This window comes from Nostoc mirabile CHAB5784 (assembly GCF_020829645.1).
Lineage (GTDB): Bacteria > Cyanobacteriota > Cyanobacteriia > Cyanobacteriales > Nostocaceae > Nostoc > Nostoc mirabile.
This window is the reverse complement of the sequence record NZ_JAIVFS010000010.1, coordinates 57,672-115,342: the sequence shown is the minus strand read 5'-3', so window position 1 is coordinate 115,342 and position 57,671 is coordinate 57,672. Positions and strand designations below refer to the sequence as shown.

General features: G+C 42.3%; 53 protein-coding genes (1 of these 53 only partly in view). 24 read left to right on the top strand and 29 right to left on the bottom strand.

The window, feature by feature from the left end; translation table 11 throughout:
• The 3 genes in view from LC653_RS09870 to LC653_RS09860 are tightly spaced (at most 16 nt apart) and all read right to left on the bottom strand, a layout consistent with a single transcriptional unit that may run on beyond the window.
• Positions 1–74: the 5' portion of an acyltransferase gene (locus tag LC653_RS09870; RefSeq protein WP_229494308.1), read on the bottom strand. 508 nt of this gene lie to the left of the window's left edge; 74 of the gene's 582 nt are visible here — the first part of the coding sequence; it begins with the start codon at positions 72–74; its stop codon lies beyond the left edge, outside the window.
• Positions 67–1,026 carry a Gfo/Idh/MocA family protein gene (locus LC653_RS09865; protein ID WP_229494307.1) on the bottom strand — a complete coding sequence of 320 codons (960 nt, stop codon included), beginning with the start codon at positions 1,024–1,026 and terminating at the stop codon, positions 67–69. Before LC653_RS09865 ends, LC653_RS09870 begins: the two co-directional genes overlap by 8 nt.
• A 16-nt stretch (positions 1,027–1,042) precedes the next feature.
• The gene (locus LC653_RS09860) at positions 1,043–2,371 is read right to left on the bottom strand and encodes a nucleotide sugar dehydrogenase (RefSeq protein WP_229494306.1); all 1,329 of its coding nucleotides are present in this window, start codon (positions 2,369–2,371) and stop codon (positions 1,043–1,045) included.
• Between the two features lie 571 nt (positions 2,372–2,942).
• Here LC653_RS09860 and LC653_RS09855 point away from each other — a divergent pair.
• The gene (locus LC653_RS09855; protein ID WP_229494305.1) at positions 2,943–4,058 is read left to right on the top strand and encodes a GumK N-terminal domain-containing glycosyltransferase; all 1,116 of its coding nucleotides are present in this window, start codon (positions 2,943–2,945) and stop codon (positions 4,056–4,058) included.
• 30 nt (positions 4,059–4,088) lie between these two features.
• Here the strand turns inward: LC653_RS09855 and LC653_RS09850 are convergent, their stop codons facing one another.
• Positions 4,089–4,907: a Uma2 family endonuclease gene (locus LC653_RS09850; RefSeq protein WP_229494304.1), complete on the bottom strand. Its 819-nt coding sequence runs from the start codon at positions 4,905–4,907 to the stop codon at positions 4,089–4,091.
• A gap of 291 nt (positions 4,908–5,198) precedes the next feature.
• Here LC653_RS09850 and petP point away from each other — a divergent pair, with 291 nt between their 5' ends.
• From petP to LC653_RS09830, 4 genes are all read left to right on the top strand, one after another.
• Positions 5,199–5,390 carry a cytochrome b6f subunit PetP gene (gene petP / locus LC653_RS09845; protein WP_118169301.1) on the top strand — a complete coding sequence of 64 codons (192 nt, stop codon included), beginning with the start codon at positions 5,199–5,201 and terminating at the stop codon, positions 5,388–5,390.
• Between the two features lie 120 nt (positions 5,391–5,510).
• Positions 5,511–6,611, top strand: a complete 1,101-nt coding sequence (locus LC653_RS09840) for a Get3/ArsA fold putative tail anchor-mediating ATPase NosAFP (RefSeq protein WP_229494303.1) — start codon at positions 5,511–5,513, stop codon at positions 6,609–6,611.
• A gap of 92 nt (positions 6,612–6,703) precedes the next feature.
• A complete protein-coding gene (gene chlG / locus LC653_RS09835) occupies positions 6,704–7,750 on the top strand; it encodes a chlorophyll synthase ChlG (RefSeq protein ID WP_229494302.1) in 1,047 nt (348 codons plus the stop codon).
• A gap of 83 nt (positions 7,751–7,833) precedes the next feature.
• Entirely contained in the window at positions 7,834–8,121 is a 288-nt protein-coding gene (locus LC653_RS09830; protein ID WP_100901131.1) for a hypothetical protein, read from the top strand.
• Positions 8,122–8,249: 128 nt separating this feature from the next.
• Here the strand turns inward: LC653_RS09830 and LC653_RS09825 are convergent, their stop codons facing one another.
• The 4 genes from LC653_RS09825 to LC653_RS09810 form a co-directional block, all read right to left on the bottom strand.
• Positions 8,250–9,206: an MDR/zinc-dependent alcohol dehydrogenase-like family protein gene (locus LC653_RS09825; RefSeq protein WP_229494301.1), complete on the bottom strand. Its 957-nt coding sequence runs from the start codon at positions 9,204–9,206 to the stop codon at positions 8,250–8,252.
• A 111-nt stretch (positions 9,207–9,317) separates the two neighbouring features.
• Complete coding sequence (locus LC653_RS09820) at positions 9,318–9,887, bottom strand: hypothetical protein (RefSeq protein WP_229494300.1); 570 nt, start codon at positions 9,885–9,887, stop codon at positions 9,318–9,320.
• A 210-nt stretch (positions 9,888–10,097) separates the two neighbouring features.
• Positions 10,098–10,904 (bottom strand): inositol monophosphatase family protein, encoded by an 807-nt coding sequence (locus tag LC653_RS09815; protein ID WP_229494299.1) that lies wholly within the window; start codon positions 10,902–10,904, stop codon positions 10,098–10,100.
• Positions 10,905–10,952: 48 nt separating this feature from the next.
• On the bottom strand, positions 10,953–12,386 hold the full coding sequence (locus tag LC653_RS09810; protein WP_229494298.1) for a BCD family MFS transporter: 1,434 nt from the start codon (positions 12,384–12,386) through the stop codon (positions 10,953–10,955).
• Between the two features lie 86 nt (positions 12,387–12,472).
• Between LC653_RS09810 and LC653_RS47885 the strand changes: the two genes are divergently transcribed.
• Together LC653_RS47885 and LC653_RS09800 are read left to right on the top strand one after the other, a co-directional pair.
• Entirely contained in the window at positions 12,473–12,625 is a 153-nt protein-coding gene (locus LC653_RS47885) for a hypothetical protein (protein ID WP_229494297.1), read from the top strand.
• A 24-nt stretch (positions 12,626–12,649) separates the two neighbouring features.
• Positions 12,650–13,468, top strand: a complete 819-nt coding sequence (locus tag LC653_RS09800) for an Rpn family recombination-promoting nuclease/putative transposase (protein ID WP_229494337.1) — start codon at positions 12,650–12,652, stop codon at positions 13,466–13,468.
• 122 nt (positions 13,469–13,590) lie between these two features.
• Here LC653_RS09800 and LC653_RS09795 read toward each other — a convergent pair whose 3' ends face one another.
• Entirely contained in the window at positions 13,591–13,833 is a 243-nt protein-coding gene (locus tag LC653_RS09795; RefSeq protein ID WP_229494296.1) for a hypothetical protein, read from the bottom strand.
• Between the two features lie 168 nt (positions 13,834–14,001).
• On the opposite strand from LC653_RS09795, the gene LC653_RS09790 reads away from it, so the two are divergent.
• The 4 genes from LC653_RS09790 to LC653_RS09775 all read left to right on the top strand — a co-directional run bounded on the left by LC653_RS09790 (position 14,002) and on the right by LC653_RS09775 (position 16,255).
• Positions 14,002–14,217 (top strand): DUF2811 domain-containing protein, encoded by a 216-nt coding sequence (locus LC653_RS09790; protein ID WP_194003523.1) that lies wholly within the window; start codon positions 14,002–14,004, stop codon positions 14,215–14,217.
• On the top strand, positions 14,214–14,621 hold the full coding sequence (locus tag LC653_RS09785; protein ID WP_229494295.1) for a type II toxin-antitoxin system VapC family toxin: 408 nt from the start codon (positions 14,214–14,216) through the stop codon (positions 14,619–14,621). The genes LC653_RS09790 and LC653_RS09785 overlap by 4 nt, the downstream gene beginning before the upstream one ends.
• Before the next feature lie 136 nt (positions 14,622–14,757).
• The gene (locus LC653_RS09780; RefSeq protein WP_229494294.1) at positions 14,758–14,982 is read left to right on the top strand and encodes a hypothetical protein; all 225 of its coding nucleotides are present in this window, start codon (positions 14,758–14,760) and stop codon (positions 14,980–14,982) included.
• 325 nt (positions 14,983–15,307) lie between these two features.
• A complete protein-coding gene (locus tag LC653_RS09775; protein WP_229494293.1) occupies positions 15,308–16,255 on the top strand; it encodes an aldo/keto reductase in 948 nt (315 codons plus the stop codon).
• Positions 16,256–16,281: 26 nt separating this feature from the next.
• Here the strand turns inward: LC653_RS09775 and LC653_RS09770 are convergent, their stop codons facing one another.
• The 3 genes from LC653_RS09770 to rimO form a co-directional block, all read right to left on the bottom strand.
• Positions 16,282–16,515: a hypothetical protein gene (locus LC653_RS09770; RefSeq protein WP_229494292.1), complete on the bottom strand. Its 234-nt coding sequence runs from the start codon at positions 16,513–16,515 to the stop codon at positions 16,282–16,284.
• 382 nt (positions 16,516–16,897) lie between these two features.
• Complete coding sequence (locus LC653_RS09765) at positions 16,898–18,430, bottom strand: DEAD/DEAH box helicase (RefSeq protein WP_229494291.1); 1,533 nt, start codon at positions 18,428–18,430, stop codon at positions 16,898–16,900.
• A gap of 269 nt (positions 18,431–18,699) precedes the next feature.
• Entirely contained in the window at positions 18,700–20,019 is a 1,320-nt protein-coding gene (gene rimO / locus LC653_RS09760; protein WP_229494290.1) for a 30S ribosomal protein S12 methylthiotransferase RimO, read from the bottom strand.
• A gap of 675 nt (positions 20,020–20,694) precedes the next feature.
• Here rimO and btpA point away from each other — a divergent pair.
• The 4 genes from btpA to LC653_RS09740 all read left to right on the top strand — a co-directional run bounded on the left by btpA (position 20,695) and on the right by LC653_RS09740 (position 26,479).
• The gene (gene btpA, locus LC653_RS09755) at positions 20,695–21,543 is read left to right on the top strand and encodes a photosystem I biogenesis protein BtpA (protein ID WP_229494289.1); all 849 of its coding nucleotides are present in this window, start codon (positions 20,695–20,697) and stop codon (positions 21,541–21,543) included.
• A 156-nt stretch (positions 21,544–21,699) separates the two neighbouring features.
• Positions 21,700–22,683: a vitamin K epoxide reductase family protein gene (locus tag LC653_RS09750; protein WP_229494288.1), complete on the top strand. Its 984-nt coding sequence runs from the start codon at positions 21,700–21,702 to the stop codon at positions 22,681–22,683.
• Positions 22,684–23,313: 630 nt separating this feature from the next.
• Positions 23,314–25,512: a CHASE2 domain-containing protein gene (locus LC653_RS09745; protein ID WP_229494287.1), complete on the top strand. Its 2,199-nt coding sequence runs from the start codon at positions 23,314–23,316 to the stop codon at positions 25,510–25,512.
• 784 nt (positions 25,513–26,296) lie between these two features.
• A complete protein-coding gene (locus LC653_RS09740) occupies positions 26,297–26,479 on the top strand; it encodes a hypothetical protein (protein ID WP_229494286.1) in 183 nt (60 codons plus the stop codon).
• A 208-nt stretch (positions 26,480–26,687) separates the two neighbouring features.
• Here LC653_RS09740 and nadB read toward each other — a convergent pair whose 3' ends face one another.
• The 3 genes from nadB to LC653_RS09725 form a co-directional block, all read right to left on the bottom strand.
• Positions 26,688–28,364, bottom strand: coding sequence for an L-aspartate oxidase (gene nadB / locus LC653_RS09735; protein ID WP_229494285.1), 1,677 nt, complete (start codon positions 28,362–28,364; stop codon positions 26,688–26,690).
• 166 nt (positions 28,365–28,530) lie between these two features.
• On the bottom strand, positions 28,531–28,959 hold the full coding sequence (psbU, locus tag LC653_RS09730) for a photosystem II complex extrinsic protein PsbU (RefSeq protein ID WP_229494284.1): 429 nt from the start codon (positions 28,957–28,959) through the stop codon (positions 28,531–28,533).
• Between the two features lie 538 nt (positions 28,960–29,497).
• Positions 29,498–30,277 (bottom strand): DUF3120 domain-containing protein, encoded by a 780-nt coding sequence (locus LC653_RS09725; RefSeq protein WP_229494283.1) that lies wholly within the window; start codon positions 30,275–30,277, stop codon positions 29,498–29,500.
• Between the two features lie 456 nt (positions 30,278–30,733).
• Between LC653_RS09725 and LC653_RS09720 the strand changes: the two genes are divergently transcribed.
• The 7 genes from LC653_RS09720 to LC653_RS09690 all read left to right on the top strand — a co-directional run bounded on the left by LC653_RS09720 (position 30,734) and on the right by LC653_RS09690 (position 40,752).
• Complete coding sequence (locus tag LC653_RS09720; RefSeq protein WP_229494282.1) at positions 30,734–31,558, top strand: undecaprenyl-diphosphate phosphatase; 825 nt, start codon at positions 30,734–30,736, stop codon at positions 31,556–31,558.
• 97 nt (positions 31,559–31,655) lie between these two features.
• Positions 31,656–32,996, top strand: coding sequence for a TIGR03279 family radical SAM protein (locus tag LC653_RS09715; RefSeq protein ID WP_229494336.1), 1,341 nt, complete (start codon positions 31,656–31,658; stop codon positions 32,994–32,996).
• A 97-nt stretch (positions 32,997–33,093) separates the two neighbouring features.
• The gene (locus LC653_RS09710; protein WP_229494281.1) at positions 33,094–35,910 is read left to right on the top strand and encodes a family 10 glycosylhydrolase; all 2,817 of its coding nucleotides are present in this window, start codon (positions 33,094–33,096) and stop codon (positions 35,908–35,910) included.
• Positions 35,911–36,424: 514 nt separating this feature from the next.
• On the top strand, positions 36,425–37,363 hold the full coding sequence (locus LC653_RS09705; protein WP_229494280.1) for a CBS domain-containing protein: 939 nt from the start codon (positions 36,425–36,427) through the stop codon (positions 37,361–37,363).
• An 86-nt stretch (positions 37,364–37,449) separates the two neighbouring features.
• Positions 37,450–38,649 (top strand): EAL domain-containing response regulator, encoded by a 1,200-nt coding sequence (locus LC653_RS09700; RefSeq protein WP_229494279.1) that lies wholly within the window; start codon positions 37,450–37,452, stop codon positions 38,647–38,649.
• A 177-nt stretch (positions 38,650–38,826) separates the two neighbouring features.
• Positions 38,827–40,170 (top strand): PQQ-dependent sugar dehydrogenase, encoded by a 1,344-nt coding sequence (locus tag LC653_RS09695; RefSeq protein WP_229494278.1) that lies wholly within the window; start codon positions 38,827–38,829, stop codon positions 40,168–40,170.
• Positions 40,171–40,344: 174 nt separating this feature from the next.
• Positions 40,345–40,752, top strand: a complete 408-nt coding sequence (locus LC653_RS09690; RefSeq protein WP_229494277.1) for a phosphomannose isomerase type II C-terminal cupin domain — start codon at positions 40,345–40,347, stop codon at positions 40,750–40,752.
• 122 nt (positions 40,753–40,874) lie between these two features.
• On the opposite strand, the gene LC653_RS09685 is transcribed toward LC653_RS09690, so the two are convergent.
• The 7 genes from LC653_RS09685 to dndE all read right to left on the bottom strand — a co-directional run bounded on the left by LC653_RS09685 (position 40,875) and on the right by dndE (position 46,860).
• Entirely contained in the window at positions 40,875–41,633 is a 759-nt protein-coding gene (locus LC653_RS09685) for a HEAT repeat domain-containing protein (protein ID WP_229494276.1), read from the bottom strand.
• 173 nt (positions 41,634–41,806) lie between these two features.
• Positions 41,807–42,337: a GNAT family N-acetyltransferase gene (locus LC653_RS09680; RefSeq protein WP_229494275.1), complete on the bottom strand. Its 531-nt coding sequence runs from the start codon at positions 42,335–42,337 to the stop codon at positions 41,807–41,809.
• Positions 42,338–42,359: 22 nt separating this feature from the next.
• Positions 42,360–42,548 carry a DUF8624 family small hydrophobic protein gene (locus LC653_RS09675; RefSeq protein ID WP_229494274.1) on the bottom strand — a complete coding sequence of 63 codons (189 nt, stop codon included), beginning with the start codon at positions 42,546–42,548 and terminating at the stop codon, positions 42,360–42,362.
• A 365-nt stretch (positions 42,549–42,913) separates the two neighbouring features.
• On the bottom strand, positions 42,914–43,321 hold the full coding sequence (locus tag LC653_RS09670) for an ABC transporter permease (RefSeq protein WP_229494273.1): 408 nt from the start codon (positions 43,319–43,321) through the stop codon (positions 42,914–42,916).
• Positions 43,306–44,706 carry an AmpG family muropeptide MFS transporter gene (locus tag LC653_RS09665; RefSeq protein WP_229494272.1) on the bottom strand — a complete coding sequence of 467 codons (1,401 nt, stop codon included), beginning with the start codon at positions 44,704–44,706 and terminating at the stop codon, positions 43,306–43,308. Before LC653_RS09665 ends, LC653_RS09670 begins: the two co-directional genes overlap by 16 nt.
• Positions 44,707–44,952: 246 nt before the next feature.
• Complete coding sequence (locus LC653_RS09660) at positions 44,953–46,410, bottom strand: DNA phosphorothioation-associated putative methyltransferase (protein WP_229494271.1); 1,458 nt, start codon at positions 46,408–46,410, stop codon at positions 44,953–44,955.
• A 63-nt stretch (positions 46,411–46,473) separates the two neighbouring features.
• A complete protein-coding gene (gene dndE / locus LC653_RS09655; protein ID WP_229494270.1) occupies positions 46,474–46,860 on the bottom strand; it encodes a DNA sulfur modification protein DndE in 387 nt (128 codons plus the stop codon).
• Positions 46,861–46,972: 112 nt separating this feature from the next.
• Between dndE and LC653_RS09650 the strand changes: the two genes are divergently transcribed.
• A complete protein-coding gene (locus tag LC653_RS09650; RefSeq protein WP_229494269.1) occupies positions 46,973–47,329 on the top strand; it encodes a four helix bundle protein in 357 nt (118 codons plus the stop codon).
• 56 nt (positions 47,330–47,385) lie between these two features.
• On the opposite strand, the gene dndD is transcribed toward LC653_RS09650, so the two are convergent.
• The 3 genes from dndD to dndC form a co-directional block, all read right to left on the bottom strand.
• A complete protein-coding gene (gene dndD, locus LC653_RS09645) occupies positions 47,386–49,371 on the bottom strand; it encodes a DNA sulfur modification protein DndD (protein ID WP_229494268.1) in 1,986 nt (661 codons plus the stop codon).
• Between the two features lie 177 nt (positions 49,372–49,548).
• Positions 49,549–49,962 (bottom strand): IS200/IS605 family transposase, encoded by a 414-nt coding sequence (gene tnpA, locus LC653_RS09640; protein WP_229494267.1) that lies wholly within the window; start codon positions 49,960–49,962, stop codon positions 49,549–49,551.
• A gap of 72 nt (positions 49,963–50,034) precedes the next feature.
• Positions 50,035–51,693, bottom strand: a complete 1,659-nt coding sequence (gene dndC, locus LC653_RS09635; RefSeq protein WP_229494266.1) for a DNA phosphorothioation system sulfurtransferase DndC — start codon at positions 51,691–51,693, stop codon at positions 50,035–50,037.
• A gap of 172 nt (positions 51,694–51,865) precedes the next feature.
• Here dndC and LC653_RS09630 point away from each other — a divergent pair, with 172 nt between their 5' ends.
• Entirely contained in the window at positions 51,866–53,464 is a 1,599-nt protein-coding gene (locus LC653_RS09630; protein ID WP_229494265.1) for a DGQHR domain-containing protein, read from the top strand.
• On the opposite strand, the gene LC653_RS09625 is transcribed toward LC653_RS09630, so the two are convergent.
• The 4 genes from LC653_RS09625 to LC653_RS09610 all read right to left on the bottom strand — a co-directional run bounded on the left by LC653_RS09625 (position 53,465) and on the right by LC653_RS09610 (position 57,386).
• Complete coding sequence (locus tag LC653_RS09625) at positions 53,465–54,406, bottom strand: HNH endonuclease (RefSeq protein ID WP_229494264.1); 942 nt, start codon at positions 54,404–54,406, stop codon at positions 53,465–53,467.
• 31 nt (positions 54,407–54,437) lie between these two features.
• Complete coding sequence (locus LC653_RS09620) at positions 54,438–54,908, bottom strand: DNA phosphorothioation-associated protein 4 (protein WP_229494263.1); 471 nt, start codon at positions 54,906–54,908, stop codon at positions 54,438–54,440.
• A gap of 235 nt (positions 54,909–55,143) precedes the next feature.
• Positions 55,144–57,216, bottom strand: a complete 2,073-nt coding sequence (locus LC653_RS09615) for an AAA family ATPase (protein WP_229494262.1) — start codon at positions 57,214–57,216, stop codon at positions 55,144–55,146.
• Positions 57,213–57,386, bottom strand: a complete 174-nt coding sequence (locus LC653_RS09610) for a hypothetical protein (RefSeq protein WP_180277607.1) — start codon at positions 57,384–57,386, stop codon at positions 57,213–57,215. Before LC653_RS09610 ends, LC653_RS09615 begins: the two co-directional genes overlap by 4 nt.
• Positions 57,387–57,671: the final 285 nt, after the last annotated feature.

The following is a 57,671-nucleotide window of genomic DNA, read 5'->3' as shown; positions in this document are numbered from 1 at the left end:
CAAATTTTTGTACCTTCACCAATTTGGGCACCTTCATCCACATAACTGGATTCATGCACAAAATAGTTAGCCATGTAAGAACTTTTGCGCCTCCTCTAAAATTTCTACAACTGCTACTCCATTCCAGCCATCAGAATTGGGTTTTTGACGAGTTTTCACACAATCTAAGAAGTGTTGGCACTCTATTTTTAGAGGTTCAGACGCCGCTACTTCGATGATTTCGCTCCCGTCGTCGTAATGGTTTAAATCTTGGTCGATATATTTGTGGTGGATTGTCACCGTTTGTTGCATTTCATCGTAAACCAGCATTTGCTTTTGGGCAATAACTACCGTAGTGCGCTGCGTGAATGGCCAGTACCAAGAACAATTAATCTGAGCAGATTGACCACTTTGGAAGCGGAGGTCAACTTGTACATGATCTGCAATCCCTGGTTGCAAAATAGCATTTCCCTGAGCGTGTACTTTTTGCAGTTGCGGGTTTCCTAACAAATCTAGTACCACCGAAACATCATGGGGAGCAAATGACCACCAGACATTTTCTTGTGTACGTACCTTGCCTAGTTTCAACCTTTGCGTAGCGACGTGTAGCACCTTTCCCGCCTTGCCACTGGCTAGATAGTCCCGCATCCAAGCGATCGCGGGTTGATACAATAATAAATGACCCACCATCAGAATCCGCCCTTGTTTGTCTGCATATTCGGCAAGCGATCGCGCCTCATCAGTGAGGAGCGTCATGGGCTTTTCGACAAACACATCCTTACCTGCTGCTAAGGCCGCCATTGCTAATTGATAATGGGTTGGTGCAGGAGTTGCCAATACTATAGCCGGGACATCAGTTTCTAGGGCTACTTCAAAGTCACTATAAGTAACTGTATCTGGGTAGGTTGTGGCGATCGCTTCTCGCAGACCAGGATGGGCTTCAGCGACCCCAGCTAATGCCCCTAAATTGTGGAAATTACGCACTAGGTTTTTGCCCCAGTTTCCTGCGCCGACCACTATTACTTTTTTGTTTATATAATCTGTCACCACTTAATCTTTCTCTCTACAACAGAGTTACTTTGTCACTGGCGCAATTTAGATGTCGAGTCACACCCCGTGTATCTAGAACTGCTTGAGATTTTTGCACTAAATTGACATAATCAATTTGACTATGTTCTGTGGCAATAATTACCAAATCGGCGGCGGCGATTATTTCGTCCGTTAGTTCCAAGCTAGAAAATGTCTGTCCTCGGACTTCTATTTGCGGTACGTAAGGGTCATGGTAAGTAACCGTCATTTTATCTTCCAGTAGATAGTTAATTACCATAATGGCGGGTGATTCTCGCCAGTCTTCAATATCTTTTTTATAAGCAGCACCGATCACCAATACTCTAGCTCTGGCTGGGGCAATACCTAAATTATTCAGGCATCTGCGGGCTTTTTCTCGCACGAATAGGGGCATGGAACGATTGATTTCCCCAGCTAAGGCAATAAAGTGGGTATTGAAATTGACTTCCTTTGCTTTCCATTCTAAGTAATGGGGGTCAATAGGGATGCAGTGACCGCCTACTCCTGGTCCAGGATAGAAAGGCATAATTCCAAAAGGTTTGGTATTAGCAGCATCTAGGACTTCCCAAACATTCAAGTCGATGCGATCGCACAATAGCGCTAATTCATTTACTAAAGCAATATTGACAGCCCGAAAGGTATTCTCAAACACCTTCACTAGCTCCGCAGCTTTGGCGCTACTAACAGGTACTACATGCTCAATAGTTTGCTCGTAAAATAACTTGGCAACTTCGAGTGAATATGTATCGGATGCTCCTACTACCTTGCTAGTATTTTTGGTAGTGTAACGCTGATTCCCCGGATCTACCCGCTCTGGGGAATGGGCGAGAAAGAAATCTCGTCCTTGCTGTAAACCACTAACCTCCTCTAGTAAAGGTCGCATAACTTCGTCTGTGGTTCCTGGATAAGTGGTAGATTCTAGGGTTATTAACTGCCCTGTTCTCAAGTGTTTAGCAATGGCATGGGTGACATTTTCGATGTAGCTCAAGTTCGGTGTTAAATTCTTGGTCAACGGCGTTGGGACGCAAATCACGATTACATCCATTTCTGCTACCCGGTCGAAATTTAAAACCGCTTGCAGCTTACCACTGCTGACAACTTGTTTTAATTCTTCATCTTTAATATCCGTGATGTAATTGTCAGCTATGTTAACTCGTTCAGCTCTTTTAGGATTTTGCTCAATTCCCAATACTTGATAACCAACTTTGGATTTTTCAACAGCAAATGGTAGACCCACATATCCCAGTCCAACAACACCAACAATGGCAGTATGTGCCCTAATTTTTTGTTGTAAGTTAATCAAAGTTTGAGGTTCGTTAATCATTACTCTACGGATAAGTCTACTTAATTTTCAGTTTTTACAAAAAAGAGTCACGTCGATTATCTACGAGACGCTGCGCGTAGCAAGATCCGCAAAGGAGTATGCTCCAAATTCAAAATTCAAAATCCCTATCAATAAATTCAGTTGCTCTGTATCATGAGTCTTTTTTGGTCAGGAGTCAGGAGTTAGAGGATGTTTGAAAAGTGGTCGGCTGTGATTTTAGGCACTTATTGATCCCCCCTAACCCCCCTTAAAAAGGGGGGAACCGGAATCAAAGTCCCCAAATTTATCGGGGGATTTAAGGGGTTCTAGAACCTTTTGCTACCGACAAGAAGACTTTTTAAACAACCTCTTAGAAGGGATTTGAGTGCGACAGTGGATGCCAGAGAAGAAGTTAAATCCCTTTTTTAAACAAACTCCATTGCTTTGTAGGTAGGGTTATCCTGACTCCTGAAAGCGGACAATGACAATAATGTTGAGATTTTTGTTGCAACACAAGGCTTTTTCAGCAGAGATTAAATTTACTAGTGTATTAGTTTAACAGGCTTGGCACACTTATGATATTTATCTAGTTATGAAGCGTGTAGTTTTGATTACTGGGCATTATTGGAACTCTAAACGAAAAGCTGGTTTTCACTGGTTGGCTGATGCTCTTTGGCGTCAAGGTTGGGAAGTCGTGTTTTTAACAGCAGCTTTGAGTTGGCTATCGGTGATTCGTAGAGACTATCGCCTAGCATACCCCGTGCTGCAAGAAGCAAACCAACTCCAGGAAGTGCAGAAAAAAATGTGGAGCTACGTCTGGTTCACACCTTGGCATCCAGCTAACCTGCGCTGGGATTTCCTCAACTATCTTAGCCGCAGATGGTTCCGTCTCTACGGTCAGCTTCCTTTGGGGCCAGTAGAACCAATGATCTCTCAGGCTGACCTCTTCATCTTCGAGAGTACCCCTGCTCTACTTCTATTTGAAACATGCAAACGGCTCAATCCCAGCGCCCAGTTTATCTACCGCGTGTCAGACGATTTGCGCTTATTACGTAATCATCCGGTTGTTTTAGATACAGAAAAACGGGTGGCTACCCAATTTGATTTAGTCAGTGTCCCTAGTCAGCACATTTACCGTATTTTTGCAGGACTACCCAACCTAGAATTGCATCTACACGGTATTCGCAAAGACCTTTTTGTATGGGATTATCCAACGCCTTATCAATCCTTAGTGTACCCAAACATTGTTTTTGTGGGGAACTCTCATTTTGACCGGAACTTTCTAGAGCAAGCCAGCCAATTATTTCCTAATTGGCAATTTCATATTATCGGTCCTATTCCCCATTTACCTCAAAGAAAAAACATCACTGCCTACGGTGAGTTGCCTTTTGAAGTGACAATCCCTTATCTCAAATATGCAGATATTGCTCTCCATACACTTTCCTACAGTCCTGGTGCAGAGGGTTTTAGTGATAGTCTCAAAGTAATCCAGTATACTTACTGCAAGTTGCCAATTATTGCTCCAATCTACTTGTCGTCTTCTCGTCCTCATGTTTTTTACTATCAACCTGGAGATGCTAGCAGCATTCACAATGCCTTGATTGCCGCACAAACCTATGATCGCTCCCAGATCCAAACTGATGAAATCTATTCTTGGGACGAATTAGTATGTCGCTGGCTACAAGTTACGGGCAAAAACTCAACTTGATGTGTCACGGATTCGGTTAAACTTTTATACTTAACTCAAATTATCTGGATCGACTCCCTGCGATCGCAAATACTCTGCCAATCGCTCTGCTCGTTGATATTCTTGTTCAGCCCGTTGACGTTCTTGTTCAGCCCGTTGATATTCTTGTTCAGCCCGTTGATATTCTTGTTCAGCCCGTTGACGTTCTTGTTCAGCTTTTTCTCCTCGCGTTGGTACCCAACCTGCTGCATTATACCAACGCAACCACAAACCTGTTGTCTGCTGATAAGAACCTTGCCAAAGACCCAATCCTAGTTCTAACTCTTCCAGCCATAAGCGGTTCTCTGGTAAAGATATTGCCTCGTAGCGAGTGCCTATGAGTTGAAAAGCACGCAAATGATTTTCATAGCGATCATAAACAACATAGTAGGGAACCCGCAAAATACGTTCATATACTTCCCATTTTGTTGGGGGTCGGTTTACTTCCTGCAGTGTTTTTCCTAAGTCTTCTTGTTCTGTACCTGGTGAAAGTAATTCAACTATTAAAAATGGAACAACTCCCTCTTGCCAAATGACATAACTTAAGCGTAGGTCTTGCTGTTGGCTAGCACTAGGTAGTCCTAAAACCATGTACCAATCAGGACGCTTGTACCACAAAGTATGGCGAGGGTCGTAGTAAAGATTCAAGTCACTAGCAAGCAAAATTTCCTCAGATGGATAAGTCAGAGGCTGACAAGTCTCACTGAGCAAATCCGCCTGAATGCAGTGAAATTCATCTGGCAAACCTGATTCCCCAATTAATTCACTGGGTAAATCATACATCGTAGGCATGGTTTCTTGTGGTGGACGGGGGGGATCTGTTTGATACATGACTACTACCTTATTTGCTTAACTCAAGCTATCTGGATTAACTCCTAATGATCGCAAATGTTCCGCCAACCGTTGCCAAAGCAGCTGTTCTTGTTCCAACCGTAATTGCGCCGCAATAGCCTGTTTAGTTGTTGATTTAATTTTAAGCTGTTAAGTCAGCAGTTAAAAGTTAGAAGTTAGGAGTTAGGAGTTAGGAGTTATGATTCTGCCCCTCTTCTTTGCTGAATTTATGAGAGCAGAGTCACAGATTCCGCTACACTGAGACTTGGTTTATCTGAATTGTAATCAGGCATGGAAATCGGACAAAAGGTTAAAGTCTTTCGCTTGCGCGATCGCGTCTCTGCCCCTGTTGTAAAAAAACTAGGACAAGTGGGTATCATCCAAGGCTACAAAGTCACCGATGGTGCTGGGATTGGTGTAGTGGTGCTGTTTGACGACAACACTTCTACTTGGTTTTTTGAAGATGAAATCAAACCTGTGTAGTTGTAAAGAACTCAGAACCGGGTTTTTCTTGGCATCTAAAGTTTAAAACACAGGCTGAGATTCTTTGTTGAGTGCTAAGTTGGAGTTGAAAAGACCGGCGGTGAAAATAGGAATCAAATAATGGCTCTAATATTGACATTTTTGGGCAAAGGCGGCACCGCTCGTACCAAAATTGCGATCGCCGCCGCCAAATTATTGGCAAGTCAAGGCAAGCGCGTACTCCTAGCAGGACAAGCAGAACCAACATTGTCAATTCTGCTGGGTACTCCCATTGCTGCCGATCCCCAGGAAATCGCTCCCAATTTGCAAGTAGTCCAGTTTCAAGCATCTGTATTACTAGAACGCAACTGGGACGAAGTGAAGAAACTTGAGGCGCAATATCTCCGCACGCCCATATTCAAAGACGTTTTTGGTCAAGAACTGGTAGTATTACCAGGCATGGACAATGCCCTCGCCCTGAATGCTATCCGCGAATATGATGCCAGTGGCAAATATGATGCGATCGTCTACGATGGCACGGGTGACTCTTTAACGTTGCGGGTGTTGGGTTTGCCAGAATCTCTCAGTTGGTATGTCCGGCGATTTCGGCAATTGTTTGTCAACTCCGATTTGGGGAAAACGATTACTGAATCGCCCTTAATTCAGCCGCTAATTAGCAGCTTTTTCAATGTCAACTGGACAGCAGATAACTTTGCAGGGCCCACTAACCAAGTCAATAATTTCTTAGAAAAGGGGAAAGCCGCTCTTGCTGACCCCAAACGTCTCACTGCTTTCTTAGTGACCACAGGAGATCCCATTGAGGTAGCAAATGCTCGTTATTTGTGGGGTAGTGCTCAACAAATTGGTTTAACTGTCGGTGGTGTTCTGCTTGTGTCTACTGAGACAAATGCCAACCTGTCACAGGAATTTATCCCCCTACCTGTAAGCGTCGTTCCCGACTCGCCAACAGGTGACTGGCAACCACTGATAGACGCCCTACCCAACTTTGAAGCACAAGCTCTACAGGCTCCCAAACCAATTGAAATAGATATCCACAATCGTCAAGTACGCTTATTCTTGCCAGGGTTTGACAAAAAGCAAGTCAAGCTTACCCAATATGGGCCAGAAGTCACGGTAGAAGCAGGAGATCAGCGACGCAATATTCCCTTGCCTCCAGCTCTCAGTGGCAGACCAGTTGCTGGAGCAAAGTTTCAGAATAATTATTTGATAATTTCGTTTTAATTTAGTTATGAGTTAGGAGTGAGGAGTTAGGAAAAAAACAATAATTCATAACTTTTAACTCTTAACTCCTCACTCTAAAAAAAATACGCTTTATGTCAGAATCAACTCCCATTACCCCAGACCCTAACCCAGCTGAGGCATTAGACTCAGTGGTAAATAATTCCAGCGAAAAAGCGAACGCATCTGCCGATCGCAGTGCGAAAACTAGGCAACTGCTGGGGATGAAAGGTGCAGCGTCTGGGGAAACTTCAATTTGGAAAATTCGTTTGCAGCTAATGAAGCCGATTACCTGGATTCCCCTAATTTGGGGCGTAGTCTGTGGTGCGGCTTCTTCTGGTAACTATACTTGGACACTGGAAAATGTGTTGAAGGTAGCAACCTGTATGCTGCTGGCTGGGCCATTGATGACAGGTTACACCCAAATCCTCAATGATTACTACGATCGCGAAATCGATGCCATCAATGAACCCTATCGCCCGATTCCCTCTGGGGCAATTCCCCTATCCCAGGTAATTATTCAGATTTGGGTATTACTAATTGCTGGTATTGCTTTGGCATTTGCGCTGGATGTGTGGTCTGGTCATGAATTCCCGACAATTACAGCGATCGCGATTATCGGTTCTTTCATCGCCTACATTTATTCTGCACCTCCCCTGAAACTCAAGCAAAACGGCTGGCTAGGTAGCTACGCCTTGGGTGCAAGTTATATCACCCTACCTTGGTCTACAGGACACGCTTTGTTTGGTGATCTCAATTCCACAATCGTGATTTTGACAATGTTCTACAGCTTGGCTGGATTGGGTATTGCCATCGTCAATGATTTTAAGAGTGTAGAAGGGGATCGCCAGCTAGGATTAAATTCACTACCCGTAATGTTTGGCATCACCACTGCGGCATGGATTTGTGTAGTCACAATTGATGTATTTCAAGGATTGATAGCAGCTTATCTCGTCAGCATCCATGAGAATTTGTATGCAACAATACTAATACTGTTAATCATTCCGCAAATCACTTTACAGGATATGTATTTCCTGCGTGACCCCGTGAAGAATGATGTTAAATACCAAGCCAGCGCCCAACCGTTCCTTGTTCTAGGAATGCTCGTCACTGGTTTAGCGCTGGGTCATGCTGGCATTTAAATTATACTTCCATAGTCAGAAGCTAAAAGTTGGGAGTTAGGAGTTAATATACCTTTAACTCCTAGTTTGTATCAGGACATATCGTGTTGCAACTGATCTCTTTCCTCATTCATGGGATTCAACCTTTTTTAGTCCCCATTTGCTTTGTCGTTGCTTGGACTGTAACTATTCTCGCTGTTTTGAGTCTCTGGACGGCGGCGCGAGATAGTGTGACTACAGCCAAGCAAATGCATCAAATACCCTGTAGTGGTTGCCAATTTTTTACCGACAATTACCGTCTTAAATGTACTGTACGCCCATCTATTGCCAATACAGAAGAAGCAATCCATTGTTTGGACTATCAACCGAAGACGAATCCGTATCTGTATTAGTTGGGGAGTAGGGAGTGGGAAGTGGGGAGCAGGGGAAACAGAGGAGTAGAGAAGAATAAGCATTCTCAATGTCAAATGCCCAATGCCCAATGCCCAATGCCCAATGCCCAATGCCCAATGTCCAATCACTATTGACCAATCTCTAACAATATCTTCAAAACACCGCGACTCTGAGCGTGTTCAAAAGCCGCAAGCCCTTCAATGAGGGGGTATGAAGCCTGAATCAGAGGTTGCACATCAACTTGTCCTCTGGCTAGCAACTGGAGGGCTGGGGGAAAGGGGCCACAACGGGAGCCGATGAGAGTGATTTCATCCACTACTAATGAGGAAGCATCCAGGCTGAGGTTGCCTGCATAAGTACTTTTAAGCACTAATGTACCACGGGGACGTAGGGCGCGACGGGCGATCGCAAATCCTTCTGGGTTGCCAGTGCATTCTACTGAGATATCAAAATATCCATCTGTAACAGTGTCGGCTAGACTCGTTTTGATCCCCCGTGCCTCTAAATTAGCCAGTTTGTTTCGATGACGCCCCACAGCTAAAAGTTCACAGCCAGTTAAGGCAAGTGTCTGGGCTACTAACTGCCCTAGTTTGCCATCTCCAACCACTAGCACCCGATCATTTGGATGCAATGACACTTGCTGCTGAATTTCTAAAGCTGCTGCTATAGGTTCGGTAAATGTTGCTACTTCTGTTGGCACATTATCAGGTACTAAATGTAAGTTCTCCACCGGCAAACAGAGATATTCACCAAAGGCTCCATTCCGGTTGACAATACCTAGAACTGTGCGATTTTCGCAGTGAGTTGGTTGTCCTCTGCGACAAAACTGACAATGCCCACACACAGCGTTGATTTCTCCAACTACGCGCTGGTTAACTAAATGTTCTGGCCCTTGTTCAACGACACCGACAAATTCATGCCCTAAAATACCAGTGTAAGGATAGTAGCCTCTAAGTAGTTCCAGGTCAGTGTTACATATACCTGCACGCAAGACGCGCACCAAAGCTTCTCCCTGTGGTGGTTTAGGAATGGAAATATCCGTGCGTAGTTGCAACTGGTTGTTTTCGAGCCAAAGTCCTTTCATTTCTCTTCACGTCCTTTGCCTAATTATTTTGTCATACCACTTTCAAAAATCTTTACAAAAAAATCAATCGGTTGTATTGGCGTACAAACAAATGTATGGTTCTACCCACACCTATGTCTCTGTAGTAGGTATTTCTTTAATTTTGATATCAATTTTGCTTAACCAAGTAACCAGGTCGTCTGAGTCAAGTGCTATCTCACTTCCTAAAGTTTTGATATAAAGAAGTCCGTCGCTAATAACTAAATCTCTAATTGGATACCATGAATCCCGTTTTCTAATCAGAAGTTCCAACGGAATCCCTTGTCTTGAAGTATACTTGCGATATTTCCACCAAGCCCGCCATAGAAGCACAGATTTAGTACAGTGCATCTCATAGCCTTTAGGAACTTCGCAGTATTGATACTGATAGAAACCCCGACTATCTACTTCTCCTTTGAGGAGATAACTATATTCTGCTAATGCCTGATTTATCAATTCCCACTGGGATGATTTTGGAGAAATTGAGAATTCAGATAGTGTCTTAGATAGTTGGACGGTGGCAATCACACCTTCGGCTTTTGCTATCAGTTGGTTGGTGTTATAGACTGTTTGCGCTGTCAAAGCAGGATTTGACAACAAAACTTCTTTTTTCTGAATAGAGTTTTGCACAAACTCTCGAATTAAATCTAGATTAGACAACATAAAATTATTTATCCTAAATTAAGTAGTGTGCTGGAAGCCACAACTGTACTTAAATTAGTCGCTACACTGTTATTGCACTAAAATCAGGATTATTACCAGCTTTATTTCTCTATCTGACTAGGACTTTGTTTACTTTAATTTTGGCTATGTCGCCGCTCACTAGGCTGGTTAACAAAATTAGTGTTTTCAGATAGACAATAAATTATTATATTAAATTTTTACGCCTTCGAGAAAAGGTTGAAATACCGGAATTAATTCGGGGCGACTAACTACAAGGGTGGGAAAAGAGCGATCGCTGTAATCTTCTCCGGGTGACAACGGAAATGGTTCTGATTTAAGCGATGACCATACCCCACCAGCAGCCTGGACAATTACCCAAGCCCCCGCTAAGTCCCAAACTTTTGGTGTCGCCTCAATACCACCCAGAGTAGCCGCAGTGGCAACTGTCAAAAAGTTATAGCTAGCCACACCCAACATGCGAATTTTGCAGGGAAAGCCGTTTTGAATAACTGCGGTGCTACGGGAACAGAGGTTAAAAAAGTGATTGTTGCTGGGACTATCTATACTAGTGTGGATGGGGTGGTTGTTGAGAAATGCTCCTGTTGGTGTTGCTAAACCAGATGAACCTGCCCAGAAACCATGAAAAGCTTGATTCAAGGTTGGTGCGTAAACATAACCAAAAATGGGTGTACCTCGATACAGTAAACCTAGAGATATTGTCCAGAGAGGAATACCGCGTGTGAAGTTGGTTGTACCATCTAGAGGATCAATTACCCAGCACCACTCAGTACCGGGAAATGACTGATCGCTCTCTTCGCTCAAAATGCCGTAGCCAAGGAAACTAGAAGCGATCGCATCTCGAATTTCCTGATCCGCCCATTTATCTGCTTGCGTCACCAAACTACCATCAGCTTTTTGGTCAGCCTGTACTTTCCCAAAATCTTGCATTAGCTGCTTGCCCACTCTGGTAGTGGTAATTTGGGCAAAATCTAGAATTGTTGTCCAAAAATCATTCATGGTTATTAGTCATTAGTCATTAGTCATTAGTCATTTGTCCCATACACTTTAGTCTAAATCGCTTTCCAAAACTGAAGCGATCGCTTGCTTTGTACTTGTTTGAAATTCTGTGATGTTCACCCGATTCAGAAACCAAATCGATAGTACCATTCCCACGGCTTCTAGAACGAATACCAGTCCATAAGCTAACTCTAGGCTTGGTAAAAACTTGCGTCCAACATCCAAAACTGTACCTCCGATTACTACCGCCACACCTCTAGAAAGGGACTGCGCTAATCCCCATGCCCCAATAAACGTACCTGCGGCTTCTGCTGCGGTGAGATCCAACATCAAACTAATTGCTGCCGTTGTTAAGAAACCTGTGGCTAAACCAAATAAGACCAAACCTAGTTTGAGAACTGCTGCATTAGCTGTAAATCCTGATATACCCAGCAATATTGCACAGAATGCTACCAACATACAGCCTAGACGTGCAGTTCTGCGCTTACCTAATCGTGGCACAATGAAAAAGCCCGTAACGCCGTAGGCAATCAGTAGACCCGTTCCATAAAAAATATTTAATTTGGTACTTTCCGCTAGGGGCATTTTAAACACTTGACCCGCATAAGGTTCCAAAATCGGGTCTTGCATAAATAAACTGATAGTCATCACCAGTAAAAAGGTGAAAAATATACCTGTTTGTGGGCTAGCTGTCAAGATTTTCCAAGCATTGCCTAGAGTAATGCTGTCTTCCCGGTTCACCAGTGTGGAACGGGTTAAGTATTGAGAGTACTTTTTTTCTACGCCGAATGTGGCTGCGATCGCTAAACCAAATACAATTGCTGGGACGATAGTAAACAATCTGTTGATTGCTGGCTGCAAGGTTTCTACGGTTGCTTCTGGCGTTAACTGTTTCAGCAAGCTGGCACTAATAATTGCCCCAACAATAATCCCCACCATTAGCATCGACCAAACCACACCGACTACTTTAGAACGGTTATCTTCTTCAGATATATCCACCAACAAAGCAGCAAAAGCAGTACCGCTAGCACAAATCCCTAGACCGTATATAGCGAAAACTAAAGCTAAAAGACCTGTCCAGCCGATTGTTTGGGTTGTCCATACCCAAGTACCTGCACTATTTCCAGCAACATTCATCTGCCACATTACTTGTACTGCTAAAAAGGCTGCGATCGCAAATATTGCCGCGCCCACCCAAACATAAGCTGTGCGGTGGTATCCCCATAAAGGCTTGGCATCGGAAATCTGGCCGAACCAGACACGCGAAGGAGCAACAAATAAAGGCAGTGCTAGAATTACTGAGACTAGCGTTGCTGGAATTGCTATTTCTTGAATCATGACTCTGTTGAGTACCCCCAGAGTCAAAATGGACATCATGCTCAACCCCATCTGAAATAAACCCAGCCGGAACATGGTCAGCAGGTTTACCTTTGGCACAGATAGGGATTTTGTTTGGGTATCAAATATTTCACCGCTTGCCATAGCTACTTTTTCGTATGCTTTATAGGATTTAATCTCTCTCTTTAAATAAAGATAAACCCTACCCGCTCAAAATCAGCGAACGAAAAGTGGAAGTTGCGATGCGATCGCAGTTATTTGGCGAGCAATTATACACCTCGATTAGCATAAGCTTCAGCCAAGTTAGGATTAATCTTTATGGCTTGGTCGTAATCCGCGATGTCTACGACGGGCTACGCCTACGGATAACGAGAGAATTTTAGGATGAAGTAGTGAAATGAGACTCCATTTACTATCAAATTTTTAAGCGCTTTCCTGGGTTACTCTTTGAACTGGTTGATAATCGTCCTCTGCAAGGGCAAAACTATCGCTTTGAATCAGTTGAAGTCAAAGAAACCGCTTTTCGCATCGATGGTGTGTTTTTACCTCCAGAGGATACAATATCCAGGGTGATCTTTTTTGCTGAAGTTCAATTCCAAAGAGATGAAGCCCTCTACCATCGGTTTTTTACCGAGTCCCTGATGTACCTGAACCGCAATCGTTCTCAGTACGATGAGTGGTTCTGTGTGGTAATTTTTTCATCACGCTCTCTGGAACCAAGCGATCAAAAAACTCATCGAATATTTCTCAACAGCGACCAAGTGCAGCGAATCTATTTAGATGAGTTAGGCGCGACTAATCAGCAGCCAATAGGCATCAACTTGATGCAGTTAACTCTAGCATCGGATGAAGTGATGGCAGAGCAAGCAAAGCAATTGATTGAGCAAGTAAAATTAGAGTCAACGGACACACTGCCGAAAAACGAAATACTAGATATCATAACCACAATCGCCGTTTATAAGTTTTCTTCGTTGAGTAGAGAGGAAGTTGAAGCTATGCTGGGACTGACTTTGGAGCAAACAAGGGTTTATCAGGAAGCGAAAGCCGAGGGACGAGAAGAAGGTCGAGAAGAAGGTCGAGAAGAGGGTCGAGAAGAACGGGAAGCTGAAATGCTGAAACTTACGGTGCCTCTGTTACTAAAAACAGGGATGAGTATGGAGCAGATTGCTCAACATCTCAATGTTGATATAGAAGCTGTCCAGCTTGCCATACAACAAAACACATAGAATGGACATTCTATATCTGTTGTCATATTTTTGCAAAATGAGGAGAGCTTGATTAAAATCCTCAATTGCCCTTTCATGGTTTCCAGAGCGATCGCACCAAAATATGACAGATTAAGATATGCCTATTTGATATTCAGAAGTTGAAGCAGATTTGGAAGCTTAAAATTATTCCAACTCAGAGCTACTGAAGTTTCAATAGTTAAATTTCCTTGTTGAAGGTTAATCATTAAAGCAGAACCATTTTCAAGACTATGGAAAAGGGAATCTAAAAGCTGCAATTGAGTTCGAGGAAGAGTATAGTAAACCTTATTCTTTTCAATTCTAACCTCTTTTGGTAAAGCTCCATTGGGAAGTTTACCTCCCATAAATCTTGTCCAAGCTGCAATGAGGTAACGGTAAACTATCGATTCAGTTTCAAACTGAGGGGGTTTCAATAAGCGAAGCTCCCCTTCAACGCAATCTTTATATAGCGATCGCACCCCAGCAACTACAATGAGAGTACAACTAGTGTTGTACCTTCAGAGGCTAATAAAATGAAACGGACACTCTATATTCCTGATGAGTTGTGGACACAACTTGACCAATACTTAAAAGATCACCCAGAGCAAAACCCATCAAGTGTTGTACAGGCAGCACTAGCGGAAAAGTTGCGCCCCAAAAATGGTTCAAGGCTACTATCGCTGGCAGGAATCGTGGAAAATGCTCCTACAGACGCTTCAGTTAATGAAGACTATTTGATACAAGGATGAAGCGTCTCGTTTTGGATGCAGGCCCCCTGATTGCCCTGGTTTCTGTCCAAGATGACTACCATCAGGAATGCAAAGCGGGTTTTAGTAAGTTACCAGCGTTGTTTGGTGAGGTTCTAACCCCTCTACCAGTGCTGTTTGAAGTTTACAAGTTTGTGCTACGAGAACAATCGAGCCGTGTTGCAATGACTGCACTAGGCGTCATTAGTGAGAACACAGTGACTGTACCAGTGAGCATGGAAATGTTTCAGGAGATTTACAGCATGGTTCGCCAGATACCAGACTGGCAAGGAACTTTAGAGGATGCCTCTGTTGTAGCGGTAGCTCAACTTTATGACGCTAGTGTTTGGACATTAGATTACAGAGATTTGAGTTGGTTCAAGAGTCTGGAATTGTGGTCTTTGTGATCATTACACAGGTCAGTTGAAACATTGTGAAAATGTGGTTTTAACTACGCTATTCCCTTGAATTAGTAAGATAAACTTGCCGTATATATGTCATCAAACTACTTACCTTCATCTAGTAACCAAAAAGGCATAAGCAATGAGTAAAGAATCAGCCAAAGTAATATTATGGGAAGAAAACCAAAAAGATTTTCTCAAAAAGTTCTATGATCTCCAATTTATTCCCAGAGTAGGAGAGGAAGTTTACCTAAAAAAGGAGAAATGGAAAGTAACCAAAGTTGAGCATGACGTAGAAATTAATGAGATTAATGTCTACATGGAATTAATCAAAAAAGCCAAGCAGGATAAATCATCTAATTCATAAATATAAGTAAATACACTCAACTGTTATAAAAGGGAGGTTATGAGCCTCCCTTAATTCTGAAAATAGATATATTGTCAGGTGTAATTTGTAAATCTTTAGGCAAAGCGCGATGTCTACGATGGTCACTGACTTGTACTGAGCGCAGTCGAAGTAGCTTGTCGTTCGCGCAGCGTCTCGTAGAGAAGTGCGGGCTATGACGCTCGAATACTCGCTAACGCAACGCTTACGGCGTCGCACAACAACAATTGCGGCAAAATGGTGGCGATCGCGCTGTAACGATACACTATAAAAGTAAAGAAATGTAAATAAACTAAATTTTGCAACCGTGGAAACCATCACATTGGGGCAAAATGGCCCATCTGTTACACCCTTGTGCATAGGCACTTGGGCTTGGGGTGATAAACTGTTTTGGAATTATGGCAGTGCCTACGGGCCAGAACAGTTACAAGAAGCCTTTACAGCAGCCTTAGAGGCTGGTGTTACCTTCTTTGATACTGCCGAAATCTACGGAATGGGAAAGAGCGAGAAATTTTTGGGACAATTTCTGCAACAGACACAACAACCTGTGCAAATAGCCACAAAATTTGGCCCTGTACCGTGGCGATTTACAGCCCAATCCGTCTCTGATGCTTTAACAGAGAGTCTCAAACGCCTACAACTTGAACGAATCGCCCTGTATCAAGTGCATTGGCCTTTTGCCTTCTTTTTAAGCCAAGAAACTCTGATGAATGCCCTAGCGGATGAAGTGAAGCGGGGCAGAATTGCTACAGTCGGTGTGAGCAATTACTCAGCAGAGCAAATGCGGGACGCGCATCAAATATTGGCGGCCCGGGGAGTGCCTTTGGCTGTGAACCAAGTGCGCTATTCTTTACTCACTCGTCAAGTTGAAAGCAAAGGTATTATAGCAACTGCCCGTGAGTTGGGTGTGACTATTTTGGCTTATAGTCCTCTAGCACAGGGATTACTTACAGGGAAGTACAGTATTGATAGTACTGAAACCCCCACTGGTGCGAGGAAAATAGACCCGCGATTTAAGAAAGAAGGGCTGCAAAAAATTGCCCCAGTTATATCTTTGCTACGCAAGTTCGGAGAAAAATACGATCGCACTCCTGCCCAAGTTGCTCTCAACTGGTTAATTGCTCAGGGGAACGTTATTCCTATTGCTGGAGTGAAGACGGCCGAACAGGTGCGTCAGAATGCTGGTGCTTTGGGCTGGAGATTGAGCGACGATGAAATTGGAGAATTAGAACAAGTTAGTCGTCCTTGGCTGTAGTATTTAAGACTTACGCAAAATGTCTCTCAAACTCTTATTTCTCCGTGTCGCGCCAGTTCCTTCTCCCTTGGCGCTAGCCTCTCCCTTTGGGATTCAGGGAGACGCGCAAGGGACAAGTCTCTTAACCGCAAGGGCGCACTGGCTTCTCTGCGCCGCGCCAGTTGCTTCAAGTCTCTTAACCGCAAGGGCGCACTGGCTTCTCTGTGGTAGCCGGACGGCTTGCCCTCCGGGTGACGCTCGTACCTCTCTACGAGACGCACTCGCGAACGCTTTCGCTGCGCTAACAGCAGTCGCTCATGGGGGAAACCCCCAGACGCTCGATGACTCGCTCATAGCGTTGCCATGCCGTTGGCGCAGCCTAAGAAGAGAAGGCTTTACGCTGCGCTATGCGCGGCATCGTCTCCCAATGTGAGAAGACCGCGCTGCTTCACCGCTTTGTGTTTACGTTATTCCGTAACTCTTGCGTAAGTCCTAGTATTTTTGAACTGTCTAAAAAAGCCAAAAAGTCAAGAGTCTAAAGTCAAAATCTTAACTCTTGACTCTTAACCCTCAACTTTGCCAATTTTTAGATTTGGATTTTGGATTGAAGAAAAAATTTAAAATCTAAAATCCAAAATCGATTAACTTCTAACTAACTCTTGACTAAGAAGCTGATTCTCTCGCTGTAGGTGAACCTAGCTTTTTACTAGGGGATGCAGAAGACTCACGAACACTTGTCCGCAGTTTTGGCTTGGGAGAAGAATGTCTTTCTTCATCTTCATTGCTGCTATCTGATTTCCACGCAGAACGGGGGCGCTCGCTAGAAGATTCACGACGCTTACCGAGTCTGGGTTTGGGAGCGGAGGATTCCTCTTGGGGAATTTCCACGTCTGAACTCAACCAAGCGGGGCGAGTTTGGTCATAAGCGATTTGCAGTGCAGCTGCAGCGATCGCTTGAGCATCGTATTCTTCAATTAGTTCGCTGACAATTGGCAAGAATGAAGCCAAACGCTCACCTGTCAATGCTTCTCGCACCTGTTCTTGCAATTTAAGAATGTGTCTTGCTTCAATCTGGGCGCGTGTAGGAATGGTCAGCAATTGCCAATTTTGACGGTTATGACGTTCAAATGTTTGCTGCTTGCGCCGCTCAAATGGTTGTACTAAGGAAATTGCTGTTCCTTCTTTACCAGCACGACCAGTACGACCAATGCGATGGACGTAGGTTTCTACGCTATCGGGTAAGTCGTAGTTGATCACATGGGAGAGTTGATCGACATCTAACCCTCGTGCTGCAATATCAGTTGCTACCACCCAGCGAACTTGACGGTTACGGAATCGGCTTAATAATCGTTCCCGCGCTTGTTGCGATAAGTCACCGTGGTATTCATCGACACTGTGACCAGCCCCTTGTAACTGACTGGTGAGTTCTGCGGCTGTGCGTCTGGTGCGGACAAAGATTAAAGCTGTTTCTGGATCTTCCATTTCCAGAATTGGCTGTAAAGCTTTGGCTTTTGTCCAGTGGCGGGGGATCAAGTAAGCTACTTGATTGATTTTGTTGGGAGCGGCTTTTGGCTGTTCAACGGTGACAGTCGCAGGCGATCGCAAGAACTTATTCACCAACATCCGAATCGATGGTGGCATTGTTGCCGAGAATAAAGCTGTTTGGCGATCTACAGGCGCTTGCGAGAGGATTTTCACCACATCATCAATAAAGCCCATGCTCAACATTTCATCAGCTTCATCCAACACAAACCACTTCACTTGATCGAGCTTTAAACAGCCGCGATCAAGCAAATCGATCACCCGTCCTGGAGTGCCCACAACCATGTGAACGCCACGTTTGAGTTGTAACATTTGGCGGTCAATTGACTGACCACCGTAGATTGCTAACACCCGCAATCCTTCATTGCCGATGAATTGCGCGATCGCATCGTGAACTTGCATTGCTAATTCACGAGTTGGTGTTAAAACTATCGCTTGTACAGCTTTTTGATTAACATCCAGCCGCTCTAAAATTGGCAGTGAAAATGCTGCTGTTTTGCCTGTTCCAGTTTGAGATTGACCTACCACATCACGACCGGCTAGCAATTGGGGAATTGCTTGCACTTGAATGTTAGTGGGTTCGGTAAAACCGATTTTTTCTAGTTGTTCGACACGTTCTTGGGAAATGCCTAATTCTTGAAATGAAAGAGTCATTAATTCGTCCTAAATTTTATGTAAGGATTTTGGATTAGTCATTAGTCATTAGTTATTAGTCATTAGTCATTAGTCATTAGTCATTAGTCATTAGTGAGCTAAGGGCGGTAGCGAGGCCTCAACTCTTGGAGAGGCTATGCCAACAAGTCCGCCAGCGTTTCAGGTAAACCCTCATGAAAACTGCCATTAATGCAGCATTGACCTTAGTATAAGGATGAATCTGTAAGGGTCATTTAACATTGGACTTTGGACAAAAGACAAATGACAACTTAGTTATTGACTACTTGACCATAGAGGTCGTATGTATCAGCGTGGTGAATCGCTATTGGCACGATGGTTCCTAACTTTGCCTGGCCTTTGACATACACCAGACCATCAACCTCTGGGGAGAATCTACCTGAACGACCTATTAGTTCACCACTTTCAGGATTTTCTTGCTCAATCAGGACATCGACGATTTTGCCTACTTCCTGTTGATTTTTCTTTTGAGAAATCGGTTGCTGGAGTTCCATCAGTTGGTATCGGCGATCGTCCATCACTTCTTGCGGCAACTGATTTAGTAGCTTATAAGCTGGGGTTCCTTCCTCAGAGGAAAAGGTGAAGACGCCAACATGATCGAATTCATGTCGCCCAACGAACTCTAGTAGATGCTCAAAATGCTTGCTTGTTTCTCCTGGGAAACCAACAATAAATGTTGTCCGCAGTACGGCTGTTGGTAGCGCCGTTTTGATGCGATCTATAATCCCATCATTTACCCGTCCTTGCCAAGGACGGTTCATGGCGCGGAGAATTTCGGGATGAGAATGTTGCAAGGGCAAATCCAGATAAGGCAAGACGTTGGGTGTTTCTTGGATCGCCGCTATCACATCTGGGGTTAGTCCCGTGGGATAAGCGTAGTGCATTCTAATCCACGGTATATCTACTTTCCCCAAAGCGCGAAGTAATTCGGCTAATTTTGGCTTACCGTAAATATCCAAACCGTAATTAGTGGTGATTTGGGAAATTAGAATAATTTCCTTTACCCCTTGACTAACTAACTGCTCGGCTTCGGCGACTATAGATTCAATAGTACGCGATCGCTGGTTCCCTCGAAGATGAGGAATGATACAAAATGCACAACGATAATCACATCCTTCCGCAACCCGCAGGTAAGCTACGCCCTCGGTTGTAGTGCGATAGCGCGGTGTAGTTTCATCGGCGATGTAGGTTGGTTCGATACTAACCTGTTTAACCCGTTCGCCTTGTTCTACACGCTCAATTACATTTACAATTTTGTGATAATCACCTGTACCAACCACCGCTACTGCTTCCGGCAACTCTTCCAAAAGTTGTTCTTGGAAATGTTGCGCCATACAGCCAGTGATTACGATTTTTTTGTTTGCCTCTGCCAGTTCTACCAAAGTTCTGACAGATTCTTGCCGGGCTGCTTCAATAAAACTACAAGTATTAACAATAACGTAATCGGCTAACTCTTCATTTGTATCTACACCGTAGCCTGCTTCTACGAGCATTCCCAGCATGTGTTCTGTATCAATTCGGTTTTTCTCGCAGCCCAGGTGAGAAATGGCAATTGTTGGCTTGTCACCCATATTTTGAAAAAATCTTCATTTTTTTTCTTCTTGTAGTCAAACATTCTGGCGCAAAATTAAGCTTTTTTGCTATCAGCATCCTCATGAAAACAGCGCAGTGGCAAATCTCCACTGTCAATAACTGCTCGTGGACTCATAACCCTATCAATAAATAAAAATAGAGGTCATGTTATGATATTCCTATCAATCTGTTCCCCAGGGTAAATTGAAGTGTCTTTGGGTACATTTGACACTTGTAATCTTTTTTAACAATTCGCCTATTGGTATTTTACATTACCACAGCGTGTGCGTTGTTAATCTACCCATCGGGAAGCCGCCCAAGGGGCTTGTTGTGAGAAGTCGCTACCCTCCGGGAAATCGACGAAAGCGACTACGCTTAATAAAGCAGTAATGCTAGCCTGGCGATTGGCAAGTCCTACGACTGGGCGCGGACAAGACGCCTAAACCACGGAAAGCTGCCTCGCGTCTAGTGAGTGGCAAACTCCTCTTGTAGCCAAGTTTTATCTTAACATATCTTATGGGAGGTTGGAGGCCAATTTCCATCTCAGGAAGGAGGCAGTAAACCGACTATCATAAAACACATTTGACTAGTTAATGAAAAGTCAAGAGTCAAGGGTCATATAGTCAATAGTCAAAAAATTCTCGACTCTAGACTCCGCGAGGCGGATTAAAGACGTGGACTTATATCAATTATTTAAAACTCGCTCACCGATTATTGGCGTGGTTCACCTGCTACCACTGCCGACCTCACCTCGTTGGGGAGGTAGCCTAAAAGCGGTGATTGACCGCGCCGAACAAGAAGCTGCTGCCCTGGCAAGTGGAGGGGTTGACGGGCTGATTGTGGAGAATTTTTTCGACGCGCCGTTTACCAAAAACCAAGTCGATCCGGTGGTTGTGAGTGCCATGACCATTGTGGTGCAGCGGATACAAAATTTAGTGACTTTGCCTGTAGGCTTAAATGTTTTGCGAAACGACGCCAAAAGTGCAATGGCGATCGCTAGCTGTGTGCAGGCGCAATTCATCCGCGTCAACGTTCTCACAGGAGTGATGGCAACCGATCAGGGATTAATTGAGGGAGAAGCCCATCAATTACTCCGCTATCGACGGGAGTTAGGCTGTGATGTTAAAATCCTGGCCGATGTGTTGGTGAAACACGCCCGTCCTTTGAGTTCTCCAAATCTCACAGTCGCCGTGAAAGACACCATTGAAAGGGGTTTAGCAGACGGAGTGATTTTGTCTGGTTGGGCTACTGGTAGTCCACCTAACTTAGAAGATTTGGAACTAGCTTGTGGTGCAGCAGCTGGCACGCCAGTGTTCATCGGTAGTGGGGCGAATTGGGAAAATATTGATACATTAATGCAGGCAGCAGATGGTGTCATAGTTTCCAGTTCCCTGAAACGCCACGGACGTATAGAGCAACCAATTGACCCAATTCGCGTCAGTCAATTTGTCGAAGCTGCACGTCGCAATTGGAACTCCAAAAGTGAAAGTAAATCAGCAGAACAAGTAAAGTTACATTCTTAGAAAGTGGGGAGTGGGGAGTAGGGAGAGACGCGATTAATCGCGTCTGTACTAGGGAGTAGGGGGAGCAAGCGAACAATTAATTATTATTCCCCATTCCGCAATTCCCCATTCCCCATTCCCCATTCCCCATTCCTCATTCCCCATTCCCCAATATTTATGATTCGCCGTCGTTCTACTCCTTGGATTCATAAATGGTCACGTTCATTGATTGCCGCGATCGCTGGATGTGGTGCGCTGATAACAGGTTATCTTGCCATAGAAAAGTTAACAGGAGGCAGTGCAGCTTGTGTGGCACAGGCTGGTGTCAAGGGCTGTAATGATGTACTTTCCAGCCCTTGGGCAACGGTTTTTGGTCAGCCATTAGCTTTGTTTGGGTTTTTGGCATATACCAGTATGGTGATATTTGCTTTGGCTCCCTTGGTATTTAACTCAGGGGAAAAGAATAGTCGCAAGCAAGTGGAAAATTGGACGTGGTTGCTGCTGCTGGCGGGTGCGATCGCAATGTCTGTCTTTAGCGGCTATTTAATGTACGTGCTAGCATCTCAAATCAAAGCTATTTGTCCTTACTGTATCGGTTCAGCTTTGTTCTCTGTGAGTCTTTTGGTACTGACAATTATCGGTCGAACTTGGGAGGATATAGGACAAATCTTCTTTACCGCCATTATTGTGGGTATGGTGACGCTGATTGGCACTTTAGGCGTTTATGCTGGCGTGAATCAATCAGATGTTACACCTGTAACTCCAGGACAACCCGCAAAAATTACCTTTACTCCCAAAGGAGACGCTAACCCAGCCTTCGGTTGGAAAGTTACTACTACTTCTGGTGAGGCAGAAATCGCTTTAGCACGCCATCTGGCGAAGGTAGGCGCAAAGGAATACAGTGCTTACTGGTGTCCTCACTGCCATGAACAAAAGCTGCTTTTTGGTAAAGAAGCCGAGGAAGTAATTAACAAGGATGTTAAGGTAGAATGCGCTCCCGAGGGATTTAAAGCTCAACCCGAACTATGTAAAGCCGCAAAAATTGAAGGCTTCCCCACTTGGATTATCGATGGTAAAAGCTATAGCGGAGTCCAAAATTTAGAGGAACTAGCGAAAGTTTCTGGTTACACGGGCCCTCGTAACTTCAAGTATTTCAGGTAATCGACCTAGCGGTACGGTGTAGTTCACACCCAGTCAACTGGATGAATACAGCAAAATCTGTTTCCAGTTGGCTTTTTTGTTTTTGGTAATAGATAATAGGTGTTGTTCAATGTCCAATTACTAATTTTCCTACGCTTTTATCCGCAAGCACCTTAAGCTGAAGGAAATAAATTAAGTATATTTGCTAACATAAAATGTATACTTTAATTTATTTTTACAGCACTTGGGTGTCACTTGGGATGTAATCATGTCAGTGCCGAACCCAAAAGTGTATCTGTTGGAAGTTACCACAATTGTCAGGAAAATATCTAGTTGCTCAAAAATGTGCGCGTTTAATTGAGTAAGCTTTACCAGACAAACCTTTGAAAAGTAAAATCCGCTGAACTCACTTTCAACAATATTTATACTTAATTTGTGCTGATAGCCACAAAAGTCCCAGTTGCTGTTTGGTCAAATAATTGGCCTCAATATATGATAGTACATCACAACTACCACGATATCTTGAAAAACCTTACTAAATTGAAAAACTATTAGAAACTCTATTTAGCTCCTCCTTGAGCTATGTTAGTCCGATAGTTAATAGCTATAAAAAATAGAGAATATTTATTTTTCCCCACTAGTGTAATGGGAATGAATCAGCAGCTAGGCAAACGTTTTGTGAAGTTCATCTTTGGACTGAAACAATCGCTTAGTCGAGGACACAGAGAATTGATTACTGCCGCCAGCCTTGCAATCTGCGTCCTGCTTTTGCACTCCATCGGATTATTACAATCTTTGGAGTTGGCAGGTTTGGATCAATTTTTTCGCTTACGTCCAAATGAACCGCCAGAAGAGCGTATTACCATCGTAGGGATTGATGAAGCCGATTTAAAGGAAGTAGGTTCGTGGCCGATTCCAGATGCGAAGATTGCCCAGTTATTGCAAAAATTGAACGTCCACAAACCCCGTGCTATTGGCTTAGATATCTACCGAGATTTGGCAGTAGGGCTTGGTAATCAAGAACTTCGTAATGTTTATAAGTTAATGCCCAACTTGATTGGTATTGAGTTACTGGCAAATGACAAAAACGTTAATGTTTCACCTCCACTGGGGCTAAATCAGGATCAAGTGGGCTTTAACAATGTGCTGTATGATCTCGATGGGAAAGTACGTCGCAGTTTGTTGTATTGGCACGTTAATAATCAGGTACACGAAAGTTTTGCTCTAAAGTTGGCTTTATTGTATTTAAAGTCAGAAAATATTACTCCCACCAAAGCAAAAAACAACCCTGAGTATTTGCAATTGGGTAAGGCAGTATTTACTCGTTTTCAGGCTAATGATGGTGCCTATGTGCGAGCTGATGCTAGAGGCTACCAAATTTTGACTAACTTTCCCAAACCCAAATGTCAAAGTTCATCTAGAGAATTTTGTAATTTTCGCCAGGTATCGATGGGAGATGTACTGGCAGATAAAGTTAAAGAAAACTTAATCAAAGATCGGATTATACTTATTGGCTCCACTGCACCCAGCCTCCTAGATTTTGTATTCATTCCCTACTCCAGCAGTCTAATGGGTACGGCAAAGCCTGTACCTGGTATTCAACTGCAAGCTTATTTTATTAGTGAGTTAATCTCAGCTGCTCTGCAAGGACGACCGTTACTTAAAGTCTGGACTGACTTAGTGGAATACTTATGGATTTTTATCTGGTCTTATCTGGGAACTGTAACGACATGGCGGATACGACACGCAACTAAGAGCCTTTTTAGCATCCTAGTTTGTTGCTTGGTATTGACCCTGAGTGCCTACCTTGCTTTCTTGTACGGTTGGTGGATACCGCTAATTCCCTCACTGTTTAGCTTTGGCAGTTCAGCTATTTGGATGACCAGTCATATTGCCCACATCCAGGAAGAGTGGAAACGTTCTAAAGAATTTTTGCATCACGTAATCAACACGATTCCTGATCCAATTTTTGTGAAAAATGAACAACACCAGTGGATTGTTTTAAATGAGGCGTATTGTCGATTTATCGGTTATCCGAATAAGTTATTAATCGAAAAGTCAGACTATGACTTTTTCCCTAAACATGAAGCCGATGTGTTTCGACAACAGGATGATCTTGTATTCAGGACTCAAAAACCCCAGGAACATGAAGAAGAATTTACCAATGCACATGGTCAGACTCATCAAATTGCCACTAAGCGATCGCTCCATAAAGACTCAGCTGGCAATTTATTTTTAGTTGGAGTCATCCGAGATATTACTCAGCGCAAGCTCATGGAAGAACACCTAAAACGTACTGCTGCTGAACTATTGTGCTCTAACAAGGAACTAAAACTCAAAGAAGACCACTTGCGTCATTTAGCTTATCACGACCCGCTCACAGGTCTATCCAATCGCAAATTTTTTGCGGAACAACTTTACGAATCGTTACATTGGGCGCAACACAACAACTTGGTGCTGGGGCTGCTGTTTATTGATTTAGATGGCTTTAAGCAAATCAATGATACTCTGGGGCACGAGGTGGGCGATCGCTTGCTAATGACTATCGCCGGACGACTCAGCAACTCTTTACGCGCTAGTGATACAGTTTCTCGTTTGGGTGGCGATGAATTTACTGTGATTTTACGGGCAATTCCTAATGTTCAAATAGCTGCTAAAGTCGCCGCAAAAATTTTAACTAGTATTAGCAAGCCAGTTGTCTTGGATGGCTATGCAATCCGAGTCTCTGCGAGTATTGGCATTAGTGTTTATCCATACAACAGTCAAGACAGTGAAACTTTAATGAAACAAGCAGATGCAGCAATGTATCGTGCCAAGCACCTGGGTAAAAATCGCTACGAATTTGCTTAATTACGCAAGAGTCAAGTCTCCAGGTTTTTTTCTTTTTAGTCACAAATTTTACCTTGACATTAGGAATGACGAGTGGAGATACGTCCAAAGGACTATCTTGAAAAACTATAGTGTATATGCTGCGAAGTGGTTTTTTCGGGAAGATAAAGACCTAGTAAGGCTTTTTTACCTGAACACTAAACCTAAGAACATAGGTGAGAAAGGGATTAGTTATCAGAGGTAACTAGCAAATTAATTTTGTCAATATTATTACTAAAATAAAATATACTGTACTTACTCGGTTCATAGTTTTGAAAATCCTTATGGTATAGTAATTACGTTACTCTAACTTTATATATCTTTACTATAATTAAATTTTAAATATACACTTAACTAAGTATTACTTAATATTTTTCTGAGTTGTTAGCCAGTAAACATAGTGTTTATACTTATAAGCCTTAATATATTATTAATAAATAGTAGTTTAGACAAAATGCTTACTATAATTTATCAATATATCTAACTTTAGACTGATGTAAAAATGACATATTTAAGAATATCACTTAAGTAGATAAGCTATTTAATATGAGCAGATAAAGCTTAATTTACAAGCGTTTCCCATAATTCCTTGTACACCACCAACAATATTGAATTAATTTAATAAAGTTTTTTTTTACAAAAGACAGTAAATATACGGTAGAAAATAAAAAAACGTTTTTTAAATGAAAAACTAGTAAATTTACTGAAAGCCATGAAGACTAATTTCCGAATCAAAAAACTTATAATATTGTGTATAGCTGCTTACATGCTAATACCGAAAATTGCAGCCTGTACAGGTATGTTCAATACTGCAAGCGCTAATGCTTTTGGCGCTACTAGCAGTAACACCTTAATTGCCCGCGAAGCCAATTCTCAAAATTTAAACGACATGTATATCCCACCAAATTATGGTGGCCCCGACAGTCAGCATGGTAGTGGCACCCGCTAATAGCAATGTTGGATTTTAGATTGACCCCATGCGTGAAGGCATTGTGATTAAGTTATAGGCTAAGAACTACTGCCACTCAAGTAGACTGAAATTTCCCCTTTCACCACCTAGTGATAACGACCTAAGAGCGTCACCCGTCCAAGCGCTGCGACTAGAGAAGAAGGGATTAAAAGCCTTTGCTAAAAGCTTGTTCTGGAAAAAACTTCAATCAAGATAATAGTGGAGATTTCCACCAATGATGTGTTTGTACAAGTGCGTGAACTTGCCAATTCGGGTCTGGCTGAGGATAATCTAAACGGTAATGTCCACCTCGGCTTTCGGTTCTAAAAGCAGCACTTTTGAGAATTAAATCAGCGACATCTAATAAATTGCGGGTTTCTGCCCAAAGTCTCAATTGCCGTTCAACATCTGGTATATGAAAACTAGCTGGTTCTGCGGGACGTAAACCAAGCAAGAATTGACTTAAAGGCAGGATAGCAAAATCTTGTTGCCAAGATTCAATAGTAGCGATCGCACTTTCCAACCTTGATTGCTCCCGACAAATACCAGCACTTTCCCAGACTAGACGTGGTAACTTCTCCCTGAGTGCTTCTAGCTGTGCTTGCTGGATATGCCACTCACTAGCATCAGCACTAAATTTCTGTAATGGTAATACTGGTGTTTCTAACGGCAGCCCAATATTTTCTAACTCAATTTGAGCCATCTGGGCCCCAAACACAATACATTCCAGCAGGGAATTACTAGCAAGGCGATTTGCCCCATGCACCCCGGTACTAGCCGTTTCACCCACCGCGTACAAACCGGGAATATTCGTGCGATTCATCAGATCCGCGACAATGCCACCCATCCAATAATGGGCAGCAGGGGCCACAGGAATTGGTTCATGGAAGACATCAATGCCCCAATGCTGACAAACTTTGATGATGTTGGGAAAGCGGTGACGAATCTTGTCGGCAGGTATGGGGCGCATATCCAACCACACATGGGCGGTCGCTAAATCGACGGCGGTACGTTGTAAATGGCTGAAAATTGCTCTACTGACCACATCTCTGGGTGCGAGTTCACCCGCAGGGTGGTAGTCAAAGGCAAAACGCCGCCCTTCGTTATCGACAAGGTGTGCGCCCTCGCCGCGTACAGCTTCGCTAATCAGAAAGCGATCGGCACCAGGTTTAGTGAGGGCTGTGGGGTGAAATTGCACAAATTCCAAATCGCGGAGGATCGCCCCAGCCCGATATGCGATCGCTACCCCATCACCCGTACTTACCGCCGGGTTAGTGGTTTGGGCAAATACCTGACCGCCACCACCAGTTGCCAATACCACAGCACCAGCCCTTACCCATGTGATTTCACCTTGATAAAACAGGCTTATTCCCTGACAGCGACCAGTTTCGGGTTCAATCCACAAACTCAAAGCCAAAGCTTGCTGAATGACTTGAATATTATGGCGACGTAATACCTGGGCTGCGAGGGTGGTGGTAACTTCCCTACCTGTGGTGTCTGCGGCGTGGAGAACGCGGTTGCGAGAATGGGCAGCTTCTAAAGTTAAAGCCAAGGCTTGACCATGACGGTCAAAAGCAACTCCCAAGTTAACTAGGGATTGAATACAGTTAGGCGCAAGTTGGGCGAGAAATTCTACAGCAGTGCGATCGCACAAACCTGCACCTGCCCGGATCGTATCTTCAATGTGTAGCGTGGGAGAATCTTCCGGGGCAACTGCTGCGGCAATACCGCCTTGCGCCCAATCACTGGCGGATAAAGCAACAGTTTCTTTGGTAATCAAGCCGACTCGCAAGGAATCTGGTAGACACAGCGCTGTGTATAGTCCAGCAGCACCAGCGCCGACTACTAAGACATCAAATTGGCTAGGAATATCTATTTGAGACAAGGTAATGGGGGAGTTAGAAGTGAGGAGTTAGAAGTGACGAGTTAGAAGTGAGAAGTTAAAAAGTCATAACTCCTAACTCATAACTCCTAACTCATAACTCATATCATGTCCCACTCTCTAGAATCAGGAGTGGGCTGCTATTTGCTACATTAACTGCAACGTGCAGTTATCTGTAGATGCCATTGTTAAAGCGATCGTCTCCCTCGTTGAAGGCAGGTTCTAGTTCTGTCACAGTGAAGTTATCCAAGTTGGCTTGCAGGGTTTGTTTCTGGCGATCGCTCAATCCTGGAAGATCCAATACATCCTCTACATTTTTGTAGGGAGCATTTGTGATGATTTTCTTAGCCAAGGTGGGATAAAGCCCTGGATACTGTTGAAAAGCTCGGACGTTGGTATTATTCAAATCAATTTTTTTACCAAATTCCGTTCCTAGCTTTGCATCTGCCCGATTCTGCCGCTCAATTGCCAGAATTGGGACTTGAGGAAATGCAAAACTGTTGAAACTAGCAGCTTGGGCTATCTGAGTTGTTCCCAACCATCCCCAGCAACTAAGTAACAAGCTAAACACTGTTAATAAACGCGCCAATCCTTTCACGATTTTCTACCTCTTTCCATCAAACAGAAATAAAAGTTTTAAGCTAACAGCAGTCATTAGTCATTAGTCATTAGTCATTAGTCATTAGTCATTCGTGAGAGTGCCAAGGACAAAGGATAAAGGACAAAGGACAAAACCTGATAGCTTAATTAACACAGCAGTCATCAGAAACTAATATACAGCGTATTAATATCCACAATATTTGCCGTTAGTGGGTTTAACTATACTTTTGCCAAAAATTTTCATCGTGGTAAGAGTACCTGCATAGCTGCAATAGCGTTGTATCCATGATCCTGGTAGCATTCCCAGCTAGAGGAAATCTTTTCGGGGTGGCTAATTCTACTTCTTAAGCAGACACGAAACCGTCAAATGTCTAATACCGAAAACCCTAGCAAGATGAGTTGATAGTGATGGACTGTTATGTAATATTTCTTAACTTATTAATCATCTACAGCATCATTCTTGATGTGCTGTAGACTGGGCTGGAAAAAGTTTTGCTAACAGAAGCCTACACGATTGTTACAACCTCCAGCCTCCTTCACGCTGCGATCGCAGCTAACAAAAATAGGCTGTCTACCAAAATTGTGCTTAAAACTGCGCCACTAAAGGCATACCAGTGTCTTTGCTTTCGGACTAAAGGTAAAATTCCGATTGTCAACAGGACTAAGGCGAGAAATATGGCCCAACTTTGTCCCCAAGGCGTTTGTACTTGCATCAGAGCATTTTGTAATATTTGCGGTGCTAAATCTGCATCTACTCTCATAATTTGCCGCCAATAGGGCATCAAGTCTGCTATATAGAAATATACGTCGGTTAAGACTGTACCTAGTAAAGAACCTAAATAAAACCAGTTACCAACCTTGCCCCAATTCTTTGCCAAACACCAGCAAGCAAACGGTAATCCTATAGATTCCACAGGCAGATGCCATGCAGGTTCCCAACGTAACCAGCCCCAGTAAATAGCTCCTGCTAACCAACTCCAGCTAAATCCTAAGAGTAAATCTCCCCATACATAAGTCGCAGGACGTGACATTAAGGTAAAACTTAGCCACACCCAAAATGCTGCCAGCGCTAAACTTAGGCTTGGTAGCGATCGCACTATTGGCGCTTCTACAAATACTGGTACTGTTACCAAAAATACCGCCGCCCCAAACACTAACCAAGTTTGTCCGGCAGAAATAGATAAGGGAAGAGACAAAGAGCAGGAGAGTGTAGATTCTAATTGCTTGATGCCCTTCTGCCTAGTAACAGTTAAATCTAACTCGGTATCAATAGAAGGGGTAGAAGCAGTGTAGGAGGATAGTGTATTATTAATCAAAGTTTTTAATATTTGTTACTAAACTTTATTTTATTTAAGATATCACATTTTTAAATCCCCCCCCGGGGGATTGCCTGGGGCATTGTAATTATACTGAAATTTCCGGGAGTGCTGGCGCAAGCCAAACAAAATATTCTGCACTAGACTTATTCACTCAAGTTGCCTTATTTACAGAACTCCTCTGTAGTTCGCATTTACAAAGAACTACAGAGAGATGGAAGGTAAATGTAACGGGTAAAAAGTCAATGGCATCAGTCCAGTAAATATTAAAGTTTGATGAATTGCCAAAATTTCGTTGACTTATTGAAGTGGGTGTAAGAACATGGCCAGCGTCTTGGATGGTGTTATTGATTTAGTAAAGCGGAATTTTCTATAATATCGGGTGCAGCAAAAAGTATATAAATTAACATCTCCACCTAAGTAATGATGTCTACAACAGGAAAAAGGTATTAATTGATGGAGTTTATTCAAGCTTTTATTTTGGGTATTGTTCAAGGTGTTACAGAGTTTTTGCCAATCAGCAGCACTGCACATCTTCTGATTGTGACCAAGGTATTTGGTTGGAAAGAACTAGGTTCTAAAGATTTTGTCGATGCAATTCAATTTGGCAGCGTTATAGCAATTGTGGGCTATTTTTGGTCGCTGATTTCTAATATTGTCAAAGGTGGAATCGAAGCACTAAAAGACAAAGACTGGCAACGTGAGGAGTGGAAAATTATTGTCGGTATTGTAGTAGGAACAATGCCTGCCTTACTTTTCGGGTTTATTTTGAAAGACGTTCTACCAGAAAGCGCATTAATTATTGCCATAATGTCAATTATCATGGCACTTTTACTAGCTTTGGCAGAAAAAATTGGCACTCGCAAGCGAGATTTTAATTCATTGCAGATTCGGGATGGTATTTTAGTTGGATTGGGACAAACACTTGCTTTAATTCCGGGCGTTTCTCGTTCTGGCTCGACCTTGACGACTGCCTTATTTTTAGGATTAGAACGCGATACAGCAGCGAAATTCTCATTTTTATTAGGGTTTCCAACTCTTACCATTGCTACGCTGTATAAAAGTCTGAAAATCTTCAATTTATTTGAAGCCCAACAGTTGCCAGATAACATTGTTGGACTATTAATTGTAGGGATTATTTCAACCTTGATTTTTTCCTACCTATCAATTGCATTCTTAATCAAGTATTTAGCAACCAAAAACACTTTAGTTTTTGTTTGGTATAGATTAGCATTCGGCAGCGCTATTTTAGCTGCGATCGCAGCAGGTTGGAAAGGATAATTCATAATAGTCGTTAGTCATTGGTCATTAGTCATTAGTGAAGAAGCAAATGACTAATGCCCCATTCCAATGCCCCATGCTCAATGCCCTATACCCAATGAGTACCATTAATCCTGTCCGAATTACCAAGGTTCTTCCAGACTCAATAGCCGCAGAAATTGGCTTTGAAGCTGGGGATGCGATCGTTGCTATCAATGGTATACGTCCCCGTGATTTAATTGATTATCAGTTTTTGTGTGCTGATGAAGTTTTGGAATTAGAAGTTTTAGACGCTGCTGGTAAAACTCATAGCCTGGAAATCGAAAAAGATTACGATCAAGACTTAGGGCTAGAATTTGAAACTGCCCTATTTGATGGCTTAATTCAGTGCAACAATCGCTGTCCATTTTGCTTTATTGACCAACAGCCACCAGGTAAGCGCACCAGCTTGTACTTAAAAGATGACGATTACCGTCTGAGCTTTTTGTACGGCTCTTATCTTACCCTAACTAATTTGCCAGAAAGAGAATGGCAGCGGATTGAGCAAATGCGCTTGTCTCCGTTGTATGTTTCTGTTCATGCTACCAAGGCAGAAGTAAGAATTAGACTGCTGAAAAATCCGCGTGCGGGACAAATCTTGCAACAACTCAAGTGGTTTCAAGAAAGGCGACTACAAATTCATGCTCAAGTAGTTGTTTGTCCTGGTATAAATGATGGCAAACACCTGGAACAAACCCTCAAAGATTTAGCGTCCTTTCATACTGGTGAAGTGCCTGCGGTGGCATCGGTGGCAGTTGTGCCAGTTGGGTTGACACGGTTTCGGCCTCCAGAAGACGAACTCATACCCGTAACTAGGGAAAAAGCAAAAGAAGTGATTTCCCAAGTGCGAATCCTCTCGCGGCAATTTCGCCAAAAACTTGGTTCTAGCGTTGTTTGGTTAGCCGATGAGTGGTTTTTGATTGCAGGTGAGGAATTACCTAGCGAATCTGAATATGGAGAATATCCCCAAATTGATAACGGAGTTGGTTCGATTCAATTATTTATCAAGCAATTTGCCACCGTTGCAGCAGAATTACTACCGCCAAAAGTATATCCTCAAAGAAAGTTCACTTGGATAGTAGGCAACGCCGTAGAAAAAGCATTTCAACCCATTTTGAAACGCTTAAATTCTGTTGAAGGTTTAGAAGTAAATATGCGTGCTTTATGTAGTGATTATTGGGGACAAAATATCAGTGTAACCGGATTACTAACTGGTCATGATTTGCTTTTAAATCTAAAAGGGCAAGATTTAGGTGATGGTATTTTGCTACCAAATGTCATGTTAAAAAATGGTGAATCAGTGTTTTTAGATGATATGAGTATTGAGGAATTAGCTAGCAAACTGAATACAAAAATTTTTCCGGTAGCAGGAGTTGAAGATTTAATAAAAACATGCATTTTCAATGTTGCTCAAGTTTAGTTATCAAAAATCAGTCGTTTTTCGGAGGTAATTTATTGTTATGCTAGATGATAAATAAGAAGTAATACCTAATAACTAATTCGCTGAGGAGTCAGTAGTGAAGAATCAGAAAAAATATCATAAAAAGGCAAATTTACAAATAAAAAAAGCCGGATTCTTCATTTTAAGTTTTAACTTTTTGATTTTAAATAGTTTTAGTATTTTGCCAGTAACGGCGGCGACTGAAGAACCTGTATTGAGCGTAGTGTATGGTCAAGAAAATGCAAATCAATGGAGAGGGATAACTGACCGCTTACAGACAATAGGGGCAAAATATTGTGTAATTTCCCTAGCTGATGTAAGGAGTGGGGCAGATTGGGGCGATCGCCGGGTATTATTTTTGCCAAATGTCGAGACATTAACGCCAACCCAAGCGATCGCTCTTGAAGAATGGATGAGTAAGGGAGGGCGTTTGATTGCCAGTGGCCCTGTAGGTAGTCTGTCAGCGCCCGGAGTGCGCCAATTATTGCGATCGCTTTTGGGAGGTTATTGGGGATTCAGCCTCAGTGACACAGAACAGCTAAAACCCACAAAAACCAAGATCCCAGAATGGGCAAATCAAACTGAACTCTTTGGCAAAGTGCGCGGCGGCGTTGTGATTCCTAATGATATGGGCAGTGAATCTCCTGCTGTTTGGAATTCCAAAGATAATCCAGCCGCAGTAGTGACAACTGAGCGTTCCACCTTTATGGGCTGGCGCTGGGGAACAGACACAGCCTCAGCAGCTGGGTTAGATAATGCCTGGTTAAAAGCTGCTCTCAATCACTATTTGACAGCGCCACCGCCATCGAATCGCATGAAAAAAGTAGCAGGAGGTTCCCCAAATTGCTCGACAACGGTAGCGGCTGCGCCGAGGGTGGAGGAGGCAGGGGGGCAGAGGGCAGGGGGCAGGGGGCAGGGGGCAGGGGAGCAGAGGGACAGTTCATCCCCCTCATCTCCTCCTAAAACTGCCACTGCTCCCATACCTAAACCGCTTCCTACAATCAAACCCCCAAGTTCCCAAGAGGCTATAGACCAATTAGAACAAGCAGTGCGTTTAGATGTTGCACCCAACTCCAATGAGCCGATTGACAACAACCAAGCGATCGCTCTCCAGCAAGAGCTAGAAAATCTGATAGGTCGGGTGGAAAGCGCTAATTTAACAGTGTCAGCCGATGCGGCTAATGTTGGTGAAGTGACATCTGAAGACAAGCAGTCCTTTAGGCATCTGGACACCTATACTTCCCAATCTCTCAAGGAGCAACCCACGCAATTAGCCTCAACTAAACTGGGGACGCTAGGCATGAGTAAAGAGCAAGCCTTGGCACAGGTAAAGGTAATTGCCAAAAACTTCCCCCTATTGATTGCCCAGAAAAACTATGCTCTGGCTCGTCAGCAGTGGCTGAAAGCTAAAACGACTTTGTGGCAGCAGTTTCCTGTTGATCAAAGACTAGCTCAACCAGAAATTCGGGCAGTTTGGTTAGATCGGGGGACGATTGTTCGTGCTGGTAGCAAAGCGGGACTAGCCCAGATTTTTGATCGCCTAGCTCAAGCTGGGATTAATACCGTCTTCTTTGAAACTGTTAATGCTGGCTACACCATTTATCCGAGCCAAGTGGCAAAAGAGCAAAACCCATTAATTCGTGGGTGGGACCCACTGGCAGATGCGGTGAAATTAGCCCATGAGCGCGACATGGAATTACACGCTTGGGTTTGGACTTTTGCTGCTGGTAACCAACGTCACAATCAAATTCTCAACCTTAATCCTGATTATCCAGGGCCAGTGCTGGCGGCTCATCCTGATTGGGCAAACTACGATAACCTTGGCAACATGATTCCCGTTGGTCAGAATAAGCCATTCTTCGATCCAGCCAACCCCGAAGTGCGACAGTACTTACTGAAACTGTATCAGGAAATTGTCACTCGCTATAACGTAGATGGTCTACAGCTAGACTACATTCGCTACCCTTTCCAAGACCCATCAGCAGGTCGAACCTACGGCTATGGCAAAGCTGCAAGAGCGCAATTTCAGCAACTTACTGGAGTAGATCCAGTGAATATTTCCCCTAGCCAACCAGACTTGTGGCAAAAATGGACGACATTTCGCACCAAGCAAGTTGATAGCTTTGTCGCCCAATTATCACGGCAGTTAAAGCAAAAGCGACCAAATTTGATTTTGTCGGTAGCAGTATTTCCTTTGCCAGAACTAGAGCGAATTCAAAAAATTCAACAAGACTGGGAAAATTGGGCAAGGCGGGGGGATGTAGATTTAATTGTTCCCATGACTTATGCTCTGGATACTTCTCGCTTTCAACGACTGGCCCAACCCTGGATCGCCTCTAAACAATTGGGATCTACCTTGTTGGTACCAGGAATCCGCTTACTTTCTTTGCCAACAATTGGGGCATTCGATCAACTTCAGTTGGTAAGGGACTTGCCAGTTAGTGGTTATGCACTCTTTGCCGCAGAGAATTTTAACAACGATCTACAAAAACTCTTTAGTAACACCCAAGGTAGGATTCAATCGACAACAAGTGAACCTATTCCTCACCGTCAGCCTTTTCAAACTGCTGCCATTCGTTACACCGCGCTGCAACGGGAATGGAAATTTGTTTTCCAAAATGACCTACCACAAAGACCGGCTCAGACAATATCAGCTTTTAACAACCAGGCAGAAGTTCTACGCAGTGCTTTAAATCAGCTTGCTGCTTCCCCGAATCCTAGCAAGTTATTAGTGGCGAGAGCCTCTCTAACTCGGTTCCAGTCTCAATTTCGGGTATTGATGAGCCAAGAGCTTAAGTCAAATTCCTATCAAGTCAAAGTTTGGGAAAATCGGCTTGTAACTATAGAAAGGCTATTACGTTACGGCGAACGGCGGTTGCAGTTGCGTCCTTAGTGAAGAGGCAAGACAATACCGTTCGGTTAAGGAATTTCTTGGTTGAAGCAGGCTCTTGAAGAAGAGGCAGGGGAGACAAGGTGACAAGAGGTGAGAACTTGCAACAAGTCTTTCCCCTTGTTCCCAATTCTCCTTGTCCTCTTTCCCATGCCCAGTGCCCAATACTTCGACTCCTTTCGACTTCGCTCAAGGCAAGTCGCTCAGTACAAGTGCCCAATACCCAATTTCCAACTAGCTAGATATCAGCTAGTTTGTAATTCTTGACACACTTTTTATAGTGTTTATATCCTAAATATTGCTACTTGTTTGGCGTCAAAATATTGGAGAATATTTAGGTAAGAAGCTTTAGATAACTATTTTTTAATAATAGTTATTGTAAAAATATATGCAAGCTTACCTCAGCTTCTAAGGCTACAAAGCTTAGAGTCAATATTGATCCTTCGCTGCGGATGCTTGTGCCGGAAACAGGACTATTAGATGTGATGTTTACGACGGGCTATTCGGCGTCGCACTGATGGAAGCACGGGGCAAAAATGTTTTAGCTTTTTCATCTTCGCAGGTAGTGGAGTCCTTCACCAAGCATGATATGGTAATCCTCGTAGCTTCAGAAACTAGCTTGAAAACAGCCAATATTTTTGAAGTTATGCATACCTTAGTCATAACATTAAACGTGTCATATTTATCGGAGATAGCTTCAGTGCTATTACAGTTGCGCCATCAGTTGGATCTACTATCAGTTGCAGATAACCAAGGTCACATTGTCATTTTCATCATGGCTGAAAGTCTCTGTCAAGCACTGGCAAAACAAACAGAGAAAACTAGAGGTAACACTAGTATTGGTTCCTTTGAGGTGAAACATCAGATTCTCCTTGAGAACCAACTACTCAAGTTCAAATGGTTACTAGTACGCGTTATAGTACGTAAAGATACGACAGGCGAACATCCTTGCCTGATTGGAGTTTCTGTGGATAGTACCCCCTGTGTACAGGCAGAAGTATTATTTAGTGACAGTGAAAGACGATTTCGCCCCATCTTTAACAGTTCCTTCCAATTTATCGGGTTGCTGATAACAAAGGGTATCGTGCTAGAAGTTAACCAAACAACACTCCACTTGGGAGAAGTACAGCCACAAGATGTAGTTGAGCGTCCATATTGGAAAAGATGGTGGACGCTACTTGTTAACCAACAACATCTGCAATATTTACTCTCCTCCAGTCCAGCAGTAATTTACACCTGCAAGAGTTATGCAGATTTTGGTAATACATTTATTAGAGAAAATGTTGTCGCTATCACGGGCTATCAAGTGCGGGAAATACTCAAAAGTCTTGGCTTTTGGGCTAACGAACTGCATTCGTTGTTGGAATCCTTTTCTCCCACAATTAATATCGGCAATATACTAGGCATTGGATTAGGAATAAAAACTTTAAAAAAGTTGATATATAGCTATCAATAAAAAATATCTGCCACAACTAAATGGGGTTTTATACAAAAGTTTTTGCCATTTTTGCATAATAAATAAAATATAAAGCGAGGTAATTTATGCCCAAAATTTTAATAATAGAAGATGAAGAAGCAGTTCGTGAAAATCTTTTGGATCTCTTAGAAGCTGAGGATTTTGAAACTATTGCTGCGGCTAATGGCAGAATCGGGGTACATTTGGCTATCTCCGAAGTTCCCGATTTAATTCTCTGTGATATGATGATGCCACAACTTGACGGTTATGGCGTACTAACAGCGTTACGCCAAGATCCATCAACGGCAACAATTCCCTTCATTTTTCTCACTGCAAAATCTGCCAAATCTGACTTCCGCCAAGGTATGAATATGGGTGCTGATGACTATATAACTAAGCCTTTCACTCGTGCTGAGTTATTAAGTGCCATCATGAACAGATTGGAAAAGTACGCTACTTTAAAAAAGTATTTATCTCCTCAGACTGTAATTAACAACTTGTCTCCCAAAATGCAGCTATTAGAAATTAGCTTGCACCGGGCTATCAAACAACATAATTTTGAGGAATTTGAAATTTATTATCAACCAATAGTCGATATTGCTTCTGGAAAAATAGTAGCAGCTGAAAGTTTATTGCGCTGGCAAAGTCCAGAAGTGGGGCTGGTTTACCCAACAGAATTTATTCCGTTAGCAGAGTCTACAGGTTTAATTGTTCCACTTGGCAAATGGGTATTAAAAAGAGTGTGTAAACAAATAAAAAGCTGGCGTGATATTGGAATTTATCCACTGATGCTTGCTGTAAATTTGTCTGTACTTGAATTTAATCAACCAGATTTTATTCACAAAATAGTCAACTTTATGGATATTAATGGTTTGGAACCACATTACTTAGAGCTAGAACTCACTGAAAGTATGATTATGCAAGATGTAAATAGTGCGATCGCTACTATGAAAAAATTGCAATCGTTGGGTGTAAAAATTGCGATCGATGATTTTGGTACGGGCTACTCTTCTTTAATTTATCTGAAAAACTTACCAATTAACACATTAAAAATCGACCGCTATTTTATCCATAATGTTGCTACTGATCCACAGAAATCAGCCATTACTAAGGCATTAATTCAAATGGCTCACAATCTCAATTTAGATGTAGTTGCTGAAGGTGTAGAGACGGAAGCAGAACTGGCTTTTTTACGCCAACACAACTGTAATTATATGCAAGGCTTTCTATTTAGTCGTCCATTGCCAGCAGCAGAATTTGAAAAATTTTTATTGACTAATAAATGATTATATGTGTGAATATTGGGCATTGGGAATGGGAAATGGGGAATGGGGAGTAAATTATTTTCTCAGTACTCAGTACCTTAATAGGGTGACTAACTCAGAAAAATCGGACTTTAGACTGGCGACAATTATTAAGTCTCAAGTCTAAAGTAAGAAAATTGTGTCATAGTCTGTACCATCATGAAAGTCCCTGCGCGTTTGTTGCTGCCAGTTTTTTTACTGACCTTGGTAGCAGGCTGTAACGAGACTCGCGCTTCCTCAGATAATCCCACACCAGAAACACCTGTACCTTCTGCTCAACTGGCACAGAATCCTACACAGCCAAAAAATATTGTCCGAACTGAAGCACTTTCACCCACGCCTATCCGCATCAATTTGAAGAATTTACCAGCACCTTTCGCAACAGAAAGTGCCTCTAAGCGACCTGAGGTTGTGCCCATTCCGGAAAACCCAGTGCTGCGCGTACCACCAGGCTTTACAGTTAACGTCTTTGCAGAAGGTTTAGATGCCCCACGCTGGCTAGCTTTAACTCCCAGTGGTGATGTCTTGGTGACTGAAACCGGGCAAAACCGCATTCGTGTGTTACGTGACAGCAACGGTGACGGCATAGCTGACGTTCGAGAAACCTTTGCTAGTAGGGACAATGGACTAAATAGACCCTTTGGTATGGCTTTTGCAGGTAATTCCTTTTTTCTGGGGAACACAGATGCTGTGGTTCGTTTTCCCTATACGAAAGGTCAAAATAAAATTACAGACAAGGGAGAAAAGATCGCCGACTTGCCGAATCAAGGTTATAACAACCATTGGACGCGCAATGTTGTTGTCTCGCCCGATGGCAATAAATTATATGTTTCTGTTGGTTCAGGAACCAATGTCGATGAAGAACCCCTACCACGGGCTTCAGTACAAGTGATGAATTTGGATGGTTCCCAGCAGCAAACTTTTGCTTCCGGCTTGCGTAATCCTGTTGGTTTAGACTTTCATCCTGTAACTAAAGAACTTTACGCCACTGTCAACGAACGCGATGGAATCGGTGATGAGTTGGTTCCAGATTATCTGACACGCGTTAAACAGGGAGCATTTTACGGCTGGCCTTATGCTTATCTGACACCAAACAACCTCGATCCGCGCCAAAAGACGGATGGCAAAAGTAAACGCCCCGACTTAGCAGCCCGTACCCAAACGCCAGATGTGCTGTTCCAGGCGCACTCAGCAGCATTGGGTTTGCAGTTTTATGATGGTAAAACGTTTCCAGAAAAATACCGCAACGGTGCTTTTGCTGCTTTTCGTGGTTCTTGGAACCGCGATCGCGGTACTGGTTATAAAATTGTGTTTGTTCCCTTCGATGCTAAAGGGCGATCGCTTGGCTACTACGAAGACTTTCTCACAGGATTTTTGCTAAATCCTTCTGTACCAACCACTTGGGGACGACCTGTAGGTTTACTCGTGTTACCAGATGGCAGTCTACTACTAACAGAAGAAGCCAATAATCGGATTTATCGGATTCAGTATACGGGGGGTTAAGCAATTGGTGCATTCAGACATTTAAAAATTCACGGATAGGATCTGTTGCCTGGAGTAAAGTTAGAGCAGTTGTCATCAATAGAAATGTTGTGGCTGCATCTCCCTACCCAGGTTTATCCTGTTTAGGATAAATTACTTAAAAATACTAATACTCATCTGGTTGAGAAATTAATTATGACTCCTAATGAAAATAATACTCAGTCAAATATCAACGAATTGTCTCCACATTCAGGTACACGATACTGGGGTGAAGTAGAGGTGATCGAGGAGGGAGAAACCTATAGAATTAGTCGTCTTGAAATTAAGCCCAGGCACGGAATTAAACCACAAATCCATTATCATCGCAATGAACATTGGGTTGTAGTCTCCGGTGTAGCGAAGGTAACTTGTGGCGATGCAGAAATATTGCTGAATCGAAACGAATCAACTTATGTTCCTGCTGCAACTCTACATAAGGTAGAAAATCCTGGACAGATTCCGTTAATTATTCTGGAAATTCAAAATGGTGAATATTTGGGCGAAGATGATACGGAACGCCCCTATGATTTAAATTTGGTCAAACCTGTAGCTGAAGGTCAGTAAGGGCTAGGGCGGGGGATGAGGGAGCAGGGGAAGCAGGGGGAGCAGGGGGAGAATAAAAAATTAGCTCTTCCCCTCTGCTGGCTGCTCCCTGCTCCTCTGCCTCTTTCCAATGCCCAAATAAATCAAAACCACCCTTCTTGTTCTAAGGTTTCAATCAGCTGTAAACCACGGGGATCACCCACTCCTAACAGTGAGGCTTTGGCGTCTGCCCGGACTCCTAAATCTTGGTCTTCAGCAAAGGCTTGAATTAAGGCGTCGATCGCTGTGGCATAAACTACATTAGAAGGCAGTTCGCGGCACAGTTGACCAATTGCCCAAGCACTGTTACTCCGCACTGCTGCCACGGGATCTTTGACTAAGGCTTCAATTAATGGTGGTATTGCCCCTATAACTGCTTCATAACCCACTTCTGCCATCTGTGCTAAGGCGCTAGCAGCCCACAAACGTACTGCGGAAATGTCAGTTCTGAGGGCATCTGCTAGGGGCGGTAAACAACGGCGATCGCGACAGTTTCCTAAAGCCCAAACAACGCCTTTACGCACATAGCCGTTCCAATCACTGTTTAGTTGAGCAATTAACGGATTCACTGCCTCTGAACTAGGATTGCGTCCAAGTCCATAAGCTGCACTCACCCGCACTAAGGGACAAGTATCACTTAACAGGCGAATTAGATGGGGGGTAGCACGCGCATCTTCTATATCACAAAAAGCACGCGCCGCTAACATTCTTTGTTGGGGCTGGGGATTATCCAGCAGGGCTAGCATCACTTCTGGATCTGGCTTTGCCACAACTGATTCGGCAGTTAGTGGCTCTATTTTATCTAGGGGGCTTTCTAGCTCCTCCTCAATATCGAGTAGGCTGAGATCGTCTTCGTCATACATAATTTCATTTCAATCCCTTTTCGGGATTAACACATAATCCCCCACGCCAATAAGTTAAAGCTTTATAAGTATTAGTTGCGTAATTATACACTTTCCTTTCTCCTCGTTGAGTTTTATCCAAACGAGAAACGCCATAACTCACACGCTTAAGTATGTTACTGCTATCCTATAATTTATTTTTCTGCACTCAGGAATTTTACCATCCACAGGGATTGGGTTTGATAACCTAACTGATTGTAAAGATTTAATGCAGGTTTGTTTGATTGAAAAACTTGCAATCCAATCTGGCGATCGCCTCTTTGAATAGCCCAATTTTCCACATATCGCATCAAGGCTCTACCAATACCCCGTCGCCGATGTTCTGGTACAACATAGAGGATAAAGATGTGAGCATGACGGTTCCCATGTACTTGATCTATAGCATTGCCCACCCAAAGGCAGGCTATCGGGGAATGAGAGGCAGAGGAGAGAGATTCTTTATTACTCCCCTGCTCCCTGCTCCCTGCTCCCTGCTCCCCCTCCTCTTCTACCCACCACAAGGGCGTATCACTAGAAAAGTATTGCTTAACTGTTTGCTCTAGGTGAGAAAAATCCTCATTGGGAAAGAGATCCTCGTAAGTTCGCTGCATGAATTTAAGCAGCAGCGATCGCTCCAAAGTAGAGCCACGGCGAATAATATATCCAGGTAGTAGTTGCTCAGACACTTAAATACGTTTATTGACTTAGCTAGCTCGCGTTATTTGCTGCTGGAGATAAATCAGTTGGAATAGGTTGAGAACTTACCCCCACCTCTTCAATTGGTGCGGGTGCTGCCATATCGGAGGGTAAAAAGATCCGGGCGCTGACTGCCACTAGGGCAAATAAAAATACTAATACTGCAAGCAGTGGGGCGATGTATTGACGAAAAATAGCCATATTTTAATTGCAAGAAGCTAGGAACTTTTATGAGAGCCTAGCTGAAGATTTGTGAAGTATTCTTGATTTATTTTAGCGATTTTCTGTGCATGGAAATGGGGAATGGGGAATAGGGAATAGGGAATAAGAATTAAATAACATACAATTTATGTCCTTGGCTTACCTCACCCTCAATCCCTCTCCGATATATTGGAGAGGGAAGCTAGATACAAGATGAAGATTTTGCATTTTATTTAATTCACGTTCCTTAGCTGGGAACAGAGGGGAAAGAGCTAGTTTTTTATTTTCCCCCTTGCACCCTGTCCCCTGTCCCCTTGCTCCATCATCTCCCTCATCTCCCCTACTCCCCACTCCCTGCTTCCAGACTATTGGCGATCGCGCTCCAAGTCATCAAGCACTCTCTCGCAATACCAATTCTCCGGCATCCCAGGATAAGTCTCCTTTGCCTGTTCAATTAACCGTTCGGCAGCGGCAGCGTCACCGGATAACTTAGCGATTAGCCTGTTTTTGAGATAGCTATCAGATACACCATCGTCTACCTGGTTTGGTATCCTTTCATTTATAGTTGATGGCCGAGACTGTTCTCTCCGCAACTGCCAAAATAAAACGTAATAAAGTGTACCAAAAATTAAAATGAGGCTGAGTGTTCCGAAAAAAGTTAGTAGGTTAAATTGTAGAAATCCCAGAACTAACTGCGAGAGAACATAGCCAAGTAATAAACCAGTGAGTAAGAGAATAAATGTGCCGACAGCAATAACTACTTGATTCCCCATATATCCTCTTCTTCGTCCTCAAGTCCTGGTCTGGGCATATCAGCAGGTTGAGGTTTCCAAGGGGCGAAAAATGGTAATAACAACAACCCAGGTAAGCCAGCAATTAGAGTAATTAAGAAAAATAAAGGCCATCCTTTATGATCAGAGCCGGCCAATAATATAAATTGATTGATCATGGGATTTACTGGAACAAACTGCTGAATTCTTTGTGCGAGTTCCCCAGAAAATGGAGCTGCCAAAATATCTCTACCAACAGCCATTAGGCTAGAAAGTAAGGCAAATTGGGTTGCGGAAAAACGGGGATTACACAAACTCATTAAGAAACCGATAAATCCAGCGGTTCCAAGTCCGCCACTAAAATTTTCAATGTTGATTGTCAAAACCATTGTAAGATAGTCTCTGCCGATTACTGCCAACAAGTAATAACCTAAATTACTGACAACTTGTAGAATACCAAATATCCAAAGAGAGCGATTGATGCCGATTTTACCAAGAATGGCTCCCCCAGTAAGTGTGCCGACAATTGTGGCAAAAAGACCCAAGCCTTGGCGGATGTTGCCAATGTCTGGATCGGAAAAGCCTAAGCCTTTCCCACCTAAAAAGGGAACAGCTATCTTGGCAACCATTGCATCTCCAAGTTTGTAGAGAATAATGAAGATCAGCATAAATAAAGCTTGTCTCCAACCTAATCTGCTGATAAATTCCCTAAATGGCAGTATGATGGCTTGTACTAGTGTTTCTGGGGGACGTTCGCGGTGAATAGGTTCTGGTGCCCAAAAGGAAGTGGCGAAACCAACGAGCAGAATCAGTGCCATTAATCCATAAACCCACGGCCAGGTGATGCGATCTGCCAAGTTGAAACCAATCCAACCTGTCAATAACAGGGCAAGGCGATATCCTGTCACCCAAACTCCCACACCTGCACCTAATTCTCGTTTTTCTAGTACATCAGTACGATAAGCATCAATGGAGATGTCTTGAGAGGCACTAAGAAATGCGATACCTACAGCAACAATGCCTAACACAAATAGGGCTGAAGTTGGCTTGGGTGAAGCCATCTGGGAAATTACAGCCATTTGTACGGCAATCGCTACAATTGCCACAATTAAGCCAATCTGTGACAGTGCCATCCAGCCTCGTCGTCGTCCCAAAAAGGGGGGAATAAAGCGATCAAGTAGGGGTGCCCAGAGAAATTTTAAGGAGTAGGGAAGGCTGACTAACCCCAACCAACCAATAGTCTTCAAGTTCAAATCAGCTTTGGTCATCCAAGCACGGAAAGCATCATCTGTCAAAGCATAGGGTAAACCCGATGAAAAACCTAAAAATAATAAAGCCGCCATCTTGCGACTACCGAAAACTCCCAGTAGCGATTTAATTTTCCTCATAGTTTCAAATTTTTGCCTCTTTTGAGGAAATATCAATAAAATACAACGAGGAAATGCAAAAGTATATCATCTAACTAGTACCTATAAAGGTTTGAATTATCAGAGTGGCAGCAGTTCCCTATATGATCCCTATTAGGATTGAAACTCGTCATAGCTGCTGTGTGATTTCCCGCAAACATGACAAACTACCAAGATTTACTTGGGTTAAATACAAATTCAGGATAACCTTATAGTGTCAGCGTTTTCTTAACTTTCCTGAATTGGATAAACCTGATGTCCTCTGATTTCTACTCTGTGTGCGGCGAGGCATTTTTCCCAACCTTCACGAGTGCCGATGTCGCTTTTGTCCTTGAGCAATCCTAATTCCTGTTCTTGTTGGGTGAGTTTAGCAAATTCTTCGTAACGATGGTAGTTGCTGGTAACAAATGTTTCCTTACGGTGCAAAATCGGCGGATTTGCCCTAGTTTCGTAGTCTCGATGAGTGACGAATAGGGTTTTTAAATCAATACCTATGCTGGCTTTTAACGCGGGGTGGGGATCAGTATCGAATTCGGGGTAAGACAGATAGGAGATTTGTGGTTTATCAGTGTGATATTTGATTAATGTAGCTTCATCGACACGCCCAATGGTACGGCTAGCGCAACCTTCACAAATTCGCAGTACGGGGTCAAGTGCTGCTAGTGCGGAAACATGGACGTAAAGCGCACCGCGTGTATGTTTACCAATTTTGCTTTTTTCGCACGCAGTTTGAATTACCCCAGGTTTACCTAAGCTGAAAAGCTTTTGATCGGCTACAAGGCACGCTTCCTCGTAGCTACTAAAAAAGGCTTTGATATCGTGACGCATTTCTGGGGCTAGTTTCTGCCATGCAGAGCGTTTATCAAAGTGGGTGAGGGCGAGATAAACTTGGATATCTAAAGAACGACGGTAAGCGATCGCATCCCATTCTGCTTCGTCGGTAGCTTGCAAAACTACACCAAAGGCGCGGCGGAAGTTACCAAATTCGCTCAGTAATTCCTGTTCATTTTCCAATTCGCCTTTGGCAGGTAGTCTACCGCGCTTGGTAAAAAAAGCCATTAATGGTTGCAGCTGTTCTTGATAGTCTTCAAACCGCTTGGTGGAGATGCGGACTCGCGGTGTAGAGGTGGTAGAAAAGAAGCGGATAGCTTTGTAACTTTCTTTTTGGGCATCATCTCGAAAAACAAAGTACACGCCTAGCGCGATCGGTACTGCATCGACATTTAGAACTTCATCAATATAAGTTTTGAGTTCTTCTTGTTCGTAATATTTCTGAAAAGTATTGCGGCGCGTCACAATGCCATCATTGTAAGCAAGTTGGGTTTTGCTGGGAGCGTTAATCAGTATTTGAGCCGCGACAATTAAAACTTTCCCGGTGAGTTCCCAAGCTTGGCGAAGGCTTTGACGGCGTTCCTCTGAGTCTTCAATGACATTGAGGACATAACCCAAGTTGACCACATCGGCTGCGGTGCGTGGTACATCGGGATAGTAGTAAGGGTCCCAGCCTGCACTGGTGTAGCCTAAGTTTTTTACTCGCCAGACATCACCACCGTAGCCGCAACCGTAGTCAAAAAAAGTGGTGTCTTGATGTAGGATTGCCCATTCTATTGCCAATCGCACGGGGCGAGATAAATCAGTGCGAGCGATCGCAGCTCTATGACGCTCAATTTCTAGCGCTTCAGGCATGATACTAATTCGTAATTCGTAATTCGTAATTCGTAATTAAGACACCAAGCACCTAATATTCTTTCAAGGTTTAATGGCCAGTTCAATTAAATCTTCAATTTTCTTGATATTTGGATCGCCTGCTAAGTAGGCAATACCGCGATGCAAATGTAAGCGGAATTGGGTGGCGAGGGTTTCTTTGTCGGTGGAATAACCGTCATTGTGACAGCGTTGCTTGAGGGCGAGGAGGAGTATATCAGACATTTCGCCGCCAAAGACGCGCCAAGTCATTTCGACGTTGCTATCTTGGGGAATTGGGACGGGGGAAGGTGCGGTTGCTTCTGCGAGGGAACGACAAAACGCCCAACGGCATAGGATATTCCATTGGTCGATTTTGGTGCTACGTCTGAGTTTGGTAAGTTGGTCTTTGGCTGTTTGGGAGAGTTTAATTCTTTCGATGGGGGATTCCATAATAATTCGTAATTCGTAATTCGTAATTCGTAATTCGTAATTGATTTAGACTAAGACTCTAGTTTTTCTTTTATATGCGGGAAACATAGATATTATGATTTAAAAGAAAAATATGGTAACTAATAGTAGTATTACTGACCGGATAAGAAGTTTTGCAATAAGAATTGTTAAAGCTTGTTGCTTTTTAGATGAAAAATCTGGAGTTTATCGAATTTTATCTAAACAATTACTCCGTTCTGGTACTTCGATTGGTGCAAATGTACGAGAAGCACAGTCTGCCCAATCTAGTAAAGATTTTATCAATAAATTAGAAATTGCTTTGAAAGAAGCAAGAGAAACACAATACTGGTTGGAAATATTAATTGAATCCGAACTAGTGGATAGACACAAATTTCAACTACTCCTCCAAGAGGCAAACGAAATTGGCAAAATTCTAGTTGCTTCCACCAAACGGCTCAAAGGTAAATAACTACGAATTACGAATTACGAATTACGAATTACGAATTACGAATTACGAATTACGAATTACCAAAAATATCCTGGTTGTATGGTTGTTTGGCGGGTGGAGGAGTCGTATTTGAGCAGGTATTCACGGGCGATCGCTTCGTTTTCTCGCAATGTTTCGACTTCTTTCTTTCCAATCTCAGTATCGGTAGATAACAAAATTACTTGATGGCTGGCGGATGGAAAGTAACGTTCAACTAAGTTACTCCGGTGAGAGGAGTCTAGTCTGCCTAGTGGGGTATCGATTGCTACTGGTAGGCGGTGTCCAGAGACTTTAGCTAAACCCCAGAGGAAAGCGATCGCAAGTAGTTGTTTTTCGCCAGCCGAGAGGCGATGTTTAGGGACAGGTTTACCATTTAAATCGTAAAGTGAAAGGCTAAAAGTCTTAGTATCAATGGTGATGCGATGCACTAAATCTGATTTATGGAGGAGATAAAGGAAGCAATTTTTAACTTCTTCCTCTAATTTATTGAGTTTTCGCAGGGTTAATTTCTCACGAAAAATCTTGAGTGTATTTTGAACTTTTGCTGCTGAGGTAATAATATGTTCGCTATTTTTATGTTTAATATTTTCTACAGTATAATCACTTAATTCCTTTTTTGACTTGGCAATAATAGTTTCTAATTCAGCTAAACGACGGCGAATTGTTTCGTAATTTGCTTTAGCTTCAACAACTTTATTTTGTGCCGCTTCTAGTCCTTGACGCAGCTTTGTATAATCTTCTGGTGCTGCTGCTGTTTGCACTTGTCTTTCTAGAGTATGAATTTCTTCTTCTTTATTTTTGAGAATAGCTAATTTCTCTTTTGCAGAAAATTTAGAATTTTGTAAGTGATATATGAGATTATCTAGCTGACTTAAAGTTTCATCATCTGCTAATAGCCAAGGCGCTTCTATCTGGATATTTTTTGCATATAAACTATCTACATCTTGGATTAAAAATGATTGAATTTGTTTAACTTGTATTGGGGGAATTTCCACTTGAGTTAGCCAAGCGAGTAAGCGCTGATCTCGTTCAAGTAACAAATCCTTAGAGATTTGTACCTGTTGATGGCGAAATTCTTTTTCCCCCTGTGCTTGAGCCTGAGTAAGCAAATTGGGAATTAATGCCAGAGGTAAAACATCAGCCGCCAATTCACACATCAATTGATGGACTTGTTCAATTTCCGCAGTTTTTGTATCCTGTTGTAGTTCTAGTTGATTTCGTTCTGCTGCAATCTTCCCACCTTCAGAAATGAATTTATCAAAGGCTTTTTGCTGCTTTTGTTCTAACTCTTCTACCTGATTTTTGAAAGTTTCTAATTTTTCTACTGTTGTTTGATAATCTTCTTGCTGTTGGGTTAACCTACTTTCAATTTCCTCTAAGTTTGCTAAATCCTTACTAGTACCAACTTCTTTCAGCTTACGGTTAACTAAAATATCTAAATCAACTGCTAAACGATCTGCTAACTCTAGCCCTAAAAGTCCACGTATTGCATCTACTACAACTGGTGGTGGTATTTCCTGTTCTGCAAGTTCTTTAACTTGTTCACCATCAAAGAGAAATAAGTTAGAAATACCTAATGGTAGAAGATTTTCAATATATTCATCCCAGATATTAACTAATGCATCAGGCCATGTATCACTGTCGCCTAAAATACCTAATGTATCTTTACCGTCTTTAGGATTTTTTGTCCAACTACGCACAACACGGTATTTTATTGGTTTATCGTTTTCAATATGTTCAAAAAGTAATTCAATCCGGGTGTCTAGAACTGGATCTATTTTGTTGTTAACACATTGATTGAGGAAATCGTTATAACTTAAATTACCACGGGTAGAACATTGGGCACGAGCGCCATAAAGGGCGAGACGAATGGCATCCATAAGAGTGGTTTTTCCGCCGCCATTCATACCACCTAAGAGGATAATTGGGTGTGAGTTTTCCTGATCAATTTTAGGGTTAAGATTGATTACCTGTTTCCCACTATAGGGGCCAAAGTTTTGTAATACGAGTTCAAGAAATATCATTGAGTTTTAAGATTATTAAATACCGGGGAAAGAAATACCGGGCGAATGAGATTTGCGGTTACACAGGCAGGCGAAGTTTATAAGATATCGGGCGAATGGAATTCGCGGCTACACAAGCGAAGTCCGCCTTTCCTTCGGAACGCTACGCGAACGCGGACTAAATTCATAGTTCTTGGGTTATTTTTGAGTTAGTTCCCAGGTGGGAATGATTGATTTTTGGCTATGGTGGTTAGCTTGGTTTCTGATGTAATTGGCTATATTATCAATGGCATCATGACTAACTGTAAAAGCTCCATAGCTACCTTGCCATTTAAAAAACTCACCTGGCTTGATTTCGTGGGTGATGAAATGGGAAGAACTTCCTTTAATTTGTTTAACCAATTCAGAGATACTGATGGTTGGCGGAAAACCCGTTAGCAGATGTATATGATCTTCAATACCACCAATTGCAATTACGGTACATTTTAACTGTTCAGATTCCCGAATAATTGCCCCGTAAACTAACTTCTGAATATCAGGCGTAATTATGGGCAATCTATCCCAAGTCGCCCAAACATAATGCACATACAATTGCGTAAAACTTGATCTCATTTCTCTTTAACCCACGAAGGTGGGTTTCGTCTGTGTAGCCGCGATTTCCAATCGCCCGGTATTATATTATTCTTATTCTTCCGAATTTCTCTTTTTGAATTTCATACTTGCCCAAGTTACCTGCTGATCACTTTCACTTTCAGCTTCATCTACTTCATTGATTGCTGCAACATCGCCTAAAGTCATCTGCTTGACTTTTGCAACGTCACCTTGACTAACTGCTTCGCTTAATTCACGTTTCAAACGAGCATTTTTAATCGCATCTTCTGGAGAACGGGAACTTGTATTAAAACATTTTTCTAGGGTTTCGTATATTCCCACACGACGAGTCTTTTTGCGATATTGGCGTTCTGTGTCTAACAATTTCGCCATAAGTTCCAAGTGCATCGCGTCACCTTCACAGATTTCTTCTAATACTATCCATTCATCACGACCTAGTAGGCTATAGTCAGCACCAGGACGGGGATCTTGAAATTCTTCGCCAGTCACTTCTTGATAAATCCGGGGTAAGCTATCATCAAATTCGTGTTTGTCTTCTAGCCAAATACGGCGAATTTCGCTCATTTCTTCTAGAGTAATTAGGGTAATGTCGCGCATATTTTCTGGTGCTGTACGACGGGTTTTTGTTTGCGCTTCTAATAATCGTCTAAGCCAATGTTCCCGCCAATATTTGGTATAGGGGCCGTGAATTGGTTCAATAGAAGCTTCACCATCTACATGACGCTCAAAAAGTTGGACTTCTCCCCAGATGCGACGGAAGTCTCTTTTATCGCGGTCATCTCTATTATCTAATTCATTGCGGATATCTAATAGAGGCTGCATCCATTCTTTCTCTTGATCATTTTGAATCATTGCCTCCATTGATTTATCCTTACTAACAATTGTGCAAACCCAGCAACCAAATCGAGAATCACCACAGCTAGCAGTAGAAGTATCAACAACTAGAGGACATTCATTATCTGCTGTAGCACCTCGATACATGGTGAATAAGTCTTTGTTGCTATATCCCCAAGGGTTTTGCCATTGATTTAAGTAAATCCAAACTTCATCAGTACGCCAATCTTCAATAGGACTATAAATTAAAGAATTAGGCAAGCTTACACTATGGTAAAGCAGAGATGTTGGTGAAGTTGAATCAGAAGTTAGACGATTTTTTAGGCTACCTGCTTGATGTTTCTCCATTGAGATAGCACGTTTGACACTTTCAGCTTTGCGCGTACCTAAAACAAGAATAACTTCCCCATTTACTCTAACCACATCACGGATAAAGCGGTTAGAAGGATGAATTTTCAGACGGTCTGTACACCAACGAAACTTTCCTCGTGGCGTTGGATAACCTTTTCCAATCAAGCTTACCCAGAATGTCTCTTTAATTTCTGGTTGTAATAAATGGGGTTCTATGGGCATTTTCTGTTCTTTAGCAGTAACCCTCATCCTTTCTAAGGATTTGCGTACCCAAACAGAGACTACAGGGTTTTCTACTAGTGTGTCCGTTGTAATAACATGAATAGTCTTTTTTCGCTTTTCAACTGGTAGTGCTGCGATCGCATTCCAGATAAGCTGTAAAGTAGCAGTACTATCTTTACCGCCCGAATAGCCCACCACCCAAGGTATCTCATCCAAACAATACAATTCTTGAATTTCAATGGTGAGAGCTTGGATGTAGTCCACTAACTCTGCTACAGTACGTGTTTGCTGACCTTTATTTTCTGCTTGTTGTGCTGTAGTCATTTCTCCTTCTCTCTGGAAACACTGGCCTAATATTCGGGCGAATAAAATTCGCGGCTATACAGACAAAACCCACCTCCGTGGGTTAAAGAAAAGTTTTTAAAAACTTTACTACTAATATCCAGTTTTTTGGATAATTAAACGACATAATCTTATTCTGTTTTTAAAATTTAACATGAAAGATAGTACATCTGACCCAACTTCTGACATCGCTAGAGAGTACCTGGAACGAGAAAACAAGGAAAAACAGGTACTAGCTTTACTCCTGGAGAAGTTTTTAGGGAGAAAAGATCAGATTCTCGTTCAAAAAACCGAGATGGGTGGTACTGAGGCTTATGTTAGCTCCGTTACACTGGAATGGTTTGCAGGTCGGGTTCACTTCGCCTCTGGCTTACCTCTGTTTCAAAAAAAGTATAATCCAGAGACTGATAATGTCGATATTGACGCGGATAGTATTGATGAAATTCAGCAGCGTCCCCTTGATTGGTCACGTCAAGCACCGCTAGTGCAGTATTTGGCAGCTCGACAAAATCACAAGTTTCCGGCGGTGCTGGTGGTGATTAATCAACCGTGGGTGGATAATCCCAAAGCTGCTGAGTGGGATAGTGAAGGACGCGCCACAAAGTCTACTACTGATTTTATACCCTTAGATAAAGACGGTAAGGTAGGTCTGCTAAATATTTCTGAAGATGATGTGACTATTTATGCGTTAGATGGTCAACACCGATTAATGGGTGTACAGGGGTTGATGGAGTTAGTTAAAACTCGTAAACTCCAGCGCTATAAAAAAGATAAAGGTGCTGATGACAGTTTTATTACAGTCAATGATTTGATAGAAAAGTACCAAGTAGACCTTGCTTACTTGCAAAATTTACCCAAGGAAAAAATTGGTATTGAATTCATTTGTGCGGTAGCGGCTGGAGAAACTCGCACCCAGGCAAGGCGGAGAGTGAGATCGATTTTTGTTCATGTCAACCTGATGGCTGCACCCTTGACTAAAGGTCAGCTAACACAGTTGAATGAAGATGATGGTTTTGCGATCGTTGCTAGAAAAATTGCAGTTACACATCCACTATTAGAACAACGACAAGAGCGTAATCCCCGTGTCAATTGGAATAGTGCAACAGTAGCCTCCAATTCTACAGTTTTAACGACTTTGCAAGCTCTGCAAGATATGTCTGAGCGATATTTGGCTCAAAAGTTCCCTCACTGGAAACCTTTGGAGAAAGGTCTAATTCCCATGCGTCCAGAGGATGAAGAACTTGAGCAGGGAATTGAGGAATTTAAAAAGCTATTTGATTCTTTGGCTAGTCTTTCTAGTTATAAAATTTTAGAACACGAGGATACACCAGCTTTACGGCGCTTCAGCTTTGAGAAGGATGGAGGTGAAGGAAATATGCTTTTTCGTCCGGTTGCTCAAGTTGCATTAGCGCAAGCTTTGGGAATTTTAGTTTTTAAAAAAGGTTTTTCCCTAGCAGATATTTTTAAGAAACTGCGGAAGTTTGACCAGCAAGGTGGTTTTAGTGGTATGGAATATCCCCAATCTCTTTGGTATGGGGTTTTGTATGACCCAAATAAAAAGCGGGTTCAGGTTGCTGGACGGGATTTGGCGGCGAAATTATTGGTTTACATCCTGGGTGGAATTCAGGAACAGATGGAACGTGCTGAACTTCGTAAGGCTTTGGCGGATGCTAGGACTGTTGAAAATAAAACAATAGGTTTTGATGGCGAGTTTGTTGAACCGAAAGCGGTAGGACTTCCACCTGTCCTGTAATTATGCTTGAAATATATTTTGGCGATGCCATTGCAGCGCTTCCAGTTCTGGAAAATGTTGCTCTGTATTTGGTAGAAGTATTGTTTCACCATGAAAATCTTTCATAGGTTTAGCATAGGGAGATGCTTCTTCCAAATCATTACTAACTATGATTTTGTATTGCTCATCTACAGCAAACCAACCTCTATCAAATGCCCAATGATGATTTTTGCAAAGAGCAATTCCATTATTAATTTTACTATCATAAAACTGTGAAAATGGCTTAATGTGTGCGCCATCTACAATGTTTTGATTTATTTTTTTAGTTACTTTTAGTCTACAAAAGGCACATCTGTAATCATAAACATTTACAATTGCTTTTCTAAAAAAAGCATTTCTAATAACTGCTCGTTTCAAGCTCCACCTTGGATTAGTCTCTAAATTTACTGTTTCAATTAATTTTTCTATCTCTACCGCCTCATCTTGAAAAGCTTGATTTATTTGTAAAATTGCTTCTATATCATTTTCATTATCAGAAAAGAAAGCTGCCACAAGTGCATCAATTAGTTCTTTTCTGCAAAATTCATCTTTTAAAAAGTTAAATAATTCACTGTCTAGATATGCGTATTCAACAGCCTCCTTTAGCTTGTTAATTGTTTTTGGCTGTAACCCATTAAATTCAGGCTTAAATTTTAAATACCAAAAGCCCTCAGTTTGCAGATGTAAGAAAGGATAGTGTAAACCACCTTTGTAAGACGGAGAACCGATTACATTCCAATACCTCTCAAAGGTTTGAATTAATTCGTCTGAAACTGGAATCTCATTAGTGGTAATGATACCTCGTGCAATCAAATCAATTACAGATAAAAGTAATATTGGTTTATATTGAGCATTACCACGCTTCCTGCTATTACTCACATTTAATTCAGCAAAACGTTGACCATAATATGCTATATTTTTCATATTTAATAACTTAATTAAGCAAGCAAAAAAATCAATTTAAGAATTTACTGAGGTCAAATTCTTCTTCTAGCTGTTCTTTTGTTCCTTTTTCAGAAATCAGAACTAATAGAAGTCGCTCTGAGTAGTCAACAGAACCCCGCAACTCGTTTTGTAAAATTTCTAGTCCTCCATTAGCATATTCTTCAAATATTTGAGTACGTTTATCTTCATCTTGTTCTTCTCTAGATGAGAGTATATTGATATCTTGCGTTTCGTTGATTCCTAATAATTTAATGATTAGGTCATATCCCAATGAAGCAAAATTTTCTTGTGGAATTGGAGATGGTTCTCTTTTTGTGGTTTCCCCCAAAGGAATGCGCTTTTTATTTTTAACGCCCAATGCTGCTGCAAACACCATAACTTCTACATAAGTCTGAAAAGGCCCAGTTGTGTCTTTTGATGCGACTAAAGATTTCACCAACTCAGCCTTATCTTTAGCAACCCTGATTCTGTTTGCAGCCATTGTTTTAATATCTACATTGTTGCTATCTTAACCGAAAGTTAAAAGCGATGCCTACGGCTGGCTACGCCTACGCACATTTCGCTGCATTATTTAATACTAGTATTTAGGCGATCGCTTAAACAAACAAATTATTCACTAACATAGCTATTTTCAGGTAAATAAACCACGCGGTAGGGACACAGCGTTGCTGTACCCTTAAGACAGATGTGGTTCAAATATATAAAAACTGCTGTAATTACTCATCCCGTTCAACCGCAATAATTTCAGTATATTCATACTCGTTCGGACTTTGTTTCACCAAAGGATATCTTTCTCCACCCAACTCAATATAATCTTGTTCGCAATCCGGCTTAGATGAATAATACGTAAGCACATATTCTCTACCAATTCTCTCTGTCATCTCTGCTTCAACTTCACCCCGCCACTGAGTCTTAGTAACTAAAACTATCAACTGATTCGCTAATTGGGGAATTGTCTTCGCAATGTGTCGCCGCGAATTCTCATCCAAACTACCGAAGGGTGAATCCATCACAATTGGGAAAGTGCTACTATCGGGAATCATCATCATTTTTCGTTTCTCACTCCATTCCCGTACTTTGTCAATGATGCTGGCAATAAAGGATAAACTGAGAATTTGATTCTCGCCTGTGGATGCTGCAACTGGTGCTTCTATACCTGTAGTATTTTCTACTAATGTCAGTTCATATTTTTCACTAATTTTAGGAATGTATGGAGTTACAGAAATCTCCGTGAATATTTCTTGTACTCGCTTTTCTAGTTGCAGGCGAAATTGTTGTTCTTGACGATTTCTAACTTCCGTTAACCGTTCAATTGCATCTTGAGTGGCGTTAATTCGTCGCTGTGCTAGAGTTTGCTTGTCTTCATTCAGCTTTTGCTTTGCAATTTGTTTATTTAAACCTTCAATCTCAGTTGTGAGTTGAGCAATTTGCTGCTGATTTGCACCCTGTTCTCGATTCAATTCATCAATTTTACTTTCAATTTCATCTAAGCGTTTTTGTAAACTGCTAATTTCTTCATTAGCATCTTTTCGCAACCGTTCTTGAATATTGTCTAAATCGCCTTCAATTTGAGATATGCTTTGCCTTAACTGATTAATTCTGGCTTGTTCTCTATCAACTTCTTCCCAAAATCCTATGGCTTGCTTATCAATTTCATCGACTTGAGCGCTCATGCGAATTGCAGTTTCTTCCACCGCCGAGGAACCGACTTTATTTAACCAAGTACTCACATGAGTATGAGAATGATTACCCGCGTGTAATTCTGCGCCACAAATACAGCGCTGAGAATTGAGTAAATCATTGACAAATTCCCGCGAAATTCCTGATGTTAACTCGCCTCTCTGCTTCAAATCATTGATAATTCCTCGGAACTGTGCTGTAGTCTCTGAGAGTAAAACGGTATAACCCCGCGCGGAAATAACTTTTTTCAGCGCTTCTTTGGTTTTTTTATATTCTTCTTGATTTGCCGCTTTCTGTAATTCTAAATCCTGCCATCTTTCTTGCAATTCCTTAGCAGCACTCAGTTCTCGTAAACGGTTACTTGTCTCTTTTTTAAAAGTTTGTTGATATTCTAACTCTTCTTTAATTTCTGTTTGCCGTTTGGTAATACGTTCACGTTCGCGTTCTAACTTTTCTTGCTGTCGTAATAGTTGTTTAGTTTCAGAATCCCCAATAGCTTTTAACTCATTTTCTAGAGTTTTTTTAGCATCTCCCAAATGTCTGATGGAACGGTTGATTACTTCCACACCCAAGAAAATTTTTGTAGCTTCAGCAATTTCAGCTTTTTTATCAGAACGGACTATTTCTTCAATTCGTTCGCCGTCAAAGAAAAAATATTGATGTAGAGTAGCGGGTAAAATTTGATTAATTATATCGTCTGGTTGCTGAGTTGGTATATTCCATTTGCCATCATCCGCACCAACCCACATAGTTAATTGAGTTTTGCCAGCGTCAAAATCTCCTTCGTTTTTATAACCCCGACAGGCGCGTTTAACTCGATAGCGTTTACCTTCATGTTCCCAGCCAATTTCTACCCAACATTCTACAGCTTGACCTTTTTGGGTTTCTGCGATCGCACGCTTATTTACCAACTGCTCTATCGATGCAAACGCTGCACTAAATTTATCATACAATACCCACGTAAAGGCATTCAGCAAGCTAGTTTTACCAGAGCCATTATTACCATGAATAACTGTCGTGTTTTGAGCATTTCCCCCAGCCAGAATCATTTCTGGTGTCGTACCATAAAAGGAGCGAAAGTTGCATAGCTTGATTGAAGTTAGCTTCATCGCACCTCTTCCTTAATAATGTCCAAAATATTATCATTTATATGGCTGTTAATCTTTTTATCTAGCCTGCCTTTCTCCAGCTTCCATACCCGCTCAATAATTTGCCGTACTTCCGGCGGAGCGCTGGTTATTGGCTCCTGTACATCATCGATATTCGCCTCTTGTGACATATCTGATTTTGAAATATAGTTTTTCTATATTTTAACTTTCTCTAGTGCTGGAATAGCCTCAGTAAAGCCACTGTTTGCGTTATCTTTAAAATCCTAATTTTATTTGAAAAAACGCTTTATTATTTAATTTTTTTCTGTTATTATTTATTTTAGCTAATCTAGATCATAATGGGATGTAAGTAGCTTTAAAAATTTTACTTACATCCCATTATGATCTACTTCATAATTTTATTATTTCATACTTAATGCTTCTTTTTTCAAAACTCGAAAAATTTTACAATTGCT

What these genes read in the sequence shown, in the direction of transcription:
- dndC (WP_229494266.1), bottom strand. Translation starts at nt 51,693, where the DNA reads ATGACTACAGCACAACAAGCAGAAAATAAAGGTCAGCAAACACGTACT.
- dndE (WP_229494270.1), bottom strand. Translation starts at nt 46,860, where the DNA reads ATGGAATCCCCCATCGAAAGAATTAAACTCTCCCAAACAGCCAAAGAC.
- chlG (WP_229494302.1), top strand. Translation starts at nt 6,704, where the DNA reads ATGTCAGAATCAACTCCCATTACCCCAGACCCTAACCCAGCTGAGGCA.
- LC653_RS09675 (WP_229494274.1), bottom strand. Translation starts at nt 42,548, where the DNA reads ATGGCTATTTTTCGTCAATACATCGCCCCACTGCTTGCAGTATTAGTA.
- LC653_RS09820 (WP_229494300.1), bottom strand. Translation starts at nt 9,887, where the DNA reads ATGTTGTCTAATCTAGATTTAATTCGAGAGTTTGTGCAAAACTCTATT.
- LC653_RS09815 (WP_229494299.1), bottom strand. Translation starts at nt 10,904, where the DNA reads ATGAATGATTTTTGGACAACAATTCTAGATTTTGCCCAAATTACCACT.
- LC653_RS09840 (WP_229494303.1), top strand. Translation starts at nt 5,511, where the DNA reads ATGGCTCTAATATTGACATTTTTGGGCAAAGGCGGCACCGCTCGTACC.
- LC653_RS09705 (WP_229494280.1), top strand. Translation starts at nt 36,425, where the DNA reads ATGGAAGCACGGGGCAAAAATGTTTTAGCTTTTTCATCTTCGCAGGTA.
- LC653_RS09855 (WP_229494305.1), top strand. Translation starts at nt 2,943, where the DNA reads ATGAAGCGTGTAGTTTTGATTACTGGGCATTATTGGAACTCTAAACGA.
- LC653_RS09860 (WP_229494306.1), bottom strand. Translation starts at nt 2,371, where the DNA reads ATGATTAACGAACCTCAAACTTTGATTAACTTACAACAAAAAATTAGG.
- LC653_RS09650 (WP_229494269.1), top strand. Translation starts at nt 46,973, where the DNA reads ATGGTAACTAATAGTAGTATTACTGACCGGATAAGAAGTTTTGCAATA.
- LC653_RS09670 (WP_229494273.1), bottom strand. Translation starts at nt 43,321, where the DNA reads ATGGGGAATCAAGTAGTTATTGCTGTCGGCACATTTATTCTCTTACTC.
- LC653_RS09825 (WP_229494301.1), bottom strand. Translation starts at nt 9,206, where the DNA reads ATGAAAGGACTTTGGCTCGAAAACAACCAGTTGCAACTACGCACGGAT.
- LC653_RS09620 (WP_229494263.1), bottom strand. Translation starts at nt 54,908, where the DNA reads ATGGCTGCAAACAGAATCAGGGTTGCTAAAGATAAGGCTGAGTTGGTG.
- LC653_RS09685 (WP_229494276.1), bottom strand. Translation starts at nt 41,633, where the DNA reads ATGTATGACGAAGACGATCTCAGCCTACTCGATATTGAGGAGGAGCTA.
- petP (WP_118169301.1), top strand. Translation starts at nt 5,199, where the DNA reads ATGGAAATCGGACAAAAGGTTAAAGTCTTTCGCTTGCGCGATCGCGTC.
- LC653_RS09795 (WP_229494296.1), bottom strand. Translation starts at nt 13,833, where the DNA reads ATGGGAGGTAAACTTCCCAATGGAGCTTTACCAAAAGAGGTTAGAATT.
- LC653_RS09715 (WP_229494336.1), top strand. Translation starts at nt 31,656, where the DNA reads ATGAGTACCATTAATCCTGTCCGAATTACCAAGGTTCTTCCAGACTCA.
- LC653_RS09785 (WP_229494295.1), top strand. Translation starts at nt 14,214, where the DNA reads ATGAAGCGTCTCGTTTTGGATGCAGGCCCCCTGATTGCCCTGGTTTCT.
- dndD (WP_229494268.1), bottom strand. Translation starts at nt 49,371, where the DNA reads ATGATATTTCTTGAACTCGTATTACAAAACTTTGGCCCCTATAGTGGG.
- LC653_RS09695 (WP_229494278.1), top strand. Translation starts at nt 38,827, where the DNA reads ATGAAAGTCCCTGCGCGTTTGTTGCTGCCAGTTTTTTTACTGACCTTG.
- LC653_RS09615 (WP_229494262.1), bottom strand. Translation starts at nt 57,216, where the DNA reads ATGAAGCTAACTTCAATCAAGCTATGCAACTTTCGCTCCTTTTATGGT.
- LC653_RS09690 (WP_229494277.1), top strand. Translation starts at nt 40,345, where the DNA reads ATGACTCCTAATGAAAATAATACTCAGTCAAATATCAACGAATTGTCT.
- tnpA (WP_229494267.1), bottom strand. Translation starts at nt 49,962, where the DNA reads ATGAGATCAAGTTTTACGCAATTGTATGTGCATTATGTTTGGGCGACT.
- LC653_RS09700 (WP_229494279.1), top strand. Translation starts at nt 37,450, where the DNA reads ATGCCCAAAATTTTAATAATAGAAGATGAAGAAGCAGTTCGTGAAAAT.
- LC653_RS09810 (WP_229494298.1), bottom strand. Translation starts at nt 12,386, where the DNA reads ATGGCAAGCGGTGAAATATTTGATACCCAAACAAAATCCCTATCTGTG.
- LC653_RS09665 (WP_229494272.1), bottom strand. Translation starts at nt 44,706, where the DNA reads ATGAGGAAAATTAAATCGCTACTGGGAGTTTTCGGTAGTCGCAAGATG.
- LC653_RS09765 (WP_229494291.1), bottom strand. Translation starts at nt 18,430, where the DNA reads ATGACTCTTTCATTTCAAGAATTAGGCATTTCCCAAGAACGTGTCGAA.
- LC653_RS09740 (WP_229494286.1), top strand. Translation starts at nt 26,297, where the DNA reads ATGCTAATACCGAAAATTGCAGCCTGTACAGGTATGTTCAATACTGCA.
- LC653_RS09625 (WP_229494264.1), bottom strand. Translation starts at nt 54,406, where the DNA reads ATGAAAAATATAGCATATTATGGTCAACGTTTTGCTGAATTAAATGTG.
- LC653_RS09610 (WP_180277607.1), bottom strand. Translation starts at nt 57,386, where the DNA reads ATGTCACAAGAGGCGAATATCGATGATGTACAGGAGCCAATAACCAGC.
- LC653_RS09750 (WP_229494288.1), top strand. Translation starts at nt 21,700, where the DNA reads ATGATTCGCCGTCGTTCTACTCCTTGGATTCATAAATGGTCACGTTCA.
- rimO (WP_229494290.1), bottom strand. Translation starts at nt 20,019, where the DNA reads ATGGGTGACAAGCCAACAATTGCCATTTCTCACCTGGGCTGCGAGAAA.
- LC653_RS09780 (WP_229494294.1), top strand. Translation starts at nt 14,758, where the DNA reads ATGAGTAAAGAATCAGCCAAAGTAATATTATGGGAAGAAAACCAAAAA.
- LC653_RS09790 (WP_194003523.1), top strand. Translation starts at nt 14,002, where the DNA reads ATGAAACGGACACTCTATATTCCTGATGAGTTGTGGACACAACTTGAC.
- LC653_RS09630 (WP_229494265.1), top strand. Translation starts at nt 51,866, where the DNA reads ATGAAAGATAGTACATCTGACCCAACTTCTGACATCGCTAGAGAGTAC.
- LC653_RS09660 (WP_229494271.1), bottom strand. Translation starts at nt 46,410, where the DNA reads ATGCCTGAAGCGCTAGAAATTGAGCGTCATAGAGCTGCGATCGCTCGC.
- LC653_RS09850 (WP_229494304.1), bottom strand. Translation starts at nt 4,907, where the DNA reads ATGTATCAAACAGATCCCCCCCGTCCACCACAAGAAACCATGCCTACG.
- LC653_RS09720 (WP_229494282.1), top strand. Translation starts at nt 30,734, where the DNA reads ATGGAGTTTATTCAAGCTTTTATTTTGGGTATTGTTCAAGGTGTTACA.
- LC653_RS09745 (WP_229494287.1), top strand. Translation starts at nt 23,314, where the DNA reads ATGAATCAGCAGCTAGGCAAACGTTTTGTGAAGTTCATCTTTGGACTG.